Source organism: Micromonospora pattaloongensis, from assembly GCF_900107255.1.
Taxonomy (GTDB): Bacteria; Actinomycetota; Actinomycetes; order Mycobacteriales; family Micromonosporaceae; genus Micromonospora_I; species Micromonospora_I pattaloongensis.
The window spans coordinates 113,679-171,349 of the sequence record NZ_FNPH01000002.1 but is presented as its reverse complement, the minus strand read 5'-3'; the positions used below and the strand labels follow the sequence as shown (position 1 = coordinate 171,349).

51 protein-coding genes and 3 pseudogenes (2 of these 54 cut by a window edge) are annotated in these 57,671 nt (G+C 73.0%); 28 read left to right on the top strand and 26 right to left on the bottom strand.

What is annotated here, in order from left to right:
* Positions 1-834, top strand: partial view of a DMT family transporter gene (locus BLW47_RS06760; RefSeq protein WP_091552988.1) — the 3' portion only. Its footprint begins 27 nt before the window's first position; 834 of the gene's 861 nt are visible here — the last part of the coding sequence; the start codon falls outside the window, past its left edge; it ends in the stop codon at positions 832-834.
* On the opposite strand, the gene smpB is transcribed toward BLW47_RS06760, so the two are convergent.
* The 7 genes and pseudogenes from smpB to BLW47_RS06725 all read right to left on the bottom strand — a co-directional run.
* A complete protein-coding gene (gene smpB / locus BLW47_RS06755; RefSeq protein ID WP_091554564.1) occupies positions 831-1,331 on the bottom strand; it encodes an SsrA-binding protein SmpB in 501 nt (166 codons plus the stop codon). The two genes, BLW47_RS06760 and smpB, sit on opposite strands and share 4 nt — an antisense overlap.
* Positions 1,310-5,827: a HAMP domain-containing protein gene (locus BLW47_RS06750; protein WP_425435352.1), complete on the bottom strand. Its 4,518-nt coding sequence runs from the start codon at positions 5,825-5,827 to the stop codon at positions 1,310-1,312. Before BLW47_RS06750 ends, smpB begins: the two co-directional genes overlap by 22 nt.
* Positions 5,828-5,956: 129 nt before the next feature.
* Positions 5,957-6,799 carry an aldo/keto reductase gene (locus BLW47_RS06745; protein ID WP_091552986.1) on the bottom strand — a complete coding sequence of 281 codons (843 nt, stop codon included), beginning with the start codon at positions 6,797-6,799 and terminating at the stop codon, positions 5,957-5,959.
* 129 nt (positions 6,800-6,928) lie between these two features.
* Positions 6,929-7,381 (bottom strand): protein-tyrosine phosphatase family protein, encoded by a 453-nt coding sequence (locus BLW47_RS06740; protein WP_091552983.1) that lies wholly within the window; start codon positions 7,379-7,381, stop codon positions 6,929-6,931.
* A gap of 54 nt (positions 7,382-7,435) precedes the next feature.
* Positions 7,436-9,163 (bottom strand): LTA synthase family protein, encoded by a 1,728-nt coding sequence (locus tag BLW47_RS06735; protein ID WP_091552981.1) that lies wholly within the window; start codon positions 9,161-9,163, stop codon positions 7,436-7,438.
* Positions 9,164-9,187: 24 nt separating this feature from the next.
* Complete coding sequence (locus tag BLW47_RS06730) at positions 9,188-9,856, bottom strand: HAD family hydrolase (RefSeq protein WP_175543529.1); 669 nt, start codon at positions 9,854-9,856, stop codon at positions 9,188-9,190.
* 30 nt (positions 9,857-9,886) lie between these two features.
* Positions 9,887-10,621, bottom strand: a pseudogene (locus BLW47_RS06725) (CDP-alcohol phosphatidyltransferase family protein); the annotation flags it as partial.
* A gap of 96 nt (positions 10,622-10,717) precedes the next feature.
* On the opposite strand from BLW47_RS06725, the gene BLW47_RS06720 reads away from it, so the two are divergent.
* The 7 genes from BLW47_RS06720 to BLW47_RS06690 all read left to right on the top strand — a co-directional run bounded on the left by BLW47_RS06720 (position 10,718) and on the right by BLW47_RS06690 (position 16,395).
* Positions 10,718-11,698, top strand: coding sequence for a zinc-dependent alcohol dehydrogenase (locus BLW47_RS06720; protein WP_091552973.1), 981 nt, complete (start codon positions 10,718-10,720; stop codon positions 11,696-11,698).
* A gap of 3 nt (positions 11,699-11,701) precedes the next feature.
* Positions 11,702-12,100, top strand: coding sequence for a 6-pyruvoyl trahydropterin synthase family protein (locus tag BLW47_RS06715; RefSeq protein ID WP_091552971.1), 399 nt, complete (start codon positions 11,702-11,704; stop codon positions 12,098-12,100).
* Complete coding sequence (locus BLW47_RS06710) at positions 12,097-13,134, top strand: glycosyltransferase family 4 protein (RefSeq protein WP_091552969.1); 1,038 nt, start codon at positions 12,097-12,099, stop codon at positions 13,132-13,134. The genes BLW47_RS06715 and BLW47_RS06710 overlap by 4 nt, the downstream gene beginning before the upstream one ends.
* Complete coding sequence (locus BLW47_RS06705) at positions 13,131-13,955, top strand: class I SAM-dependent methyltransferase (protein ID WP_091552967.1); 825 nt, start codon at positions 13,131-13,133, stop codon at positions 13,953-13,955. Before BLW47_RS06710 ends, BLW47_RS06705 begins: the two co-directional genes overlap by 4 nt.
* 59 nt (positions 13,956-14,014) lie before the next feature.
* Positions 14,015-14,986 (top strand): lysylphosphatidylglycerol synthase transmembrane domain-containing protein, encoded by a 972-nt coding sequence (locus tag BLW47_RS06700; RefSeq protein WP_091552964.1) that lies wholly within the window; start codon positions 14,015-14,017, stop codon positions 14,984-14,986.
* 67 nt (positions 14,987-15,053) lie between these two features.
* Entirely contained in the window at positions 15,054-15,710 is a 657-nt protein-coding gene (locus BLW47_RS06695) for a GTP cyclohydrolase II (RefSeq protein WP_091552962.1), read from the top strand.
* Positions 15,703-16,395, top strand: a complete 693-nt coding sequence (locus BLW47_RS06690; RefSeq protein WP_091552960.1) for a RibD family protein — start codon at positions 15,703-15,705, stop codon at positions 16,393-16,395. Before BLW47_RS06695 ends, BLW47_RS06690 begins: the two co-directional genes overlap by 8 nt.
* A 96-nt stretch (positions 16,396-16,491) precedes the next feature.
* On the opposite strand, the gene BLW47_RS06685 is transcribed toward BLW47_RS06690, so the two are convergent.
* The 5 genes from BLW47_RS06685 to BLW47_RS06665 all read right to left on the bottom strand — a co-directional run bounded on the left by BLW47_RS06685 (position 16,492) and on the right by BLW47_RS06665 (position 23,226).
* Positions 16,492-17,229 carry a D-Ala-D-Ala carboxypeptidase family metallohydrolase gene (locus BLW47_RS06685; RefSeq protein ID WP_091552957.1) on the bottom strand — a complete coding sequence of 246 codons (738 nt, stop codon included), beginning with the start codon at positions 17,227-17,229 and terminating at the stop codon, positions 16,492-16,494.
* A 103-nt stretch (positions 17,230-17,332) separates the two neighbouring features.
* On the bottom strand, positions 17,333-19,771 hold the full coding sequence (locus BLW47_RS06680; protein WP_139307172.1) for a hypothetical protein: 2,439 nt from the start codon (positions 19,769-19,771) through the stop codon (positions 17,333-17,335).
* Between the two features lie 149 nt (positions 19,772-19,920).
* Complete coding sequence (locus tag BLW47_RS06675; protein WP_091552952.1) at positions 19,921-20,949, bottom strand: mechanosensitive ion channel family protein; 1,029 nt, start codon at positions 20,947-20,949, stop codon at positions 19,921-19,923.
* Between the two features lie 207 nt (positions 20,950-21,156).
* On the bottom strand, positions 21,157-21,948 hold the full coding sequence (locus BLW47_RS06670) for a rhomboid family intramembrane serine protease (protein ID WP_217634797.1): 792 nt from the start codon (positions 21,946-21,948) through the stop codon (positions 21,157-21,159).
* A 69-nt stretch (positions 21,949-22,017) separates the two neighbouring features.
* The gene (locus BLW47_RS06665; RefSeq protein WP_175543528.1) at positions 22,018-23,226 is read right to left on the bottom strand and encodes an MFS transporter; all 1,209 of its coding nucleotides are present in this window, start codon (positions 23,224-23,226) and stop codon (positions 22,018-22,020) included.
* A gap of 47 nt (positions 23,227-23,273) precedes the next feature.
* Here BLW47_RS06665 and BLW47_RS06660 point away from each other — a divergent pair, with 47 nt between their 5' ends.
* Positions 23,274-24,122, top strand: a complete 849-nt coding sequence (locus BLW47_RS06660) for a winged helix-turn-helix transcriptional regulator (protein ID WP_091552944.1) — start codon at positions 23,274-23,276, stop codon at positions 24,120-24,122.
* Here the strand turns inward: BLW47_RS06660 and BLW47_RS06655 are convergent.
* The 4 genes from BLW47_RS06655 to BLW47_RS06640 form a co-directional block, all read right to left on the bottom strand.
* Complete coding sequence (locus tag BLW47_RS06655; protein WP_091552941.1) at positions 24,106-25,011, bottom strand: universal stress protein; 906 nt, start codon at positions 25,009-25,011, stop codon at positions 24,106-24,108. The two genes, BLW47_RS06660 and BLW47_RS06655, sit on opposite strands and share 17 nt — an antisense overlap.
* Before the next feature lie 10 nt (positions 25,012-25,021).
* The gene (locus BLW47_RS06650; RefSeq protein ID WP_091552937.1) at positions 25,022-25,906 is read right to left on the bottom strand and encodes a universal stress protein; all 885 of its coding nucleotides are present in this window, start codon (positions 25,904-25,906) and stop codon (positions 25,022-25,024) included.
* Positions 25,907-26,023: 117 nt separating this feature from the next.
* Positions 26,024-26,833, bottom strand: a complete 810-nt coding sequence (locus BLW47_RS06645; RefSeq protein WP_175543527.1) for a universal stress protein — start codon at positions 26,831-26,833, stop codon at positions 26,024-26,026.
* 169 nt (positions 26,834-27,002) lie between these two features.
* A complete protein-coding gene (locus BLW47_RS06640) occupies positions 27,003-27,842 on the bottom strand; it encodes a universal stress protein (RefSeq protein ID WP_175543526.1) in 840 nt (279 codons plus the stop codon).
* Between the two features lie 106 nt (positions 27,843-27,948).
* Between BLW47_RS06640 and BLW47_RS06635 the strand changes: the two genes are divergently transcribed.
* From BLW47_RS06635 to BLW47_RS06620, 5 genes and pseudogenes are all read left to right on the top strand, one after another.
* A complete protein-coding gene (locus BLW47_RS06635) occupies positions 27,949-28,602 on the top strand; it encodes an HAD family hydrolase (RefSeq protein WP_091554562.1) in 654 nt (217 codons plus the stop codon).
* Positions 28,603-28,712: 110 nt separating this feature from the next.
* Entirely contained in the window at positions 28,713-28,949 is a 237-nt protein-coding gene (locus BLW47_RS06630) for a helix-turn-helix domain-containing protein (RefSeq protein WP_091552928.1), read from the top strand.
* Positions 28,949-29,164 (top strand): annotated as a pseudogene (locus tag BLW47_RS25895) (Clp protease N-terminal domain-containing protein); the annotation flags it as partial. The gene BLW47_RS06630 and the pseudogene BLW47_RS25895, both read left to right, overlap by 1 nt.
* Before the next feature lie 156 nt (positions 29,165-29,320).
* A pseudogene (locus BLW47_RS25890) lies at positions 29,321-29,503 on the top strand (Clp protease N-terminal domain-containing protein); the annotation flags it as partial.
* 294 nt (positions 29,504-29,797) lie between these two features.
* Positions 29,798-30,919 (top strand): S1 family peptidase, encoded by a 1,122-nt coding sequence (locus BLW47_RS06620; RefSeq protein ID WP_091552923.1) that lies wholly within the window; start codon positions 29,798-29,800, stop codon positions 30,917-30,919.
* 71 nt (positions 30,920-30,990) lie between these two features.
* On the opposite strand, the gene BLW47_RS06615 is transcribed toward BLW47_RS06620, so the two are convergent.
* The 3 genes from BLW47_RS06615 to BLW47_RS06605 form a co-directional block, all read right to left on the bottom strand.
* Positions 30,991-31,686 (bottom strand): N-acyl homoserine lactonase family protein, encoded by a 696-nt coding sequence (locus BLW47_RS06615; protein ID WP_091554560.1) that lies wholly within the window; start codon positions 31,684-31,686, stop codon positions 30,991-30,993.
* Between the two features lie 141 nt (positions 31,687-31,827).
* Positions 31,828-32,409 (bottom strand): HD domain-containing protein, encoded by a 582-nt coding sequence (locus BLW47_RS06610; protein ID WP_091552921.1) that lies wholly within the window; start codon positions 32,407-32,409, stop codon positions 31,828-31,830.
* A gap of 168 nt (positions 32,410-32,577) precedes the next feature.
* Positions 32,578-32,793 carry a winged helix-turn-helix domain-containing protein gene (locus BLW47_RS06605; protein ID WP_175543525.1) on the bottom strand — a complete coding sequence of 72 codons (216 nt, stop codon included), beginning with the start codon at positions 32,791-32,793 and terminating at the stop codon, positions 32,578-32,580.
* Between the two features lie 235 nt (positions 32,794-33,028).
* Here BLW47_RS06605 and BLW47_RS26010 point away from each other — a divergent pair, with 235 nt between their 5' ends.
* From BLW47_RS26010 to BLW47_RS06590, 4 genes are all read left to right on the top strand, one after another.
* Positions 33,029-33,211, top strand: a complete 183-nt coding sequence (locus BLW47_RS26010) for a hypothetical protein (protein WP_245736479.1) — start codon at positions 33,029-33,031, stop codon at positions 33,209-33,211.
* Between the two features lie 2 nt (positions 33,212-33,213).
* A complete protein-coding gene (locus tag BLW47_RS26005) occupies positions 33,214-33,393 on the top strand; it encodes a hypothetical protein (RefSeq protein WP_245736476.1) in 180 nt (59 codons plus the stop codon).
* Entirely contained in the window at positions 33,390-33,608 is a 219-nt protein-coding gene (locus tag BLW47_RS06595; RefSeq protein WP_091552916.1) for a hypothetical protein, read from the top strand. The genes BLW47_RS26005 and BLW47_RS06595 overlap by 4 nt, the downstream gene beginning before the upstream one ends.
* A 252-nt stretch (positions 33,609-33,860) precedes the next feature.
* The gene (locus BLW47_RS06590) at positions 33,861-39,950 is read left to right on the top strand and encodes a polymorphic toxin-type HINT domain-containing protein (RefSeq protein ID WP_245736474.1); all 6,090 of its coding nucleotides are present in this window, start codon (positions 33,861-33,863) and stop codon (positions 39,948-39,950) included.
* A 124-nt stretch (positions 39,951-40,074) separates the two neighbouring features.
* On the opposite strand, the gene BLW47_RS26000 is transcribed toward BLW47_RS06590, so the two are convergent.
* The gene (locus tag BLW47_RS26000; RefSeq protein ID WP_091552912.1) at positions 40,075-40,449 is read right to left on the bottom strand and encodes a helix-turn-helix domain-containing protein; all 375 of its coding nucleotides are present in this window, start codon (positions 40,447-40,449) and stop codon (positions 40,075-40,077) included.
* Positions 40,450-40,729: 280 nt separating this feature from the next.
* Here BLW47_RS26000 and BLW47_RS06580 point away from each other — a divergent pair, with 280 nt between their 5' ends.
* The 5 genes from BLW47_RS06580 (at position 40,730) to BLW47_RS06560 (ending at position 45,844) form a co-directional block, all read left to right on the top strand.
* Positions 40,730-41,731 carry a diacylglycerol/lipid kinase family protein gene (locus tag BLW47_RS06580; protein ID WP_245736473.1) on the top strand — a complete coding sequence of 334 codons (1,002 nt, stop codon included), beginning with the start codon at positions 40,730-40,732 and terminating at the stop codon, positions 41,729-41,731.
* Positions 41,728-42,747 carry a YihY/virulence factor BrkB family protein gene (locus tag BLW47_RS06575; protein ID WP_091552907.1) on the top strand — a complete coding sequence of 340 codons (1,020 nt, stop codon included), beginning with the start codon at positions 41,728-41,730 and terminating at the stop codon, positions 42,745-42,747. The genes BLW47_RS06580 and BLW47_RS06575 overlap by 4 nt, the downstream gene beginning before the upstream one ends.
* A gap of 52 nt (positions 42,748-42,799) precedes the next feature.
* Positions 42,800-44,311 (top strand): phosphatase PAP2 family protein, encoded by a 1,512-nt coding sequence (locus BLW47_RS06570; protein WP_245736471.1) that lies wholly within the window; start codon positions 42,800-42,802, stop codon positions 44,309-44,311.
* A 25-nt stretch (positions 44,312-44,336) separates the two neighbouring features.
* Entirely contained in the window at positions 44,337-45,137 is an 801-nt protein-coding gene (locus BLW47_RS06565; RefSeq protein ID WP_091554555.1) for an endonuclease/exonuclease/phosphatase family protein, read from the top strand.
* A gap of 176 nt (positions 45,138-45,313) precedes the next feature.
* The gene (locus tag BLW47_RS06560; RefSeq protein WP_091552905.1) at positions 45,314-45,844 is read left to right on the top strand and encodes a GNAT family N-acetyltransferase; all 531 of its coding nucleotides are present in this window, start codon (positions 45,314-45,316) and stop codon (positions 45,842-45,844) included.
* A 22-nt stretch (positions 45,845-45,866) separates the two neighbouring features.
* Here BLW47_RS06560 and BLW47_RS06555 read toward each other — a convergent pair whose 3' ends face one another.
* Positions 45,867-46,829, bottom strand: coding sequence for a TIGR03557 family F420-dependent LLM class oxidoreductase (locus BLW47_RS06555; protein WP_091552903.1), 963 nt, complete (start codon positions 46,827-46,829; stop codon positions 45,867-45,869).
* 139 nt (positions 46,830-46,968) lie between these two features.
* Between BLW47_RS06555 and BLW47_RS06550 the strand changes: the two genes are divergently transcribed.
* From BLW47_RS06550 to BLW47_RS06540, 3 genes are all read left to right on the top strand, one after another.
* Positions 46,969-48,354, top strand: coding sequence for a M1 family metallopeptidase (locus BLW47_RS06550; RefSeq protein WP_091552900.1), 1,386 nt, complete (start codon positions 46,969-46,971; stop codon positions 48,352-48,354).
* 25 nt (positions 48,355-48,379) lie between these two features.
* The gene (locus BLW47_RS06545; protein WP_091552898.1) at positions 48,380-48,934 is read left to right on the top strand and encodes a hypothetical protein; all 555 of its coding nucleotides are present in this window, start codon (positions 48,380-48,382) and stop codon (positions 48,932-48,934) included.
* 112 nt (positions 48,935-49,046) lie between these two features.
* Positions 49,047-49,673, top strand: a complete 627-nt coding sequence (locus BLW47_RS06540; protein ID WP_091552896.1) for a DedA family protein — start codon at positions 49,047-49,049, stop codon at positions 49,671-49,673.
* An 8-nt stretch (positions 49,674-49,681) separates the two neighbouring features.
* Here the strand turns inward: BLW47_RS06540 and BLW47_RS06535 are convergent, their stop codons facing one another.
* Positions 49,682-50,377: a VOC family protein gene (locus BLW47_RS06535; RefSeq protein ID WP_091552894.1), complete on the bottom strand. Its 696-nt coding sequence runs from the start codon at positions 50,375-50,377 to the stop codon at positions 49,682-49,684.
* 158 nt (positions 50,378-50,535) lie between these two features.
* Here BLW47_RS06535 and BLW47_RS06530 point away from each other — a divergent pair, with 158 nt between their 5' ends.
* Complete coding sequence (locus BLW47_RS06530) at positions 50,536-51,711, top strand: saccharopine dehydrogenase family protein (RefSeq protein ID WP_091552892.1); 1,176 nt, start codon at positions 50,536-50,538, stop codon at positions 51,709-51,711.
* Here BLW47_RS06530 and BLW47_RS06525 read toward each other — a convergent pair.
* From BLW47_RS06525 to BLW47_RS06515, 3 genes are all read right to left on the bottom strand, one after another.
* Positions 51,701-52,135, bottom strand: coding sequence for an NUDIX hydrolase (locus BLW47_RS06525; protein ID WP_091552890.1), 435 nt, complete (start codon positions 52,133-52,135; stop codon positions 51,701-51,703). The genes BLW47_RS06530 and BLW47_RS06525 overlap by 11 nt on opposite strands.
* An 86-nt stretch (positions 52,136-52,221) precedes the next feature.
* On the bottom strand, positions 52,222-53,130 hold the full coding sequence (locus BLW47_RS06520) for a zinc-binding dehydrogenase (protein ID WP_091554551.1): 909 nt from the start codon (positions 53,128-53,130) through the stop codon (positions 52,222-52,224).
* A gap of 119 nt (positions 53,131-53,249) precedes the next feature.
* Complete coding sequence (locus BLW47_RS06515) at positions 53,250-54,506, bottom strand: hypothetical protein (RefSeq protein WP_091552888.1); 1,257 nt, start codon at positions 54,504-54,506, stop codon at positions 53,250-53,252.
* Between the two features lie 329 nt (positions 54,507-54,835).
* Here BLW47_RS06515 and BLW47_RS06510 point away from each other — a divergent pair, with 329 nt between their 5' ends.
* Entirely contained in the window at positions 54,836-56,215 is a 1,380-nt protein-coding gene (locus BLW47_RS06510) for a cellulase family glycosylhydrolase (protein ID WP_091552886.1), read from the top strand.
* Between the two features lie 347 nt (positions 56,216-56,562).
* Here the strand turns inward: BLW47_RS06510 and BLW47_RS06505 are convergent, their stop codons facing one another.
* Positions 56,563-57,671, bottom strand: the 3' portion of a protein-coding gene (locus BLW47_RS06505) for a LolA family protein (RefSeq protein ID WP_091552885.1). Its footprint extends 16 nt past the window's final position; the window shows 1,109 of its 1,125 coding nt (coding positions 17-1,125); its start codon lies beyond the right edge, outside the window; it ends in the stop codon at positions 56,563-56,565.

Here is a 57,671-nt window from a genome sequence, read left to right as displayed (position 1 = left end):
GTGGCGGCGTTCTGCTTCGCGCTGGCCTCGGCGCTGCATCAGAAGGCGGCGAAACAGCAGCAACCGCACGCCGCCCTGGACCCGCGGCTGCTGCTGCGGCTGCTCCGCAGCCCGCTGTGGCTGTGGGCGTGGGTGCCGGACACCGCCGGCGTGGCGCTGCAGGCGCTCGCGCTGCGGTTCGGGACGCTCGTGACCGTCCAGCCGGTGCTCTCCAGCGGGCTGCTCATGGCGGTGCTGATCGAGGCCCGGCTCAACCGACGCCGGGTGCTCCGCCGCGATCTGGTCGCGGTGGTGCTCGGCGCGGCCGGGCTGGCCGCCTTCGTGGCGGTCGCCGGGGCGCAGACCGGGCAGACCGATCCGCCGGCGTCGCGCTGGTGGGCGCCCGGACTCGCCGCGGTGTCCGTGGTGGCGGCCTCCGCGCTGGTCTCCCGGTGGCTGCACGGCGCCGCCCGCGGCGCGCTGCTCGGCTTCGCCGGCGGTGTCGCGTACAGCCTCACGGCCGCCCTGGTGAAGGCCGTGCTCGGCCACTATCACGGCGACCTGCTCACCGCGGTCGTCGACTGGCGGGTCGCCGCCCTCGCCGGCTCCGCGCTGACCGGGCTGCTGCTCACCCAGAACGCGTTCCAGAGCGGTCGGCTCGCCGCCCCCCTGACCGCGCTCACCCTGACCGACCCGGTGGTCAGCGTGCTGCTCGGGGTGATCGTCTTCGACGAGACGATCGCGCTCACCGGGCCGAAGATCGCCGGCCTCGCCGCCGCGTCGGCGGCGATCGTGGCCGGGATCTGGCTGGCCGGGAAGGCGTCCGCGGCCAGCCAGGGCAGCGACGCCGGCTAGCGCCGCCCCTTGAGGTGGCGCCCCAACTCCCGGGTGATCTCGCGGTTCGCGTCCCGTTCGGCCAGCGCCTGCCGCTTGTCGTACGACCGCTTGCCCCGGGCGAGGCCGAGCTCCAGCTTCGCCCAGCCGCCCGCGAAGTACATCGACAACGGAACGAGCGTCAGCCCGCCCTCGCGCACCTTGTCCGTGATCCGGTCGATCTCCACCCGCCGCAGCAGGAGCTTGCGGGTACGGCGCGGTTGATGGTTCGTCCACGTGCCGTACCCGTACTCGGCGATGTGCAGCCCGTACAGCAGCAGCTCACCGTCGCGCTCCTGGGCGAACGCGTCGACCAGCGACACCCGGCCGGCCCGCAGCGACTTCACCTCCGTGCCGACCAGCACGATCCCCGCCTCGTACGTCTTGAGGATCGCGTAGTCGTGCCACGCCCGGCGGTTGGTGGCGACGACCGTGCGGTCACCTTCCCTGGACGCGGCTACCTCCCGGCGCTCAGCCAACGACCCATGCACTGCAGCAGGTCGGCGGCGTCGACGGGCTTCGTGACGTAGTCGCTGGCGCCGGAGGAGATGCTCTTCTCCCGGTCGCCGTGCATGGCCTTCGCGGTGACCGCGATGATCGGCAGGTTCGCGTAGCGGGGCATGGCACGGATCGCGGCGGTCGCGGCGTACCCGTCCATCTCCGGCATCATCACGTCCATCAGCACCAGGTCGATGTCGTCGTGACGCATCAGCATCTCGACGCCCTTGCGGCCGTTCTCCGCGTAGACGACGTCCATCCCGTGCAGCTCCAGGATGTTGGTCAGCGCGAAGACGTTGCGGGCGTCGTCGTCGACCACCAGCACCTTGCGTCCGGTCAGCTCGCCCAGGCCGGACTCGGCGGCCGGGCGCGTCTCCGGCGCGGCGGCGCTCAGCGGCAGGACCCGTTCCGGGGTGACGGCCGTGAGGTGCAGCGTGATCCGCTCACGCAGGTCGTCGAGGCTGCGCAGCAGCTCCAACGGACGCTCGTGGGCGAGCACCTGCAACAGGGAGTCCTGGTTGGGGGTCAGCGGGTGCCCGTGGTAGGCGAGGACCGGCACGCCGCGCAGCGTCAGGTCGTCGTGCAGCGCCTTGAGCACCACCGTCCCGGTGTCGTCGGGGGCGTCGAGCTGCAGCACCACGCAGTGGTACGGGCGATGCGTCAGCGCCTCCATCGCCGAGGCCGCGTCCACCGCGGTGAACACCTCCACCGGCGGGGCCGCCTCGCCCAGGTCGGTCGCCACCCCCTGGGTCAGCAGCGTCAGCAGCCCGTTGTCGTGGCGCTCCAGCACCAGCACCCGGCGGCCCTCGCCCGGCGCGACCGGGACGGCCGGCGGCAGCGCCACCGGAAGCGCGACGGGGGCGGTGCCGGGCTCGCCGCCGGGGGCCACGGTCGGGGCGGTCACCGGCAGGTAGAGCGTGAACGTGCTGCCCTGTCCCAGCACGCTCTCCGCGGTGATCTGGCCGCCGAGCAGGTGCGCGATCTCGCGACTGATCGACAACCCGAGGCCCGTCCCGCCGTACCGCCGGCTCGTGGTGCCGTCGGCCTGCTGGAAGGCGTCGAAGATGGCGGTGAGGTGCTGCTCGGCGATGCCGATTCCGGTGTCGGTGACCCGGAACGCGACGACCGCGTCGGCGGGCTCCAAGCTCTCGGGCAGCTCACCGGGCCCGACCCGGTCGACCCGCAGCTCCACCCGGCCCTTCTCGGTGAACTTCACCGCGTTGGAGACGAGGTTGCGCAGCACCTGCCGGAGCCGCTGCTCGTCGGTGTGCAGCTCGGTCGGCACGTCGGCCCCGGTGCTGATCTCCAGCTCCAGCCCGCGCGGCGTGGTCAACGGCCGGAAGGTGGCGTCGACGTAGTCGCAGAGCGTGGAGAGCTCGAAGGTCTCGGGGTTGATGTCCATTTTGCCGGCCTCGACCTTCGACAGGTCGAGGATGTCGTTGATGAGCTGCAACAGGTCCGTGCCGGCCGAGTGGATCACCGTCGCGTACTCGACCTGCTTGCCGGTCAGGTTGCCGGCCGGGTTCTGGGCCAGCAGCTGGGCGAGGATGAGCAGCGAGTTCAACGGCGTACGCAGCTCATGGCTCATGTTGGCCAGGAACTCCGACTTGTACTTCGAGGCCAGCGCCAGCTGCTGGGCGCGGGCCTCCAGCTCCTGCCGGGCCTGCTCGATCTCGGAGTTCTTCGTCTCGATGTCGTGGTTCTGGCGGGCCAGCAGCGCCGCCTTGTCCTCCAGCTCGGCGTTGGAGCGCTGCAGCTCCTCGGAGCGGGCCTGCAGCTCCTCCGACCGGGCCTGCAGCTCGGCCGCGAGCCGCTGCGACTCCGTCAGCAGCACGTCGGTGCGGGCGTTCGCCACGATGGTGTTGACGTTGACGCCGATCGTCTCGGTGAGCTGGTTGAGGAAGTCGTGCTGGGTCTCGGTGAAGCGGCCCATGCTGGCCAGCTCGATCACGCCGAGCACCTGGTCCTCGAAGAGGATCGGCAGCACGATCAGGTGCAGCGGGGCGCTGGCGCCGAGGCTGGACGAGACCGTGAAGTAGTCGGCGGGCACCGCGTCCACCACGATCGGTCGCTTGCTCACCGCGACCTGCCCGACCAGCGACTCGCCGAGGGCGTACCGCCGGCCCGCGGCGCTGTGGCCGTAGCCGCCGACCACCCGCAGCTCCGTGCCGCCGCTGCTGTCGTCGACCAGCAGGAACGTGCCGAGCTGCGCGGAGACCAGCGGGGCGAGCTCGTTCATGACCAGGCCGGCGACGACGTCGAGGTCGCGGTGGCCCTGCATCAGCCCGGCGATCCGGGCCAGATTGGTCTTGAGCCAGTCCTGTTCCTGGTTGGTCCGGGTGGTCTCGCGCAGCGACTCCACCATGAAGTTGATGTTGTCCTTCAGCTCGCCGACCTCGCCCGGCGCCTCCACGGTGATGGAGCGGGTCAGGTCGCCGGTGGCGACCGCGCTGGTCACCTCGGCGATCGCGCGGACCTGGCGGGTGAGGTTACCGGCCAGCTCGTTGACGTTCTCGGTGAGCCGCTTCCAGGTGCCGGAGACGCCCTCGACCTCGGCCTGGCCGCCGAGGCGGCCCTCGCTGCCCACCTCGCGGGCCACCCGGGTGACCTCGGCCGCGAAGCTGGAGAGCTGGTCGACCATCGTGTTGATGGTCGTCTTGAGCTCCAGGATCTCGCCGCGGGCGTCGACGTCGATCTTCCTGGTCAGGTCGCCCTGCGCCACCGCGGTGGTGACCTGGGCGATGTTCCGGACCTGGCCGGTGAGGTTGTTCGCCATCGAGTTGACGTTGTCGGTGAGGTCCTTCCAGGTGCCGGCGACGTTCGGCACCCGGGCCTGGCCGCCGAGGCGGCCCTCGGTGCCCACCTCGCGGGCCACCCGGGTCACCTCGTCGGCGAACGCCCCGAGCGTGTCGACCATGGTGTTGATGGTCTGGGCGAGGACGGCGACCTCGCCCTTCGCCTCCACCGTGATCTGCCGGCTCAGGTCGCCCTGCGCCACCGCCGTCGCCACCAGCGCGATCGAGCGCACCTGGTTGGTGAGGTTGTTGGCCATCTCGTTGACGTTGTCGGTGAGGTCCTTCCAGGTGCCGGCGACGTTCGACACCCGCGCCTGGCCGCCGAGGCGGCCCTCGGTGCCCACCTCGCGGGCCACCCGGGTCACCTCGTCGGCGAACGCCGAGAGCTGGTCGACCATCGTGTTGATGGTCTCCTTCAGCGCCAGGATCTCGCCTCGGGCGTCGACCCGGATCTTCTGGGACAGGTCGCCCTTCGCGACCGCGGTGGTCACCTCGGCGATGCTGCGGACCTGCGCGGTGAGGTTGTCCGCCATGACGTTGACGGACTCGGTGAGGTCCTTCCAGGTGCCGGAGACGCCCTTGACGTCCGCCTGGCCGCCGAGCCGGCCCTCGGTGCCGACCTCGCGGGCCACCCGGGTGACCTCGTCGGCGAAGGACGACAGCTGATCCACCATCGTGTTGATGGTGTTCTTCAGCTCCAGGATCTCGCCGTGCGCGGTAACGGTGATCTTCTGCGACAGGTCGCCGCGCGCCACGGCGGTCGCGACCTGGGCGATGCTGCGCACCTGGTCGGTGAGGTTGCCGGCCATCGAGTTCACCGAGTCGGTGAGGTCGCGCCAGGTGCCGGCGACGCCGCTGACCTGCGCCTGCCCACCGAGCCGGCCATCGGTGCCGACCTCGCGGGCCACCCGGGTGACCTCGTCGGCGAAGGACGACAGCTGATCCACCATCGTGTTGATGGTGCTCTTGAGCTCCAGGATCTCGCCGCGGGCGTCGACGGTGATCTTCTGGGACAGGTCGCCGCGGGCGACCGCGGTGGTCACCTGGGCGATGTTGCGGACCTGGCTGGTGAGGTTGCCGGCCATGAAGTTCACGGAGTCGGTGAGGTCGCGCCAGGTGCCGGCGACGCCGGGCACCTCGGCCTGGCCGCCCAGCCGCCCCTCGCTGCCCACCTCGCGGGCCACCCGGGTGACCTCGTCGGCGAAGGACGACAGCTGGTCGACCATCGTGTTGATGGTGTTCTTCAGCTCCAGGATCTCGCCGCGCACGTCCACGGTGATTTTCTGCGACAGGTCGCCCAGGGCCACCGCGGTGGCGACCTCGGCGATGTCGCGGACCTGGTCGGTGAGGTTGCCGGCCATCGCGTTCACCGAGTCGGTGAGGTCCTTCCAGGTGCCCGAGACGCCGGGCACCTCGGCCTGACCGCCCAGCTGCCCCTCCGTGCCCACCTCGCGGGCCACACGGGTGACCTCGGAGGTGAAGAGCGAGAGCTGGTCGACCATGCCGTTGAAGACGGTCGCGATCTCGCCCAGCAGGCCGTCGCCGTCCTCCGGCAGGCGCGTGCCGAAGTCGCCGTCGCGCACGGCGGTCAGACCCGCGAGCAGTTGTCGCAGACCGGGGTCCGCCATCGCCGCCGTGCTGTTGGAAACCCCGCGTCCGCCGGACGACGTCTTCTCGACCACCACAACCACCCTCGCGCAGCAGCCGGACGAGCAGGCCCTCCGGCACGAACGTGAACCGCACAAGTATGCACGTCCGAGACTGGGAGAGCACTGCAAGATCACGCGCCGCCGCGCAGGCGGTCCAGGCAGCTACAACATCGCCAGCGGCTGCCGCACGGTCGGCGGCGGGAACGCGGCGTCGAGGGCGGTGAGATCCTCGGCGGTCAGAGTCAGACCCAGCGCCCCGGCGTTCTGCCGGGTGTGATCCGGCTTCGATGACCGGGGGATGGCCGCGACCGCCTCCTGGCGGAGCAGCCAGGCGAGCGCCACCTGCGCGGGTGTGGCCTCGTGCCGCGCGGCGACCTCCTCGAGCTGCGGGTGGCCCAGCAGCCGCCCCTGCTCGATCGGCGAGTACGCCATCACGGGGATGTCGTGCTCGCGCAGCCAGGGCAGCAGGTCGAACTCGGGACCGCGCCGCGTCAGGTTGTAGAGGATCTGGTTCGTCGCGCACGCCTCGCCGCCGGCGTCCATCAGCTCCGTCATGTCGGAGGTGTCGAAGTTGCTCACCCCCCACTGCCCGATGTCGCCGGCGTCGACCAACTCGGCGAACGCCTCGATCGTCTCGGCCAGCGGATGACTGCCCCGCCAGTGCAGCAGGTAGAGATCGATGTGATCGACGCCGAGCCGCTGGAGGCTGCGGCGGCAGGCCTGCACGGTGCCGCGCCGGCTGGCGTTGGACGGCAGCACCTTGTCGACCAGGAACACCTCATCGCGCCGTCCGGCGATCGCCTCGCCCACCAGCTCCTCGGACGCGCCGTCGCCGTACATCTCCGCGGTGTCGAGCAGCGTCATGCCCAGGTCGAGGCCGGTCCGCAGCGCGGTGATCTCGTCGCGCCGCTTCGCCGGGTCGTCGCCCAGGAACCAGGTGCCCTGGCCGAGCGCCGGCATCGTCTCGCCGGACGGCAACGTGATCGCAGGCATCGCGAGCGTCATTCCGACCTCCCGTGGGGTACGTGGCCTCGTCAGCCATGCCGGCTACCCCCGCGCGGGCGGGGCAAACGCGACCGGTCGTCGCCGGGGGATACCCCCGTCCCGGCGGGCGCGCCGCGGGCGGCGTGCGGGTCACCCCGTGACCGCATCCCCGCGCCCGGAGAAGCGGGCGACGTACCGCTTCTGCCAGGGCGTCTCCACGGCGTGCGGGTCGTAGTGCTCCCGGACGAACGCCACCGCCCGCTCCGCCGGAACGCCGTCGAGCACGGCCAGACAGGCCAGCGCCGTGCCGGTCCGTCCCCGGCCGCCGCGGCAGGCGAGCTCCACCCGCCCGGTCGCCGCCCGCTCCCACGCCTGGCGCAGCAGCAGCCGCGCCTGCGCGCGGTCCGCCGGCAGCCGGAAGTCCGGCCAGCGCAACCACCGGCTCTCCCAGGCGCGGGCGGGCGGCTCGGTGCCCAGCAGGTAGAGGCCGAAGGTGGGTGTGGGCCCCGGCGGCAGCGGCCGGCGCAGCGCCCGCCCCCGGACCAGCCGGCCGGAGGGCAGCCGCAGCACGCCGGTAGCGGTGGGGTCCCACGACTCGGCCATGCCGCCCACCCTAAACGGGGGTCGGCGACGAAGAGGCCCGCGAGTCGGCGGCGTCTAGCGGGGGCGCCCCGGGGCGGTCCCGGGGTGCGGACCGAAGGCGGTCAGGAAGCGGTTCCGGAACGTGTCCATCCGCCAGACCGGGGCCTGCGGACCGGGCCGCAGCCCCTCCTGCCAGCCCCAGCCGGCGATCCGGTCCAGCACCGCCCGGTCCCGGCTCACGATGGTGATCGGCACGTCCCGGGTGGCGCCCTCGCCCGTGATGAGCGGGGTGGGCTGGTGGTCGCCGAGGAGGACGAGGACCAGGTCGTCGTCGCCGTACCGCTCGACGTAGGAGATGACACTGCTCAGCGAGTACTCGATCGCGCGCCGGTAGCCGGCGCGGGCGCGGGTGGTGGCATCGCCGCGCACCCCCTGCTGCGGCTTCTCGGTCGCGGCGGTGGCGTCGCGGTAGACCCGGCCGTTGCCGAGGGAGTCCCAGTCCAGCAGCCGGGGGATGGTCGTCCACGGCGAGTGGCTGGACACCAGGGCGATCTCCGCCATCACCGGGCGCCGGTCCGCCTCCGGCCGCTCCCGCCGCTGGAACGCCGACAGCGTGTACTGGTCGGGGATCGGGGCGTAGGCGAAGGTCGGGCCGCGATAGCCGAGATTGCGGTTGTCGTACAGCCGGTCGTGGCCGAAGACCGCCCCTTCCGGCCAGTCCTGCGTGATGGCCGGCATGACGCCGACGGTCCGCCAGCCCGCGCGCCGGAACGCGGTGCCCAGGGTGAGCCGGTCGCTGGCCAGCAGCGCGCGGTGCCGCTGCTCGTTGTCGATCCACACCCCCGAGAGCAGCGTGTCGTGCGCCAGCCAGCTGCCGCCGCCCATCGCCGGTGAGGTGAGGAAGCCGCTGCGGGAGGCGAAGCCCGCGGCGCGCAGTCGCCGGTCGCCGTCGTCGAGCACCGCGCCGACCTGCGGGGCGAACTCCGGATCCTCGACCGCGTCGCGCCCGTAGCTCTCGACGAACGCGACGATCACGTCCTTGCCGCGCAGCGCGGTCAGGAACTGATCGGCCGGGGTGTTCCCGAACGCGTCGTCGGCGAGCTCCGCGGCGAACGTCTTCCGGTCCTGCAGGCCGGCGCGCACCTGGCGCGCGTGGTCGTAGACCAGCGCGGTCGCGCTGCTGTCCGCGACCGGCGCGTCCGGGACGATCCGCACGCCCAGCGCGGCCAGCACCAGCCAGCCGACCGCCAGCGCGGCGACCGACCGCCGCGCCGTGACGTCGTGCCGGACCACCAGCCGGGTCAGCCGCAGCACCGACAGCGCCAGGAGCACGGGCACCGCGGTGACGAGCAGCACCGCCGCGACCACCGCGCCGATCGCGGCGGTCCGACCGAACGAGTCGGACACGAACCCCGCCGCGTCGTCGAAGAGCACCCAGTCGACACCGAGGTGGAAGGGCCGGTCGAACGCCCCGTAGAACCCCATGTCGGCGACCTTCAGGACGGCCAGCAGGCCGAGGGTGAACCCGGCGAGCCCGGCCACGACCCGGCGCGGCCACGGCGGCAGCACGAGCAGGACGGCGACCGTGGCCAGCGCCTCGAGCGGGATCCGCAGGAACGCGGCGGGCGTGAGCCGGGTGAGCTGGTTCGGCGCGGTGAGAGCGACGAGCACCAGCAGGCCGGCCAGCGCGGTGATGGCCCAGGCGGCCACGCGGCGCCTGCCCCCGTGCCCGGCGGGACCGGCGTCCGCCGTCGGTGTCTCCTCCACAGTGGCCTCGCTGCGGTGCGGCGTTTCGGGGAGCATGCGGGGTGTCCTTCCGGGTGCGGGTCAGACCAGGGCCAGGACGTGCCGGAGCCCTCGCGGGCCGGCCGCCGCCGCCGGCGGCAGCAGGAACGCGTACAGGCCGGCGGCCACCGCGCCCGAGTCGGTGAGCGGGTTGTCGCCGACCATGAGGGCGCGCTCCGGGGCCACGCCGAGGCGTTCACACGCGATCAGGAACGGCGTCGCCGCCGGCTTGCACACCCCACACTCGTATGACATCACGACGGTGTCGACGAACGGCGACAGCCCGCGCAGCTCCAGCGCCGGGCGCAGGTCGAAGCCGGTGTCGCTGACGACCCCGATCCGTACGCCGCGCTCGTGCAGCGACCTGAGGGTGTCGACGCTGTCCGGGAACGCCTCCCAGGACTCCGCCCGGACGGTGAGCGCGTACAGGTGCCCGCTCAGCCCCGGCGCCAGCTTCTCGCACCCGGCGGTGTCGTACAGCGCCGTCCACACCTCGCGGTGCCGCTCGGGCGACAGGTCCCGGCCCTTGGCGAGCTCCTCGGCGGTGCCGGCGCGCTCCAGCACGCGCCGCCACACCCGCGCGACCTCGTCCGGGTCGAGCCGGTCGACGCCGAGGGCGGCGGCCGCCCTGTGCAGCAGCGTCTCGCCGCTGCCGGTCAGCCGGATCAGGGTGTCGCCGGCGTCGAACAGCACGGCGTCGAACTGGGTCACGTCCACGTCTCCTCAGCGCAGGATCAGACCGGGGGAGGGGCTGCCCACCGGGCCGGCGGCGGTGCCGGGGCGGGCGGGGTGGTGCCGCCACAGCCACCCGACGTCGTGGCCGAACGACTCGATCAGCAGGGCCAGCGACACCGCGAGCACGACGGCGGTCCCCGGCCCGGGCAGCACCTCGGCGGCCGCGACGGCCAGCAGCACGCCCTGGGCGGCCGCGACGACCTTTCGCCAGTGACGCGGCGGCAGCGAGCCACGCATCCACGGCAGCGCCCAGCCGGCGACCACGAAGGCGTACCGCATCGCCCCGATGGCGAGCACCCAGGGACCCACCGCCGGCGTGACGTGGACGCAGAGCACCAGGATCAGGAACGCGTCGACCTCCATGTCGAAGCGCGCGCCGAGCGCGCTGACGGTGCCGGTGCGCCGGGCGACGTATCCGTCGACCGCGTCGAGCGACAGCGCCACGGCGGTGAGGGCGACCAGCAGCCCGACCGGCGTAGGCCGGGTGAAGCCGTCCACGGTCAGCGCCGTGACGCCGCCGACCAGCAGGGCCCGCGCCAGCGTCACCCGGTCGGCGGGCCCGAGGCCGGGCGCGCCGGACCGGCGCAGCCCGTGGGCGAGCACGAGGCACGTCACGGTCCCGTGCGCGAGTCCGGCGAGCCAGCCCGCCAGGCCGAGCCCGGCGGTCGCGGCGAGGCCGGCGAGCAGGACAAACTGGATGATCAGCCCGATCGCCGGACCGGTTTGAACCCTGGGCACCATGCCTCCGTGAGTAAAGATCGACGACCCGCTGACGACAGGGAACACGGAAAGCGTGGGCGTTCGGTTCGGTCCAGATTCCACAAATGAGGAGAAACCGTGACGCGGGAGGCCCACGCCTTCTGGCTGCGCTCGCCCGGGCAGGGCGAGATCCGGCCGGTGACGCTGCCCGCGCCCGGCCCCGACGACGTCCTGGTCCGCACGCTGCACTCCGCCGTCAGCCGGGGCACCGAGACGCTGGTCTTCTCCGGTCGCGTGCCGGCCGGCCAGCACGCCGCGATGCGCGCCCCGTTCCAGGAGGGCGACTTCCCGGCGCCCGTGAAGTACGGCTACCTCAACGTCGGCGTGGTCGAAGCGGGCCCGGCGGCGCTCACCGGCCGTACCGTCTTCTGCCTCCACCCGCACCAGACCGCCTACGTCGTCCCGGCCGACGCCGTGGTGGTGGTGCCCGACGGGGTGCCGCCGGCCCGGGCCGTGCTCGCCGGGACGGTGGAGACCGCGGTGAACGCGCTGTGGGACGCCGCGCCGCTGGTCGGCGACCGGATCACGGTGGTGGGCGGCGGCATGGTGGGGTGCTGCGTCGCGGCGCTGGCCGCCCGGTTCCCCGGCGTCCGGGTCGAGCTCGTCGACGCCGATCCCGCCCGGGCGGAGATCGCCGCCGCGCTGGACGTGGAATTCGCGCTGCCCGCCGACGCGGCGGGCGGGCGCGACCTGGTCGTGCACGCCAGCGCGACCGCCGAGGGGCTGCAGCGGTCGCTGGAGCTGCTCGCCCCGGAGGGCACGGTGATCGAGCTGAGCTGGTACGGCGACCGCGCGGTGAACGTGTCGCTGGGCGGAGCGTTCCACTCCGGACGGCTGACCATCCGCAGTAGCCAGGTCGGCATGGTGTCGCCGGCGCGCCGGGGCAGCCGCAGCTTCGCCGACCGGCTGGCGCTGGCGCTGGAGCTGCTGCGCGATCCCGCGTTCGACGCGCTGATCACCGGCGAGTCCCGGTTCGCGGAGCTACCCGACGTGCTCGTCCAACTGGCGGCCGGGAGCCTTCCCGCGCTGTGCCATCTCATCACCTACGACGGAGAGTGAACCGTGTTCAGCGTGACCGTCCGTGATCACATCATGATCGCGCACAGTTTCCGGGGCGAGGTCTTCGGACCCGCGCAGCGACTCCACGGCGCGACGTTCGTCGTCGACGCGACGTTCCGGCGGGCCGAGCTCGACGCCGACGGCATCGTCGTCGACATCGGGCTCGCCGCGCAGCAGCTGAACGCGGTCCTCGGCGAGCTCACCTACCGCAACCTCGACGACGAGCCCGCGTTCGCCGGCGTGAACACCACGACCGAGGTGCTCGCCCGGACGATCGCCGACCGGCTCGCCGACCGCGTCCACGCCGGCGACCTGGGCGACGGGGCGCGCGGGCTGGCCGGGATCACGGTGACGCTGCACGAGTCGCACATCGCCTGGGCCAGCTACGAGCGCCCGCTATGAGGCTGGTCAACGTCGTGCTGCCCCACGACATCGACGATCCGGCCACGCCGAGCGGCGGCAACACGTACGACCGGCGGGTCTGCGCCGGACTGACCGCCGCCGGCTGGAGCCTCCGGGAGCACGTCGTCCCCGGCGCGTGGCCGCGGCCGACCGCGACGGAGCGCGCCGGGCTCGCCCGGCTGCTCGCCGGTCTCGACGACGACGCGGTGGTGCTGCTCGACGGGCTGGTCGCCTCGGCGGTGCCGCAGGTGCTGGTCCCGGCGGCCCGCCGACTGCGTCTGGTCGTCCTGGTGCACATGCCGTTGTGCGACGACGCCGAGGGGGCGGCGCTGGCCGCCGCCACCTCGATCGTGGCGACCAGCGAGTGGACGCGGCGCCAACTGCTCGACCGGTACGCGCTGCCCGCCCAGCGGGTGCACGTCGCCACGCCCGGGGTGGACCCCGCGCCGCTGGCGACCGGGTCGGCCGGCGGCGCGGAGCTGCTCTGCGTCGCCGCCGTCACCGCCGGCAAGGGGCACGACGTGCTGATGGAGGCCCTGGCCGCCGCCGCGGACCTGCCCTGGCGCTGCGTCTGCGTCGGCGCCCTGACCCGCGATCCGGAGTTCGTCGACCGGCTCCGCCGACGGGCGCACGCCGCCGGTGTCGCCGGCCGCGTCAGCCTGGTCGGCCCGCGCACCGGCGACGGGCTCGCCGCCGCGTACGCCGGTGCCGACCTGCTCGTGCTCGCCTCCCGCGCCGAGACGTACGGCATGGTGGTCACGGAGGCGCTGGCCCGGGGAATCCCGGTGCTGGCCTCCGACGTGGACGGGCTGCCGGAGGCGCTGGGGCGGGCGCCCGACGGGAGCCGGCCGGGCCTGCTGGTGCAGCCGGGGGATCCGGGAGCGCTCGCCGGGGCGCTGCGGCGCTGGCTCGGCGACGCGGAGCTGCGCCGGCGGCTGCGGCGCTCCGCGCACGGCCGTCGTGCGACGCTGACCGGCTGGGACGTCACCGCGGCCCGGGTCGCCGGCGCGCTGACCGCGGCGGTGGCGGCATGAGCGCCGAGGCGAGCCGGACGTTCGCCGACTGGCTCCGGCTCCGGGAGCCCGCCGACGCCGCGGCCCGCGCGTCCGAGCTGCTGGAGCCGGTCCGCCGGCGACTGGCCGGCGGTGGACGTACGGTGATCCACGACTTCGGCAGCGGCACCGGGTCGATGGGGCGGTGGCTCGCCCCGCGGCTGGCCGGGCCGCAGCACTGGATCATGTACGACCGGGACGCCGACCTGCTGGAACGGGCCGCGGCCGACATGGTCGACACCGCCGCCGACGGCGCGCCCGTCACCGTCGAGACCCGGCGCCGCGACATCACCCGGCTCACCCCCGCCGACCTCGACGGCGCGTCCCTGGTCACCGCGTCCGCGCTGCTCGACATGCTGACCGCCGACGAGATCGAGCGGGTCGTGGCGGCCTGCGCGGGGGCCGGATGCCCGGCGCTGCTGATGATCTCGGTGATCGGGCGGGTCCAGCTCACGCCCGCCGATCCGCTGGACGCCGAGATCGCGGCGGCGTTCAACGACCATCAGCGCCGCACGGTCGACGGCCGGACGCTGCTCGGCCCGGACGCGGCGGACGCCTGCGCCGCGGCGTTCACCCGGCACGGCGTCGACGTCGACGTGCGATCCAGCCCGTGGCGGCTGGGCCCGGAGCAGGCGGACCTGATCGCCGAGTGGCTCACCGGCTGGGTGGACGCCGCGTGCGAGCAGCGGCCGGAGCTCGCCGGGCCCGCGGCGCCGTACGCCCGTCGGCGCCGTGCGGAGGCCGCCGCCGGACGGCTGCGGGTGGTGGTCGATCACCACGACCTGCTCGCCGGCGCCGGGTGAACCGGCGGGCGGTCGCGTGCGTACAGGCAGGAAGACGTTTCTTCCGGGGAGGCCGGCGGGTGCGAAACGGTGACGGGACCGGGCGCGGCGCGCGCGCGTTCTGGGCGTGGGCGCGGGCGCTCGGCGGGGCCGCCGTGCTCGCCGTGCTGGCGTGGCGGCTGGGCGCCGGCCCGTTCCTCGACGGGCTGCGCGCCATCGAGCCGTGGGCGCTGGCGGCGGCGCTCGGGCTCGGCGCGCTCACCACCGTCTGCTGCGCCTGGCGGTGGCGGCTGGTCGCCGACGGTCTCGGGGTGCGGTTGCCGTTCGGCGCCGCGGTCGCGCACTGCTACCGCTCGGTGTTCCTGAACGCGACGCTCCCCGGTGGCGTCGTCGGTGACGTCGACCGTGCGGTGCGGCACGGCCGGGACGTCGGCGACGTCGGCCGGGGCGTCCGCGCGGTGGTGTGGGAGCGGACCGCGGGACAGGTCGTCCAGGCCGTCGTCGCGGTGGTCGTGCTCGTCGCGCTTCCGTCGCCGGTCCGGCCGTACCTGCCGGTCGCGTTCGCGCTGCTGCTGGTCGGCGGGCTCGGCGTCGTCCTGCTGGGCCGGGCCCTGCCGCGCTCGGGCCCCTCGCGGCGGGCGCGGGTGCTGCGCGCCGCCGTGACCGACGTCCGGGCCGGGCTGCTGGCCCGCGGGGCCTGGCCGGGGGTGCTCGTCGCCTCGGTGGTGGTCGTCGCGGGTCACCTGGCGACCTTCCTGGTCGCGGCGCGCACCGCGGGCGCCACCGCGCCGCTGTCGGAGCTGGTGCCGCTGACCCTGCTGGCGCTGCTGGCGATGAGCGTGCCCGCCAACGTCGCCGGCTTCGGGCCGCGCGAGGGCGTGGCGGCGTGGGCGTTCGCCGCCGCCGGCCTGACCGCCGGCCAGGGCGTCGCGACCGCCATGGTGTACGGGGCGCTGGTGATCGTCTCCAGTCTTCCCGGTGCCGCCGTGTTGCTGCTGCGGCGGGTCCGGGTGCCCACCGCCGTCCGGGTCGCGGGCGCCGCCGCTGGGTGAGAGCGACATGGTTGTCGAGGCGGTACGCGCTGCGGGCGGGTCCGGCAGCGTCTGACGGAGGAGACGAATGTACGAAGCACTGCGGGTGGCGACGGTCCGGACCCAGGTCACGGTGCCGCTGCGCTTCCCCGACGGGTACGCCACGACCGCGCGGGTGTTCACGTTCAACGGCCTGGCCGACGAGCGGGAGCATCTGGCGTTCGGCCTCGGTGACTGGGCCGCGCCGCCCGACCGGCGCGCGACCGACGGGCGCACCCCGCTGGTCCGCCCGCACAGCGAGTGCCTGACCGGGGACGTGTTCGGCAGTCAGCGCTGCGACTGCGGCCCGCAGCTGCGGGAGGCGGTCGAGCGGATCGCCGACGCCGGCGGGTTCCTGCTGTACCTGCGGCAGGAGGGGCGCGGCGTCGGGCTCTACACCAAGCTGGAGGCGTACGCGCTGCAGGATGCCGGCCTGGACACGTACGAGGCGAACGTCGCGCTGGGCCACCGCGAGGACGAGCGCGACTACACGGCGGCGGCGCAGATGCTCGCGGCGCTCGGGGTGGAGGGCGTCGCGCTGCTGAGCAACAACCCCGACAAGGCCGAGCAGCTCGGCCGGCTCGGGGTGACAGTGACCCAACGGGTGACGACCGGGGTGTACCTGTCCCCGGCGAACGCCGGCTACCTGGCCACCAAGGCCAGCCGCGGCGAACACACCCTCGACCTGCCGTTCGTCCGTGAGTGACCGACCGTACGTCCTGCTCAGCTGCGCCATGTCGATGGACGGCTACATCGACGACGCCACCGGACAGCGGCTGATGCTGTCCAACTCGGACGATCTGGACCGGATCGACGAGGTGCGCGCCGAGTGCGACGCGATCCTGGTCGGCGCGGGCACGGTGCGGCTGGACAACCCGCGGCTGCTGGTGCGCGCGCAGCGGCGCCGCGACGAGCGGGTCGCGCGCGGGCTGCCGCCGTCGCCCACCAAGGTCACCGTGACCGGCAGCGGCGACCTCGATCCGGGCGCGCGGTTCTTCACCACCGGCGACACCGAGAAGATCGTGTACTGCGCGACGGGCGCCGTGGAGAAGGCGCGCGAGCGGCTCGGGACGGTCGCCACGGTGGTGGACGCCGGCGAGCCGGTCGAGCCGGTGCGGGCGCTGGCCGACCTCGCCGCCCGCGGCGTACGCCGGCTGATGGTCGAGGGCGGCGGCACCATGCACTCGCAGTTCCTGACCGCCGGGCTCGCCGACGAGCTGCACCTGGTGGTGGCGCCGTTCTTCGTCGGCGACTGCCGGGCGCCCCGCTTTGTGCGCGACGGCCGGTTTCCCTGGCATCCGGGGCGCCGCGCCAGCATCGCCGAGGTGCGCCAGATCGACGACGTCGTGCTGCTGCGCTACGCCCTCTCCGACCGCTTCGGCGCGGACTGACCCGCCTCTCCGACCGCTTCGGCGCGGACTGACCCGCGCCGGTGGCGCCGGCGGGTGGCCGTGCGACCACCCGCCGGCGCCGGAGCGGTACCGGGATCAGATGCCGCAGGTCGGCGCGGACCAGGTGCGGCTCGACTTGTGCGCGACGTGGGTGTGGTCGTCGTGGCCCGGGTAGCCGGGGCCGAGGATCTCGTTCCAGCCGTGGTTGCGGGCCTGCTGCGCCAGCCGGCACAGCGAGTGTGGGCTGACGCCGAGGTCGACAGCGTCGCCGTAGAGGTGGCGGCTGGTGGCGGAGCCGCCGACAGCGTTGTTGCAGGCGTGGCTGCGGAAGGCGCTGGTCACCCGGATCGGCTGGTCGCCCAGCGCGTGCCGCATGGCCTGCAGCTTCCACATGTTGACCAGCGCGTTGAACCGGGCGGTTGCGGCGGAGACCGCACCGCCGGACCAGTCCGAGTTGCAGTCGTTGAACTCGGCGTAGCTGAAGTTGACCGGGGTGCAGTCGTCGTCCTGCAGCGCGTAGATCCGGTTGAACGTCTGCGGCCCGGCGACGCCGTCCGCGGGCAGGCCGTACGCCTGCTGAAAGCGGGTGACCGCGGACTTGGTCGCGGGGCCGTAGTCGCCGTCGATCGCGAGCACCGCCCCGTAGCCGGGGTAGCCGGCGACGCGGATCTGCAGCTGCCGCACGTCCTCGCCGGTCATGCCCGGGGAGAGGGTGCGCCCCCAGGTGTAGCAGCCGTCGGCGCGCGCGGGGGCGGCGGTGGTGACCGCCCCGACGAGCGTCGCGGCCGCGGCGAGGGTGAGCGCGGCGAGGACTCTGCCGGTACGTCTGAGCATCGCGTCTCCATCCGTACGGGAAATGACGTATCGACGAGAGTGGACCCGCGCGGTGCCGCTGTCAATATGTGCCGGGGTGGGTGCGTTCGATCGGAGGTATTTTTCACCGGTCGCGGGGGGTGGCGACGCGGAGCTCCCGGACGATGTCGACGGAGGCGCCGTACGCCGGCTCGTCGGGGTAGGCCGAGTGGCCGCGGGTGGGCGGATAGGCGCTGTCGCCGGCGGCCCGGGCGAAGACCGGATCGATGACGCACCGGTCCACGTCGCCGTTGTCCCCGGCGCGGGGGTCCGCTGCCCACTCGGCGGGGCTGATCTCCACGGCCGGACGGTCCCGCAGCACCCAGCCCCCGATCGGGTCGCTGGGCCGGTAGAGGTTGCGCCACGGCCACCGCGCGCGGGCGCCGTCGCTCGTGTCGAGCGGCGGCCCGACCAGCAGCGCGCCGGTGCGGCGCAGCGCCATGGTGCCGAAGTAGCCGGGGAAGAAGCGTCCGTAGATGCGGCGCAGGGGAGCGCCGTGGGTGAGCAGGGCGACCCGGGCGCTCTCGGCGTACGTCAGCTGCATGACCACGGCTGCCCCGATCACGGTGCCCTGGGAGTGGCAGGAGAGCAGCACCCGCCCGGCGCAGGCGTGGCCGAGATGGTGGATGCGCCGGATGAGGTCGGGCACCGCCCGTTCGGCGTAGCAGGGCGGGGCGAGGGGATGGGTGGCGCGCGGCCAGAACGTGCCCACGTCCCACAGCACCCCGACGGTCCGCCGGAACCGCAGATGGCCGTACGCCTGCCGCCCGACGTAGAGCAGCCCGGCGACGAGGCCGCCGACGAGCGCGTCGCCGATGTTCACCGCCCACCGCGCGTGCGTGTAGACCCACTCCGGGTCCGCGAGGTAGCCGAGCACCCCGGCGGCGACGAGCACGGCGAGCAGCGCGACCAGCGCGCCGGCGAGCCGCTCGACGACGTCGCTGACGGTGGCGCCGGACCACTCGGCGGCGATCCGGCGGGCCCGGCGCAGCGTCGCGGCGTGGCCGGGCGCGTCGGGTGCGGCGAGCGCGGCGCAGATCCCGGCCGCCGGATAGGCGGGGACCACCCGGTCGCGCAGGGTCCGCGCGGTGTCTCGGCGGATCAGCCACTGCCCGAGGCCGGCCAGCAGCAGCGACCCGGCGGCGACCGGGACGGTCAGCGCGGCCGCCCAGAAGTACGGCATGGGCACCACGTACGTGTCCGGGCCGAGCGCGGCCGGCGCTGGCCGGCCCAGGACGTGCGCGACCGACACGGCCAGCCCGGCGCCGAAGGTGGTGCCGAGCGACGCCCCGGTCAGCATCAGCCCGGCGGTCACCAGCCCGCCCCAGGCCGGTGCGGAGTCGGCATCCGCGGCCCGGCCCGGGCCGGCGTCCGGATGCGCGGCGGCGCCGGCGTCCGGGTCCGCGCTCGCGGACCGGCGGGGCGCGCGGCGCACCGGCAGCACGACGATCACGGCGAGCAGCAGGGCGACCTGCGCCCCGGTCAGCGCGTGCACGGTCGGCGCGAGCCCCGGCAGCGCGGGACGCGCGTCACCGGGCCGGGCCGCGCCGATCGCGGGTTGCGCCACCACGACCGCGGCGAGCGCGGCCAGGCCCAGGGCGAGCCACGGCAGGACCGTGTAGCCGTCGCGCCGCCCCACGTCGTGATCCTCGCCGTCCGGTCGGCTCCGCTCGGTCATCCGGGCCAGGCAGGTGAGCACCACGCACCAGGCGAGCAGGCCCAGCGTCACCACCATCAGGACGCCGACCACCGGGCCGCCGAACTCGAGGAACGGGGCGAGCAGCAGGACGCCGACGAGCGCGAAACCGGCCGCCACGTGCACCGCCCGGAGCCGGCGCACCGGCGCGCCGCCGTTCCACATCCGCCGGTCCTCCAACGGTGTCCGGTGCCGGTCCTCCGGCACGGTGGACGGCACGTCGGTCGCCTCCAGGCCGCGCCAGGTCTTCTGCGCCAGCCACCACAGCAGCGCCACCACGGCCAGCGGCGCCGCCGCGGTCACGGCGAGACGGCGTCCGGGCAGGTCGAGCCAGGACCAGGAGAGGAACTCCAGCCAGGACACCTTCTCCGCGCAGGCGTGCGCCGGCCGGCCGCACTGCCAGCCGGCGAAGTCCATCGAGACCAGGGCCACCGACGCCACCAGGGCGAGCGTCAACGTCAGCGCGAAGAGCCGCTGCGCGGTGTCGCCGACCCGCCGCGCGGTGCGGCGCCCGCGACCGTCCCCGGCCGGCGGCTGCGCCCAGAACGCGACGTTGACCAGCAGGAACGGGGTCAGCAGCAGCCACAGCGCGCGCTGGCCGCTGCCGGCGGTCAGCCCGCCCCACGAGTACGCCTCCAGCCGCTGTTCGGCGGTGTCCGCCGCGACCGGCTCCGCCTCCCACCAGCGCCGGTAGAAGCCGGCGTCGGCGTCCCCGGCGACGCGCACGACGTGCGGGTGTCCGAGCATGTCCTCCGGCGGGGTGCCGGCCACCCCGTGAACCCGCAGCTCGGTCCAGCCCCCACCGTCGGAGTTCACGTAGCCGCTCACGTCCCACCTCCGGCGCCGCGGCAGCACCCGCCTTCCTGTCTACCGCGTCGACGGCGCGTCCGACAGGGCATGGCGCGTGCCACGGCGCTGGCCCGACGGTCGTCCCTGGAGCAGACGTCGATCCGCTTCGCCGCGGGGCGCGAGCGGCGTCAGGGCTGGTAGGCGCCGCGGCCGCGGGGCAGCCACTGCGGGTGGTTGTCCCGCAGGTACTTGACGAGCCCCTCGCGGAGCTGCACCCGCAGCCACCAGACCTTCGCGCCGTTCGGCGCCGACGCGGCGATCCGAATGGTGACCGTCGACGACGTCATCTCGGTCATCTCCAGCACCCAGTACTGGTGGTCCCAATGCTCGCTGCTGTCGAGCAGGCGTTGGGTCTCGGCGCGCAGCACGTCGATGTCCGCGGTGTAGTCGAGCTGGACGTCGATCGTGCCGAGCACCCGCGACTCGTACTTGGTCCAGTTCTGGTACGGCTTGGTGGTGAAGTACGTGGTCGGCAGGATGATCCGGCGTTCGTCCCAGCTCCGTACGACCACGTAGGTGAGCTGCACGTTTTCGATGTGCCCCCACTCGCCCTCCAGCACCACCACGTCGTCGATGCGCAGGGCGTCGGTGAAGGCGAGCTGCAGGCCGGCCAGCACGTGCGAGAGCGTGCCCTGGGCGGCGATGCCGAGCACGACGCTGGCGACGCCGGCGGAGGCGAGCACCGACGTGCCGAGCACCCGGATCGGCTCGATGGTGGTCAGCGCGGCGCCGATGGCGACCAGGACGACGAGCGTCGCGAAGACCCGGCGCAGGACCGCGATCTGCGTGCGGGCCCGCCGGGCGCGCGGGTCGTCCGGGAGCCGGCTGACCGGATAGCGCTCGACCAGCGCATCCTCGATCGCCCGCCCCACCTTGAGCAGGAACCACCCGAGAGTGAGGATCAGCAGGATCAGCAGCACGTGCCGAACCGGCTTCAAATGGGCCTTGGGCAACCCGGTGAACGGCAGGGTGTAGTACATCGAGGCGATCACGAACAGCGCCGAGAACGAGCGCTGGATGTGCACCCGCCGTTCCGCGACGTCCGCCTCTTTCTTGCGCGCCGCCCTCAGCGCACGCAGCATCGCCACGCCGATCAGCCAGGCGACGAAACCTGCGACGCACCCGACCCCGACGACGACGAACCAGCCGGTCAGCACGGGCGGTCCCCGTCGTCACCGCGCCGAGCCCCCACGTTCGCTGCCGTCGGTCGCCATCGCTGCTCCACCGGCAGCCGTCCATTCCCCGTCACTGCCCTGCCCCCGTCGCAGTGTTGCCGCCATTGCCTCCCGGCGGGTCAACGACGGTGGTGGGTGGCGGCTACGCCGCTGCCCGCGCGCCGCGCGCGACACGGGGCGAGGTGGTGGCTACGTCGGGACCGGACCGCCCCAGCGGCGGGGTTCGGGCGGCGGGCGCCGGCCGGCCAGCGGCAGCGCGACGATCATGCCGACGACGAAGCCGACCACGTGCGCGAAGTAGGCGACGGAGCCGGCGTTGGAGACGGCGTAGCCGGAGGAGTAGAGCCACTGCAGCACGAACCACAGGCCGAGCACGAGCCAGGCGGGCAGCCGGAGCGGGATGAACAGCAGGACCGGAACGAGGCTCCAGACCCGGGCCCGCGGGAAGAGGACGAGGTAGGCGCCGAGCACCCCGGAGACCGCGCCGGAGGCGCCGACCAGCGGCTGGGTCGCCGCGGCGTTGACCAGCGCGAAGCCGTACGCCGCGGCGTAGCCGCAGAACAGGTAGAACAGCAGGAAGCGCAGCCGCCCGAAGCGGTCCTCGACGTTGTTGCCGAAGACCCAGAGATAGAGCATGTTGCCGAGCAGGTGCAGCCAGCCGCCGTGCAGGAACATCGAGGAGAGCACCGACAGCACCGGGATCTTCTCGTACCACCGCCGCTCGACGACGCATCCCGGCCCGTTCGGCCCGACCCCGACGTCGCCGGTGGTGGCCGCCGGCAGCGGCCGGTTGTCGACCAACTCCCGCGGGATCGCCCCGTACCGCTCGTAGAACGCCTCCTGCCGGCACAGTTGACTGAGGCTGTCGCGGGTCACGCCCGTGCTGGCCACGGTCGGCGTGAGCAGAAACGCGAGCACGTTCACCGCGATCAGCGCCCACGTCACCCACGGCGTACGCCGCACCGGATTGATGTCGTGCACCGGCACCACCACACCGCCACTCTCCCCCCTAACCCGCCGCCCCGCGACCCCCTCGCCTGATCCGCGTGATCAGGGAGTACGTCCCGCGTGTTGTCGGCGTGCCGTGAGCGGAACCGCCTGATCACGCGGATCTTTCTCCCGCCCGCGGGCGGACCGGACCAGCGCGGTCGCCGCGAGCAGGGCGACCGCGCCGGCGAGCGGCCAGACCAGCCAGGGCCGCGCGCCGTAGAGCGTGGTGCCGAGCAGCGGCGACAGGAACGCGCCGGTGATCGATGCGCCGGCGTACAGGCTCTGGTAACGCCCGTCCATGCCGGACGGGGCCAGGTCTGCGGCGCGCGCCGTGGCGGTCGGCTTGTAGAGCATCTCGCCAGCGGTCACCACGAGGACCGCGACGAACGCGATGACGACGGTGGGGGCCGCGCCGAGCACCAACCAGCCGAGCCCGACGAGGGCGTAGCCCGCGCCGATCACGACTGCCGCGGAGCGGTCGGCGAGCCGGCGGGCGAGCCGGGCCTCGAACAGCACGATCACCACGCAGTTGAGCGACACCAGGACGCCGTACGCCAGCGGCGGCGCGCCCCGGTCGCGCAGGAACAGCGGCAGCACGGTGTAGACCAGCCGGTACGCGGTGTCGACGGCCAACACGGTGACCAGGAGCGTGACCATGGCGCGGTCGGCGCGCAGGGCGTGCAGAACGGTGCGCGGGCCGTCCGGGTGCCGCACGGGACGCGGGGACGGGCACCAGCGGACGACGGCGGCGATCAGCAGCACGCTGCTCACCGCGTCGATGACGAAGATCAGGTCGAAGTTGGTGGTGGCGAGCAGGCCGCCGAGCGGCGGGCCGACCACCGTGCCGAGGTTGTTCGCCACCCGGGACAGCGCGATCGCCTCGCGCCGCCGTTCGGTGGGCATGGCCGTGGCGACCAGCGCGCTCATCAGCGGCCGTCCGGCGCCGCCGGACGCCCCGGCGAGCAGCGCGACCGGGGCCAGCAGCGGGGTGGGGGTGAGCGGGACGGCGACGCAGGCGGCCGCCCAGGTGGCCAGCGACGCGACCAGGACCGGCCGCAGCCCGAGCCGGTCGCCGAGCGAGCCGGCGCCGAGGTTGCCGGCGATCAGGCCGACGCCGTACGTCGCGGTGATCAGGGCGGCCGTGCCGGCGGGCAGGCCGCGTTCGTCGACCAGGTAGAGCGTCAGGTAGATCCAGGCGAGCGCGCCCGCCGCGTTGACGGCCTGCCCGATCAGCAGGGCCTTGAGCCAGGTGGGCGCGGTCCGCAGCACGTGTCCTCCCCAGTAAGTTCCCAATGGGAACTTACTATGCTGGGATCATGCCGCGGCAACCCAGTTCTCCCGACCCGGCGTGCGCGGTCAGCGCCGCTGCGGCGGTGCTCGCCGACCGCTGGTGCTGGCTCGTGGTCCGCGACGTCGCCCGCGGCCACCGCCGCTTCGACGACCTCGTCGCGGAGCTGGGCATCTCCCGCAAGGTGCTCGCCGACCGGCTGCGCCACCTGGTTGACGCGGGCGTGCTGGAGCGGGTCGCCTACACCAGCGCCCCGCCCCGGCACGACTACCTGCTCACCGCGCGCGGCCGGGCGTTGCTGCCGGTCCTGGTCGGGCTACAGGACTGGGGCGACCGGTGGGTGCTCGGCGACGGCGAGGTGACGGCCACCTCCACGCACGCCGACCACGAACGGGTGCACGCGCTGGTCGGCACGGTGGTGCCGGCGCTGCGGCTGCCCGCGACCGCGGGCGACGGCGCCGTCGTCGATGGTCCCACCGTGCTGTTCGCGTACCCGGCGACCGGGACGCCCTCGCCGCTGCCGGACGGCTGGTCCGACGTGCCCGGCGCCGCCGGCTGCACCCTGGAGAACCGCCTCTTCCGGGACCGCTACGGGGAGTTCCGGGCCGCCAAGGTGGCGGTGCACGGGGTGAGCACGCAGCGCCCCGAGGAGCAGCGCGCCTTCGCTGAGGCCGAGGCCATCCCGTTCCCGCTGCTCTCCGACAGCGCGCTGGAGCTCGCCGCCGCGCTGCGGCTGCCCACCGTCCGGGTCGCCGACACCGTACGGCTGCGCCGGTCGCTGTTCGTGATCGACGCCGATCGGCGGATCCGGGCGGTGCGTTACCCGGTGCTCGACATCGCCGACGCCATCGACTGGGCACTCAGCCGGGCGGGCTGAGCGGCGCCGACTGGGCGCGCGCGACCAGCACCGGGCACCGGGCGTACTGCACGAGCCGCTGGCTCACCGACCCGAGCAGCAGCTCGGCGAGGCCGCCGTGCCCGCGCGCCCCCACCACCAGCAGCCCCGCCTCCCGGCTGGCCTCCACCAGGGTGCGCGCCGGATCCGGGCCGCGCATCAGCTTCTCCTCCGCGATGATCCCCGGAAACCGTGCCTGGACGTTCGCCACCGCGGCGACGACCAGCTCGGCGGCGTCGGCCATCGCGGTCGCCTCGATCCCGGCGTACGTCTCGCGCGTCTCCCGCACCGCCGCCGCCCACCACACGTGCGCGACCACCAGCAGCCGGGACCGGCGTACCGACTCGTGCGCCGCGGCTATCAGCGCCGCGTCGCCGGCCGGCGACCCGTCGATGCCGGCGATGACCGGCCCCGGGTGGTCGACGGGCCGGTCGGGCGGGCGTACGACCAGCACGGGACAGTGCGCATGTCCGGTGACCTGCGAGGCGACCGAGCCGAGCAGCAGCTCGCCCAGGCGCTCCCGGTCGCGGTCGCCCACGACCACCAGGTCGGCGCGGCGCGACTCCTCGATCAGCGTCGCCGCCCCGCCGTCGGGCGCCTGCCGCGTCGAGACCGTCAGCTCCGGCCACTCCCGGCGCAGCCGCTCGGCCGTGTCGGTGAGCATCCGCCGCTCCGGCTGGCCCGGCGCGGGCGGATCGCCGTCGTACGGGTTCTCCGGCAGGCCGTGGTCCAGCGCCGGCAGGAAGCCGTGCACCAGCCGCAGCGGCAGTGACCGGGTGGCGGCGGCGTACGCGGCGTGCCGGGCGGCGGTCAGGCTGCCGGGGGAGCCGTCCACCCCGGCGACGACCGGTCGCGCCGCGGCGGCCGTCACGGGCGTACGGTCATGGCTGCGGCTCCTGGACGATCGTGAGCGGGCAGCTGCCGTGGTGCAGGACCGCCTGGCTGACCCCACCCAGCCGTAGCCCGGGAAAGCCGCCGCGGCCCCGCGCGCCGACGACCATCAGTTGCGCGCCGGCCGACTCGGCGACGAACACCCGCGTCGCCCGGCCCTGGACGAGCCGGTGCGTCATCGGCACCTGCGGGTGGCGTGCCCGGAGCGCCGCCACGGTCGCGGTGAGCGCGACCTCCTCGTCGGCGTCGGAAGCGTCCACATCGGACGCGGTGGCCTCCGGGTCGCCGGTGGCGACCGGCAGCGGGCCGTTGCGCGCGTGCAGCACGACCAGGCGTGCCGCGCGCAGCGCGGCCTCCTCGGCGGCGAATGCGACGGCGCGCTCCGACCACGGCGACCCGTCGACGCCGACCATCACCGGGCCGTCGGCATGGTTCTCGCCGCGCGCCACCATCACCGGGCAGGCCGCGTGCCCGGCGACCTGGGTGGCGACCGACCCGATCAGCGCGCCCGTGACCGCGCCGAGCCCGTGATAGCCGAGCACGAGCAGCCCGGCGCGGCGCGACTCGCGCAGCAGCACCGGCGCGGGGGAGCCGTCGACGATCTCGTCGATCACGACGCGGTCCGGCGCGGCCCGGGTCGCCTCCGCCACCGCGTCCGCGACGGTCCGCTCGGCCTGCTGGCGCAGGCCGCCCTCGGGTGGGCCGGCGGGCAGATGGGCGCGCGGCGCCTTCAGCTGCGGCCAGATGAACGCGTGCACCAACCGCAGCGGGCACTTGCGCAGCGCGGCCTCGCGCGCGGCCAACCGGACGGCCGCGAGCGCGGCCGGCGATCCGTCGACGCCGACGACGACGGGCGCCGAGGTGTCCGTACGCATCGATGCACCTCCGCCGCCGACCGCGTCGGTCACCGTCTCACCATAGCCGCGAAACTGAGGTGGTTCGCCCGGATCGCCGGGTTGCGGTGGCTTGCGGGTACGGCGGCGCTGCCGACGTCAGCGGCCGACGGCCACCGGGCAGTCCGCGTGCAGCAGCATCGCCTGGGTGACCGAGCCGAGCAGCCGGGCCTGCCAGCCGCGGGCGCCCACCACCAGCAGCTGGGCCTTGTGCGACAGGTCGCCGAGCGCCTCCGTGGGGGGCTCGGCGACGACCCGCTGCTCCACCTGCACCCGCGGGTGGCGGGCGAGCCAGGGCGACAGCGTGGTGTGCAGCAGCGGATGGTGTACGCCGGCCGCCGCCCGCTCGTTCCCGCCGGCCTGCACCACGATCAGCGGCACGTCGCGCAGCTCCGCCTCCTCGAAGGCCAGATCCAGCGCCGGGGCCATCCACGGCGACCCATCGACCCCGACGACCACCGGGGCGTCCGGCCGCTCGGAACCGTCCGCGATGATCACCGGGCAGCCGGCGCGCGCCGACGCCTGCACCGCCAGCGACTCGACCGGCAGGGTCACCGAGCGACGGAGCGTGTTGTTGCCGAGCACCAGCAGCGCGGCCCGCGCGGACAGGTTGACCAGCGTCTCCAGGGCGGCGCCGTCGACCACCTCACCCGAGACCGTCAGGCCCGGCCGGTCGGCCCGCGCCTCGGCGATCGCGTCGGCCACGATCCTCTCCGCGTCCTGCCGCGGCGAACCGTAACCGGCGCCATCGCCGTCCGGGGACGTGAACGGCGGCCAGACGAAGGCGTGCACGATGTGCAGCGGACGCCCCCGCAGCAGCGCCTCGGCCCCGGCCAGCCGGACGGCCGGGGACTCCGGGGCCGCGGTTTTGACACCGACCACGATGGGATTTCTGTCTCCGCTGTCCACCACGACCACCTCCGGGTGCGCTCCCGTGCCGAGATCTGCCTGCCCCCTCAATCATCCCTGTCAGCGGCGGCCCCGGACCACGGTTGAGGCGCACCGATGTGAGACGAATTTGCGAACGTAGCACGTCAACCAGTTCACGCGTCCACATTGGATGGCCGTACGGATGGACTCAGGCGGTGGGCGGGATGGCGCGGACCACGACGGTCGTGCAGGGGGCGTGATGCAGGACGGCCTGGGTCACCGAGCCGAGCGGGGTGCGCACCGGGTGCTCGCCCCGCGCGCCCACCACCACCAACGCCGCCGACTTCGACTGCGCCACCATCACCTGCGGCGGCTCGCCGGCGAGCACGTGCCGCCGCGTGGTGACCCCGGAGTACTTCTCCTGCCACGGCCCGACCGCCTCGGCCAACTGCGCCGCGGTCACGTCCGCGTCCTCGGGGGCGTCGGAATCGAGCGCCCGGACGACGACCAGTTCGGCGCGGCGGTTCGCGGCCGCCTCGAAGGCGAACTCCAGCGCCCGCTCGCCGCCGGCCGACCGGTCCACCCCGACCAGCACCGGACCCTCGTCGCCGGTCTGCTCGCCGCGGGCCAGCATGACGCTGCACTTGGAACGGGAGGCGAGCTGCACCGCCGGGGCGTCCAGCGGCAGGCAGGTGTGGCGGTCGAGACCGCCGTCGCCCAGCACGATGAGGCCGGCGAGGTTCGACTCGCGCAGCAGCGTCCCGGTCAGCGTCCCCTCGCCGATCGCGACCTCGGTCTCCAACCCCGGCGCGACCTGCTCGGCCAGCGCGGCGGCGCGATTGACGAGCGCCTCGGCCGCCGGGCGCGGCTCGCCGTCACTGGGCGCGGACTGGTCGGGGATCCAGTTGAGCGCGTGCACGATCCGCAGCGGACGCCGCTGCAGCGCCGCCTCGTGGGCGGCCAGCCGGACCGCGCGGAGACTCGACTCCGAACCGTCCACCCCGACGGCGATCCGGTCCCGCGTGACCTGTGGACCCTGAGCTGGCATTCCTGCCCCCTGCCGTGTCACCGCTGTGGGGGGTGCCGCCAGGTGGAGGGTATCGGCCGGGGCGGGCGCGGCGGCGCGAAACGGGGTCGCAGGGCAGGATGAACCCATGATCACTGCGGTTGTCTTCGACCTGGACGGCGTGCTCATCGACACCGAGCCGGTATGGGAGGAGGTGCGGCGGGCGTACGTCGCCGAGACGGGTGGGACGTGGCTGCCGGAGGCACAGCGACGGCTGATGGGGATGAGTACGGCTGAGTGGTCCCGTTACCTCGGCGCCGACCTGGGCGTCGGGCGCGACCCGGAGCGGGTGGCGACCGAGGTGATCGAGCGGATGGCGGGTCGCTACGAGCAGCGGCTGCCGCTGGTTCCCGGTGCGGTCGACGCGGTACGCCGGCTCGCGGCGCGGTTCCCGCTCGGCCTGGCCAGCTCGTCGCCGCGCCGGTTGATCGACCGCGTGCTGGTGGTCGCCGGACTCGCCGACGCCTTCACCGTGACGCTCTCGACCGAGCAGGTGGCGGCGGGCAAGCCGTCGCCGGACGTCTACCTGGCGGCGGCGGAGCGGCTGGGGGTGCCGCCGTCGGAGTGCGCGGCGGTCGAGGACTCCTCCAACGGGCTGCGCGCGGCCGCCGCGGCCGGCATGGCGGTGATCGCCATGCCGCACGCGGCGTACCCGCCGGCGCCCGACGCGCTCGCCCTCGCCGACCTGGTCATCGCGACCCCCGAGGAGCTCACGACGGAGGCCGTTGCCCGGCTCCGCTAGCCACCGGCGGCCCGGCCGTCGGCGGGCGCCCTCTTTCCATCGACGGGTCGGCGTACGCGGTGTGTCAACTTGGGTTGACACACGTGGCGTTGTCAACCTAGGTTGACAGCATGAGTCAGGCAACGGAACTCGCCGCGGCGGCCGCCAGCACCGACCCCCGGGTCGGCCTGCGTGCGGTGCTCGCCCTGCGCCGCCTGTTGGAGGGCCTGGAGCGGGTCCAGGTCGACAACGCCCGGCGGCAGGGCTGGTCCTGGCAGGAGATCGCCGACGCGCTCGAGGTCAGCAGGCAGGGAGTCCACAAAAAGCACGCCGGCCGGGCGCCGGCGGAGACCGCACGGGAGGCGTGATGTTCGAACGGTTCACCGACCGCGCCCGCGAGGTCGTCACGCGCTCGCAGGCCGAGGCGCGGCGCCTCGAACACGACAAGATCGGTACGGAGCACATCCTGCTCGCGCTGCTCGCCGACGACGCGGGTCTCGCGGCGATGGTGCTGCGCGAGGCGGGCGCGGACGCCGACGACCTGCGCGCGCGGATCCTGCGGCACGTGGGGCGGGGACCGCGGGTGCTCGGCGAGGCGGACGCCGCCGCGCTCCGCGAGATCGGCATCGACCTCGACGCGGTACGGGCGAAGATCGAGGCCGCGTTCGGCCCGGGCGCGTTGGAGCCGCCCGAGGACCGTCCCAAGTGGGGACTGCGGCGGGGTCGGCGGCGCGGCTGGCCGTTCTCGTCGCGGGCGAAGAAGGTGTTGGAGTTGTCGCTGCGCGAGGCGCTGCGGCTGAAGCACCGGCACATCGGCACCGAGCACATCCTGCTCGGGCTGGTGCGCGAGGGGGAGGGGCTGGCGGCGCTCGTACTCACGGAGGCCGGACTCGACCTCGACGACCTGCGCCGGCGGGTGGAGGCCGCGGTGCGCGCCGCCGCCTGAGCATCGAGGCGACTCGGCGCCCGCATCGTACCGACGATGCGGGCGCCGATCGATGATCGTAGAGTTCTCGCACCCGCACGGGTGATCGACCGGCCGGGACGCGCGGCCCATCGGCGCTGGTCAACGGCGGCATACGTCGCAATATGACGAGAAAGTGATGTACTGCTGGGAATTGAGGGTGGTTAGCGTTACGGGCCTGACGGCGCAGAAGCCCGATACCCGGGCCAATGCGCGCAGAGTGTTCCTTACCCCCCACCGAAGGGACCGTCAATGCGCCCCCGCAAGATCGCATCCGCCGCGGCAGCCACGCTGTTCGCCGCGGGCATCGTGGCCGCGTTCCACCAGCCGGCCACGGCCGCCCCGACCACCGACCCGGCCGCCGGCGTCTCGGCCGAGGTGCTCTCGGCCATGCAGCGCGACCTCGGCCTCACCGCCGACCAGGCCAAGGCCCGGCTCCGCAGCGACTTCGCCGCCGCCAAGACCGAGCAGACCATGCGCGGCAGCCTCGGCAGCCGCTTCGGCGGCGCGTGGATCCGCCCCGACGGCACCCTCGCCGTCGCGGTGACCGACGCGGCCTCCGCCGCCAAGGTCCGCGCCGCCGGCGCGACCCCCACCGTCGTGAGCCGCAGCGAGGCCGCGCTCAACGCCATCAAGGACACCCTGGACGCGCGGACCGCGCCGAAGTCGGTGACCGGCTGGTACGTCGACGTCGCCACCAACACCGTCGTCGTCGAGGCCGTCAAGGGCGGCGAGGCCGCGGCCAAGACGTTCGCGGCGGGCACCGGCGACGCCGTCCGGGTCGCCGTCGTCAACGACACCCCGCAGACCTACTACAACTTCTACGGTGGCGACGCCTACTACATCGGCAGCGGGCGCTGCTCGGTCGGCTTCGCCGTCAGCGGTGGCTTCGTCACCGCCGGCCACTGCGGCAGCACCGGCCAGGCGGTCAGCGGCAGCAACCGGGTCGCGATGGGCAGCTTCGCCGGCTCGTCCTTCCCGGGCAACGACTACGCCTGGGTCCGCACCAACTCCAGCTGGGTCGGTCAGGGCTCGGTCAACCAGTACAACGGCTACGCCGTCGCGGTGAAGGGCTCCTCGGAGGCCGCCGTCGGCGCGTCGGTCTGCCGCTCCGGCTCCACCACCGGCTGGCGCTGCGGCTCCATCCAGTCCAAGAACCAGTCCGTCTCGTACTCCCAGGGCACGGTCAGCGGTCTGACCCGGACCAACGCCTGCGCCGAGCCGGGCGACTCGGGCGGCTCGTGGATCTCGGGCAACCAGGCCCAGGGCGTCACCTCCGGCGGCTCGGGCAACTGCTCCTCCGGCGGCACCACCTACTTCCAGCCGGTCAACGAGATCCTCGGGGCGTACGGCCTGCGCCTCACGACCTCCTGACATCCCCCCGGTAAGCGATGGGGCCGGCGGCAACGCCGGCCCCATCGTCCGTGTTGTAGATGAGGAATCTGTCAGGCTGGCTCCCATATCGCGGCGTCGTGAGCGAAGACAACCCGCTTGGGATCGAAGGCCAACAGCCGTTCCATCCACGCTGGGGCCAACGGTAAGGGTTGGCTGTGACCCAGAGCTTTGGCCGAGGCAGCGAGTGCATCAGCACTCCACCCAGAGGCGGTGTCGTGCGACTGCCCGGCCAGCACAACCGTGCCGTCCTCGCACTTCACCACCAGTGACTGGTGCCCGTCGACGTGCCCCGGAGTGGGGATCACATGCACGCCTGGCCGGATCTCCGCCTCGCCGTCCAACAGGTCATACCTACTGCCGCGGTAGTCGATGAGGTGGTCCATCGTGTAGTTACCCCTGCGGGCATCCTCAAGTTCCTGGCGCTGACACATCACGGGCCTACCCGGCAGCATCGGGTTGCCACCGCAGTGATCGAAGTGCAAATGGCAGTTCACCACGACGTCGACTTCGTCCAATGTGACGCCGACGCCGCCGAGCGCCTCGGGAAGCGCGATGCGGCGTGGTCGGTACCGGTCCTCTGTCTCGCTGTCCCCGACGCCAACTCCGGTGTCGAGAAGGACGAGGCCCGCCTCGTGTCGGATGAGGTACCCGTACACCGCTTCGACTCGCGGATGCCCCGTCCCGGTTTCTTGCGCGGGCCGCACGAACGTTCCGAGCAAGACGCGATGGATGTCCTGCGTACGCATCTCCGCACCGTAGCGCCGGAGGGACCACGCGACCATCCCACGGACGGCGCCCGGGTGCGGTGTCGCGGTCCCGCACCTTCCGGCCCGCGATCCGGTACCCGGCCCGACCTGTGCGGCTCGCCGCCGATACCCGGCGTGCTCCTACCCCGGCGGCCTGGGTGGGCTCAGCCAGGCGAGCGGTTGTCCCGTCAGGGCGGCGTCGGCGAGGCGGTGCGCTGACGCGGTTCTCAGCGATGCGCGTGAGCTGTCGACCCAGCGTTGGGTGCCGTCGATGCCCTGGTGGCGGTACTCCACCGCCTGCACAAGGCACTCCAGCTTGTCGGCGTCGCGGGCCACCACGGCTTCAAGGGTTTCACCCGCTTCGTACTCGGCGACGGCGCTGGCGATTGTTTCGGCGACGACCGGCGGGCAGTCGGCGACCTGGTCGGCGGTGATGGCCGTGTTCGGTGCGGCGGTGAGGTAGCGCTTTGCGATGTGGGGAATATCGGTGATCCGGGTTTCCTGGGTGTCGTGCAGGACGCACATCATCGCCACGCGTCCTGGGTCCGCGCCTTCCATTGCCGCGAGCATCATGCCGATGAGCGCAGTCCGGAACGAGTGCTCTGCGATTGATTCCGGGTTCTTGATGCCGGCGAACCACCAGCCCGTGCGTGCTGCTCGTTTCAGCACGCCAGCTTCGAAGATGAAGCTCATCGCGCCTACGGCGTCCTGGTCGTCGCTCATCTACCCGTCCCTGTGCCGGTGAGCCCGTGGCTACGCAGGCGGTAAACGATAGACGTCGTTCCCGCCGTGACTGCTCGGATAGGTCGCGATTGGCGGCTTCGCCGGCTCAACCGGGTGCGCGAGCGGCGGGCTACGTTGTCAGCGGCAGCGCAAAATTCGGATCTACTGTTACTCGGCGACGAACACGCCCACGCCCGGCAGGGTCTCCGTCATTCCTTTGATCCGCAGCACCTGCATGGCGCGATCAATCACCGGCTCGGTGACGCCGTACTGCTCGATGAGTTCTCGTCGGCTGGGTAGCTTGGCGCCGGGCGCGAACTCGCCTGACGCGATGCGTTCGGCGAGGTCGTCGGCGATCTGTTCGTAGCGGTAACGCGGCGGCACGGTGCTCTCCTCGGTTGGCAATCCGAGTAGACCACCTTCCTCATCCCTTGACTACCCAACGCTACCTATGGGACGTTGAGAAGGAGGTCGATCCCCTCGGTTGGCGCTGGCGGGTGAGTCCTCATCGGCGTGGGTGTCCGGGCCGGTCGCGTTCGGGCATCCACGTCGATCAGCTGCGGCGATAGGGGCTGCCAATGCTCGCGTCGGACCGGCCGCCGGATCGGGCGAAGTCCTGATGAGGCACGTCTCGTACGAGGAGTACCTGGTCGCGGTGGCGCTGACGCTGGCGCGTCGCCATCGGCCGGTGTGGTCGTGGCGGAAGTGGCGGCGGGTCTGCCGCTGCGGGAACGAGCTGCCGTGCCGTGCGCGGCATCGCATCCCGATCAACCGGGGCCACTGGCCGAAGGCAGGGGAGTAGCGGTGAGCGAGCATCCGGAGGCGGTGATCCTGGCGGGACACGTCCGAGGCGTGGACGACATGTGCACGGGCTGCCGCGCCTGGTGGGCGCGGCTGACGCCGTACCCGTGCTGGCAGGTGGAGTGGGCGATCAGCCGGCACGCGCGGACCACGACGGCACGATTCCTCGGCGGCGCGCGGTGACCACCCACGGCCCGGTCGCGCCGCTCTGGCGCTGCGGCGGCTGCGACGCACCGTGGCCCTGTCCGACGCGGAAGCGCGAGCTGCGCGCGGAGTTCGACGGTGCCCCGGTCTCGCTCGCGCTCTACATGGGCGCCTACCTCGTCTGGGCCGCCGAAGACCTGGTCTGGCTCCCGGCCGGGCGGCTCCACCAACGCTTCGTCGGTTGGGTTCGGTGAGCGATCGAAGGCGCGCGTCCAGCGCGGCCATCGACGTACGTAAGTCTCACTTTCCGTGGCCGTTCGGTCGATTGCGCGCTGGTCAAACATGATCCGGGATGCCCGCGTGCGGCCGGTCGCCGATTACTCATTGCGTGACCGTTGTCGATGCGAGGAGTGTGGCCTACGACCGTAAGTCACCTCACGACACGGGGGAAAATCGTGCGTGCCTTACCGGGTTTCCGGCTGTCCTGCCATGCCCTTGCCCTGCTCATGGCCGTATCGATGGTGCTGGTGGTGCTGCCGCGCGCGGCCCACGCGGCGCCGCCGGTCGCACAGCCGGGCCGCGGCCCGGTGGAGCGGCCGCTGCCGGACTCGGCGAAGCCCCGCCACGGGCTGCCACCGGGGGTGACCGCGCCCGCGGTGCCGCCGTCGGTGAAGGCGGCGGGTAAACCGCAGGCCGTCGCCAGGCGCTCCGCGCGCACGACGGTGAGCACCGACGACACCCCGAACGCCGCCTCGGACCCGGTGCTGCGCTCCGGGTTCATGTTGGGCGACACGTCGCTGGTCGCCTACTTTGACGGGGACTTCGACCGGAACGACCCGCAGTCGTGGGCCCGCTGGTACGCCACGGTCACCGACGTGGAGGCGAAGACCGAGCAGCGCTCGGTCGATCTCGGCCACGGCGACGTGACGGAGTGCTTCCAGCAGGACCGGCGGCTGTGCCGCAGCTTCGGTGCGGCCGAGGGCTGGGCGCTGGACCCGGCGCGGCAGTACACGGTGACGGTGACCGTGGTGCAGCCGGACGGCTCCGAGGTGGTCTCAACGCCGTCGAACCCGGCGGGGCCCCGCGTCACGGACACCCCGCCGGCGCTGCCGACCGGTCAGGCGATCGGCTGCGGCTGCCCGACCGTGCTGGGTCAGACGCTGTCCGGGCAGGCGATGCGTGGTGCCGGCGTCAACACCGGCACCGGGACGTACTCGCGCACCGAGCGCGACTTCGTGATGGCCTCGTACGGCATCCCGTTCAACGCCTCCCGCTACTACTCCTCGGGCAACCCGACGGCCGGGATGTTCGGGCCGGGCTGGACCTGGACGTACGACGCGCGGGTGGTGGCCGGCGACGACGGCGCGGTGCGGGTGCGCGCCGAGGACGCCTCGGAGGCGGTCTTCACCCGCAACGGCGACGGCTCGTACCGGGCGCCGGTCGGCATCCGGTCGAAGCTGTCCGCCGTGGACGGCGGCTGGCAGCTGGTGACCCCGGATCAGCGGACGCTGCGCTTCGACGCCCAGGGGCGGCTGACGAGCATCAAGAACGCCCGCGGGCACGGCGTGACGCTGGCGTACGGCGGCGACGGGCTGCTGGAGACCGTCACCGACGCCTCGGGGCGGGTGGCGAAGATCGAGTGGCGCCGCGACCTCCGGCTGATCTACAAGATCTCGTTGCCGGACCGCCGGTGGGTGCAGTTCGACTACTCGGGCGGCCGGCTGGCGAAGACGCAGGACCCGCGTGGCTTCGTCACGGCATACCAGTACGACACCTCCGGCCGGATGACCAGGGTCATCGACGCGCGCGGCAACTTCGCGATCCGCAACACCTACGGCGCGGACGGCCGGGTGACCGCGCAGACCGACCCCGAGGGCGGCGTCACGAAGTTCACGTGGGACGCCGGCAAGCAGGAGGCGACCACCACCGACCCGGACAACGTGGCCGTGGTCGACGGCTACCGCGACAACGTGCTGCTCTACTCGCGCAACGCCAACCAGGACGTGGTCAACCACCGCTACGACAAGGGGCTGCGGCGCAACCTCGTCGTCGACCCGAAGGGCAACCAGGAGGAGACCCGGCACGACGACGCCGGCAACCCGGTGCAGCGGCGCGCGCCGGAACCGTTCGCGTTCACGACGGCGAGCAGCTTCGACGAGCGCAACAACCTGACGGCGTACCAGGACGGCCGCGGCAACACCTGGGTGTACGAGTTCAACGAGTACAACGAGATGGTCGCGCAGCGGAACCCGAAGCAGCCGCAGAACAAGGGCTACCGCTACAGCTACGACGACAAGGGCCGCGTCGTCACCCGCACCGACCCGCGGGACAAGGTAACCCGCTACGAGTACGACCAGCACGGCAACCGCACGGCGGAGATCTCGCCGACCGGGCGGCGTACCGAGATGACGTACGACCTGACGGGTCGGATGACCTCGGTGGTGGACCCCCGCGGCACGATCCCGAACGGCAACCGCGACGCCTACCGCACCCGCTTCGGCTACGACCAGCAGAACCGGATCACCCAGGTGTGGCAGCCGGGCAAGCTCACCCCGTCGCGCACCACCTACGACGAGCTGGGCAACCCGGTGGTCATCACCGACCCGCTGTCCAACTCGTCGCGGGCCACGTACGACAAGAACAGCCGGGTGATAGAGGTCAAGGACCCGGTCGGCAACGTCACGCGGCAGACCTACACCCCGGGTGGCCGCAACGCGTCGGTCACCGACGGCGAGGGCAACACCGTCAGCTGGACCTACGACGAGCAGGGCCGCTCCAAGACCGAGACGTCGCCGCGCGGCAACGCGGACCCGGCGAACAAGGGCAGATACACGACGGTCTTCTACTACGACCACAACGGCAACATGATCCGCGCCGACCGCCCGTACGGGACCAACGGGCAGCGGGTGCAGATCGACACCGGTTTCGACGCGCTGGACCGGCCGACCGAGCAGCGCGACCAGTTCAACGTGCCGACCCGGGTCGGGTACGACAACAACGGCAACGTCGTCGGGATGACGAACGAGAACGGGGAGAAGCTCACCCACTCGTTCGACGAGGCCAACCGGCGCACCGGATCCGGCGGCGCGGGAGTGCCGGCGAAGATCGAGTACGACGATGCCGGCAACCCGACCAGGCAGACCACCCCGACCGGTGGCGTGATCACGTGGCAGTACGACGACGACGGCCGCCCCGTCGCCATCACCGAGCCGCGCGGCAACGTCTCCGGCGCCAACCCCGCCGACTACACCACCCGCTACGCGTACGACCCGGCCGGAAACCTGGAGTCGGTGACCGACGCGCTCGGCAATGTCACCCGGACCAGCTACGACGCGATCAACCGGGTGACGTCGCAGACCGACGCGAACAACAAGAGCACCCGGTACACCTACGACGCGGCCGACCGGCTGCAGGCGGTGCTCGGGCCGGACGCGAGCAACGTCCTGCAGGCGACGCGGTACGACTACAACGCCAACGGGCAGCCCATCAAGGTCACCGACCCGCTGCAGCACACCACGAGCATGGAGTACGACCGGGCCCGTCGCCTGGTCGTCTCCACCGACCCGCTCGGCCGGCGGCGTGAGCTCGTCTACGACGCCGACTCGAACCTGGTGGAGCAGGTCACGGCGCGGATCGGCCCGGAGTGGCCGGATCCGACGCGCCCGAAGCGGACGATCTCCTTCGGGTACGACAACCTCGGCCGGCTGACCAGCAAGCAACTCGGCCAGGGTGGCGTCACCTACACGTACGGCTACGACGCCAAGAACCGGCTCGTCTCCGCCGCCGACCCGTCCGGGACGCAGGAGCGCGCCTACGACGCGACGGGCCGGCTGGTCGAGGTCACGCGCGGCGACGAGAAGTTCGGCTACACCTACGACGAACTCGACCGGGTCACCGCCCGTACCTACCCGGACGGCACCCGGATCAACGCCGACTACGACGACGGCAACCGCGTCACCGCGCTGACCGCGAGCAAGGGTGGCAGCTCCGCCCGGTACGGCTTCGACTACGACGTCGCGGACAACCTCAAGAAGATCACCTACCCGCAGTCCACCGGGCTGGTGCAGAACCGCGACTACGACCGCGCCGGGCGGCTCACCAGCGTCGCCTCCACCCAGGGCGAACAGGTGGTGTCCGCCTTCGATCTGACCCTCGACCCGGTCGGCAACCCCACCAAGGTCACCTCCCGGCGCGGCGAGGCCGGCCAGCCGACCATCACCGAGACCACGGCGTACGACTACGACGCGGCGAACCGCCTCACCTCGGCGTGCTACGGAGCGCAGACCTGTGACGGTGAGGCGGCGGAGCGGATCGACTACACGTACGACCTGGTCGGCAACCGTAAGACCCAGCGGAAGAAGGCGCCGGGGGAGAACACCCTCACCACCTACACGTACGACGCGGCGGACCAGCTCCAGACCGAGCTGACGGTCGGCTCCCGCTCGTCGCTGCGCACCTTCGACTACGACCTCGAGGGCAACCAGACCCGCGCCGGCACCGACCGGTACACCTACGCCCTCGACCACACGATGACGTCGGCGACCGTCGACGGCCGCAGGACGACGTACACCTACGACGCGATCGGCAACCGCATCGCCGCCGTCTCCGGCGGCGGGGCCGACGAGGTCCGCCAGACCTGGAGCTGGGACGTCAACGCCGGGATGCCGATGCTGGCGGTGGACTCGCAGTCCAGCGCGGCGGGGACGACGCAGCGGTCGTTCCTGTACGACCCGTCCGGCACCCCGCTGGCGCTGCTCACCCCGAGCGGCGACGCCCAGACCGCGCACTCGTACACGCATGACTGGCTCGGCGGGGTCTCCGCGGTGGTGGCGCCGAACGGCACGCGGGAGTGGGCGTACGACTACGACCCGTTCGGGGTGGCCCGCGGCGAGGGCCTGACCGACGGCGGGAAGAAGCTCACCGACGACGCGCCGGCCAACCCGATGCAGTTCGCGGGCGGCTACCACGACACCAGCCAGGGCGACCGCTACCAGCTGCGGGCCCGAAACTACGACCCCGACACCGGCCGCTTCGACGCCCGGGACCCGGCCGCGGCACCCGCGGCGCAACCGGCGATCTCGTCGTACGCCTACGCGAACAACCGCCCCGGCGTACTGACCGACCCGACCGGGATGCGACCGATCCCGGAGGACTACGACAGCACCCCGACCTCGACGCCGGCCGATCCGACCGCGACGACCGGTCCGGGCGGCAATGAGCAGTGCACCGCGGACGGCCAGCCGGACTGCGAGTCGAACCCCGAGTACGACAGCGCGAAGAAGCTCGTCGACGAGGCCGAGGGGTTCATCAAGCAGATCGCGGACGAGATCATCAACCTGATCCTCGACCTGGTCGGGTTCAACGACGCCAAGAAGTGCGTCACCGAGGGCGACATTGTCGCCTGCATCTCCACCGCGCTGCAGGCGGTGCCGTGGGGCAAGTTGTTCAAGGCCGCCAAGGTCATGATCAAGGCCATCGGCGTGGGCCGTCGGCTGATCGAGGCGTACAGCAAGCTGAAGTCGGCCAGGAACGCGCTGAGCAGCATCCCGCGCTGGGTGAAGAAGGCCGGCAAGACCGCGCAGGAGGCCGAGGAGAGCGCCAAGTACAAGAAGGCGGTCGAGGCCTCGGCGGGCGGGGCGAAGAAGACCGGCGCGGAGGCCAAACAGACCACCAAGAAGGCGACCGAAGGGGCCAAGCAGCAGCAGAAGAAGCAGGCCGACGAGGGCGCCGAGAGCTGTCGGATCGCGAAGGGCAGGGAGCTCACCAACTCGTTCCTGCCCGGCACCGAGGTCCGGATGGGTGACGGCAGCACCAAGCGGATCGAGCAGGTGCGGGCCGGCGACAGCGTCCTGGCCACCAACGCCGAGACCGGCGTGACCGAGCCCGAGCAGGTCACCGCGACCGTCGAGGGTTCGGGCGAGAAGAACCTCGTCGACCTGACCCTGGTCGGATCCGGCGCCGGAGGCGGCGGCCCGCCCGCGAAGGTCACCGCCACCGACGGGCACAAGTTCTACTCACCCGAGCGCGGCTGGGTCCCGGCCACCCAGCTCGAGGTCGGCGATCAGCTGCGCGACAGTGACGGCAACGCGGTCGCGGTCGCCGGGATCGAGCGCCACACCCGCGACGCCATCGTCCACAACCTCTCGGTCAACGACATCCACACGTACTACGTGCTCGCAGGCACAACGCCGGTGCTCGTACACAACTGCCGTGACGGTCTCCTGCATCCTGGTCGAAATGGCGCGGATGATAGTCCTCAGGACTGGATTCCCATGAGTTCATGGACGAGGAACGGTGCGAATCTGGCGGAGGGAAACCATCATTTCGTGGTCATGCCAGATAAGTCAGTTCGGACTTTCCATGAAAGTCTCTGGGAGATCGCGCCGGGCGCTGGTCACACCAGCCTCTCGCGGGGTAAGGGTGTACTAGCCGCTGGTACGTTCGACGTGGGCCCGGGTGGAGTGATCAATCGATTCGACAACTTCTCAGGGCACTATCGGCCAGGCGCCTCCACTGAAGGCATAATACGTGATGCCTTTGGTCGGAATGGGTTCGACCTGCGGAATGCGCAATGGGATCCGTTCGAATTCAGCTAGCTGTTGGCATGATTGTTCCGGGCTAGATGCCTGCGGGGCCGCTGAAATGCATCCAGGTCGATGCGTCAGCGGCCCCGCGGGCTATGGCGCCAGTTTTCTCGCCACGGTGGCGGATTGCTAAACCTTAAGAGGTGCCGCCGCGATGTTCTCGGGTTTCGTCTCTGAGAGCTTTGGCGGATTGGACTAATAGCCTGACCTCTGGGGGAGTCAAGAAGCTGGCAGCAGCAACGAGTTGGCCTATCTCTGCGGTCGCAGGGTATGGCTCGCGCGCGACCGTTTCGGAATCTACGGAAAGGCCCGCAATGACAAATAGGTCGGCTGTGTCTAACTGCAGTACGGGCGCAAGATCCCGAACGATAGCGTGCGTTGGCTGAAGCTTACCCGTAAGTAGTTGATTGACAGTCGACTCGGCCCGACCAGAAGCTCGGCTGACGGCTCTTGCTGATAGTCGACGGTTCTGCATAAGGCCATCAAGAACCCTAGCGAAATCGGCGCTCATTATTGAATTCTATACAGGTTCGACGTCCATCCGCGCGCCAGCCTCGAGTGCGGTCGTGTCGCGAAGGTGTGCGCCGACGGGCCTGGCGGTGCGCGTCGGTTGCTGTCACGGCTGATGTGAACGGATCAGACATATGCAAGATCGTCGATTTTGCTGGTCGAGGGCCTTGCTGAGGAGGTGGCGGCAGCCGGACAACCCGCCGCCAAACGTGTTCGCGCCCAGCGTCACATCGGCGTCGGTCGGGTCGCCGCCGGGCGTGGGCTGGTGCAGACTGTCCGCCGTGAACAGCCCCTCCGGATCCGAGGTCCCGCGGGCGGCGCGTTCCGCCGTCGTGGTCAACCCGGCCAAGGTCGCCGATGTTTCCCGGCTGCGACGGGTGGTGGAGAAGGCGCTCGCGGCCGCGGGCTGGCCGGCCCCGATGTGGTTCGAGACGACGGTCGCCGACCCGGGCGCCGGCCAGACGCGACGCGCCGTCGAGGCGGGCGTCGAGGTCGTCTTCGTCTGCGGCGGCGACGGCACCGTCATGTCGTGCGTCAGCGCCCTGGTCGGCACCGACGTGGCGCTGGCCGTGCTGCCGCAGGGGACCGGCAACCTGCTGGCCGCGAACCTCGGCCTCTCCACCGACCCGGTCGAGGCGGTCGAGGTCGCCGTCGAGCAGGGGCGCCGGCGCCTCGACGTGGGTGTGGTCGGGGACCGCTACTTCACGGTGATGGCGGGGATGGGCTTCGACGCGCAGATGCTCGCCGCCACGTCCGAGGCGACCAAGGCGCGGATCGGCTGGCCGGCGTACGTGATCGGCGCGGTGCGGCACCTGCGCGACCGGCCGATGCGGGTCTCGATCCGGATCGACGACCGGCGACCGGTGCGCCGGCGGGCCCGCACCGTCCTGGTCGCCAACGTCGGCCGGCTCCAGGGCGGGGTGCGGCTGCTGCCCGACGCCGAGCCCGACGACGGCTACCTCGACGTCGCGGTGCTCACCCCGCGGACCCTGCGGCACTGGTTCTCGCTCGGCTGGGCGGTGCTGCTGCGCCGGCGCCGGGTGCCGCGGATGGAGGTGTTCCGTGGCCGGCATGTGGAGATAACCAGCCGGCGGCCGCAGCCGTGCGAGCTCGACGGCGACCTGATCGGGCGCGGCCGGACGCTCCGCGTCGACGTGCGACCGCAAGCGCTGTGGCTCTGCGTGCCGCAGCCCGAGGCGGCGCCCGACCTGAGCGTGGACGCCGAGGCGGCGCGCCGGCGCGGCCGGGAACGCGTCGACGAACTGGGGGAGGAGCGGTCGTGAGCAGCACCCGGATGGTGCCGGAGACGCGGCTGATGGCCGACCAGGAGCTCTCCGCGGACGATGCCTGGCACACGCTGCGCCGGCACGGCGGCTGGCACCTGCTGCGCGACGCGTTCGTCCGGTTCCGCTACGGCGACGGCTTCAGCCACGCCCGCGCGCTGGCGCTGCAGCTCTGCCTCGCGGTGGTGCCGTTCCTGATCGCGTTGACCGGGCTGACCGGCAAGCTCGGCGCGGAACGCGGCGGACGGATCGTCGCCGACACCGTCCTGGCGATCACTCCCGGTTCGAGCGCCGAGATGGTGCGCGAGCTGCTGACCGACTCCGAGCACACGGAACGGGTCAGCGAGGTGGCGCTCGCCCTGGGTCTGATCACCGGGCTGGTCGCGCTCACCACCGCGATGGCGCAGATCGAGCGCGGCGCCAACCGCATCTACGGCGTGGAACGTGACCGGCCCGCGCTCTGGAAGTACCTGCGCGCCACGGTCCTGGCGCTGGTCGCCGGGGTGCCGGCGCTGACCGGCTTCCTCGCGCTGGTCGCCGGGCGGGCGCTCGGTGACTCGGTGCAGCGGCAGTACGCGTGGGGATCGATCGCCGGGGCCGGCTGGAACGTGCTGCGCTGGCCCCTGAGCCTCGGCCTGACCGTGCTGGCGGTGGCGGTGATCTTCCGGCACACGCCGCGCCGCCGCCAACCGGGGCTGTCCTGGCTGCTCTTCGGGGCCGCCATCGCGTTGGCGCTGTGGTGGTTGGCCAGCCTCGGGCTCGCCGCGTACGTGCGGTTCAGCGACGCCTTCGGGCAGACCTACGGGGCGCTGACCGGGCTGATGGCGCTGCTGCTCTGGGCCAACCTCACCGGCATCGCGCTCTTCTTCGGGCTGGCGTTCGCGGCCCAGCTGGAGGCGCTGCGGGTGGGGGTGCCGGAGCCGGCGCAGCCGGACCGTTGGGAGCCGGCGGACCAACAGCCCGAAGAGCCGCCGGCGGGGGCGGCGCGCGCCGCGGCGGCCAGCGGCGGCGTGTAGGCGTCCCCCGTTCGGGGTATCGGCCACGCCAACCGGGACGCGGAGGTGTGGTGTGGTCGGTACGGACGAACGGGTGCTGCGGCGACCGGCGGCGCACTTCACCGAGCGCGCGCTCGTCGGTCTGCTGGTCGTGGCGGGGGCCGGGACGGCCTTCGGCGCCCTGCTGATGCTGGTGCGGTTCCACTTCACGCCGCTGTACGCCATCGACCAGGGCGTCGCGGACCGGCTCAACCGGCTCGTCTCCCCGCACGGCGACCTGGTCACGGTGCTGGAGGCGGTGACCCGGCTCGGCGGGCGGCCGATCATGCTGTGGTTGGTCGCGGCGGCCGTGGTCGGGCTGTTCATCCGCCGGCAGCCGCGGCTCGCGGTCTACCTCATCGTCACCGGCGTTGGCGCGCTGCTGCTCGACCCGTCGCTGAAGCTCCTGGTCGGACGGTTGCGGCCGGTGGTGGAGGTGCCGGTCGCGCACGCCCCCGGCAACAGCTTCCCCAGTGGACACGCGCTCGGCTCGATCGTCACGTACGGCGCGCTGCTCCTGGTCTTCCTGCCGCTGCTGCGCGGGTGGTCGCGCCGGGCCGCCGTCGCGCTCGCCGCCACGGTGGTCGTCGCGGTCGGCGTCACCCGGATCGCGCTGGGTGTGCATTTCGTCTCCGACGTGCTCGGCGGCTGGCTGCTCGGCGCCGCCTGGCTCGGCGTCACGGCGTACGCCTTCCGGCTGTGGCGGCGGGAGGTGGGCCGGCCGGTGCCGCCGATCACCGAGGGGCTGGAGCCGGAGGCGGCGCGGGATCTCGTGCCGGCTCCGGACGAGGACGGCATCGTGGAGCGCCCCCGGGCCGCCATCGCGGAGCTGCTCACCGGCTGGGTGCTGATCTTCGGCGTGCTCTTCGGCTTCGGCATGCTGGTCAGCTACCACGCCGACGGGACCTTCGTGGCGACGCTGGACGCCGTCGTGCCGCGCTGGCTGGCCGAGCAGCGCACCCCGTCGCTCGACGAGGTCAGCTGGTATTGGAGCAAGGCCGGCGACACGCACGCGATCCTGTTCGTGTCGTTGGTCGCCTGTCCGCTGATGCTCGCGCTGTGGCGGCGGTGGCGGCCGGTGCTGTTCCTGGTGCTGGCCATGTTCGGCGAGCTGAGCCTCTTCCTGGCCACCGCCCGGGCCGTCGACCGGCCGCGCCCGCCGGTGGAGCACCTCGACGGCAAGCTGCCGACCGCGGCGTTCCCGTCCGGCCACATCGCCGCCACCATGTGCCTCTACGTGGCGCTCGCCGTGCTGGTGATGGGACACACCAACCGGTGGTGGCGGTGGCTGACCGTCGCCGCGGCGGTCGTCATGCCGGTCGGGGTCGCGCTGTCCCGGATGTACCGGGGCATGCACCACCCGAGCGACTTCGCCGGCGCCGCGCTGCTCACCGCCATGCTGATCGGTCTGCTCTGGTGGGTGATCCGCCCCAACGCCGACCGCGCCCCCGACGAACTCCCCGCCCCGGCCGCCGGGGACGACCGGCCGGCGGAGCCGGTTGCCGCCGGCGCCGAGCGCGAGCGGGTCGTCGCCGCGCGGCGGTGAGGCGGAGGCGGTCGCGGTGAAGGTGATGACCTACAACATCAAGACCGGCGGGCGGGACGGCGACGGCCGCTCCCGGCTGGACGAGATCATCGCGGTGATCGACGACCAGCGCCCCGACGTGCTCGCGCTGCAGGAGCTGCGCGGGTTCGGCCGGCGCGGGCTGCTGGACCGGTTCGCGCGGGCGCTCGGGATGACGCCGTACCTGGCCCGCTCCTGGGTCGGTCAATCCGTCGCCGTGCTGCTCCGGCCCCCCGGCGAGGCGCTGTCGGCCGGCCCGATCCGCGGGCCGTTCCTGCACGCGGCGGCCCGGGTCGTCGTCGACACCGACCGCGGGCCGCTCGTGGTCGTCGGCACCCACCTCGACCCGTTCCGCGGACGCCGTCGGCTGCGCGAGGCGCGCTGGATCGCCGCGCGGCTGCGGCGGGACCGGATGGCGCTGCTGATGGGCGACCTCAACTCGCTGGACCCGTGGACGGACCACGCGGAGCGGATCGAACGGCTCTCCGCCCGGTACCGGTCGCGGCACATGCTCCCCGGCCCGACCGACACGGTGGACACCCGGGCGGTGGCCGAGCTGGAGCGCGCCGGCCTCGTCGATCTGTTCCGGCACGCGCCCGGTGGCGGCAGGGAGCACACCGCGCCGACCACCGAGGGCGGCGGTCACGAGTTCTCCGGAATGCGGCTGGACTACATCCTGGGCACCCCGGCGGTGGCGAAGCTGGCCCGGGCATGCCGGGTCGTCGAGGGCGGCGCGGCGGAACGCGCCTCGGACCACTATCCGGTTGTGGCGGAACTCGACCTCTCGTTCCGGCCCGGACGGCGGTAGTCGCCCCGCGGCCCGACGACGACACCCTCGGTCCGGTCGATATGACGCTGCGGCATTTTTATGACTCTCCGGCATATCTCCGGACTCGATCGTGTCCCCGCGCCCGCCGGCCCACGACACGATCGCGCGGGGATAACCGTTTTGTCCCGGCGGGGCGGCCGGGAGAGGATCGACTCGTGGAACCACCCGAGATGATCAACGCCGGTGGCCTGGTGCTGAAGCGCTGGGAGCCGGCGTGGGCAGCGGCGCTCGTCGAGGTCGTCCGCGCGTCCCTGCCCGAGCTCAACCGCTTCATGCCGTGGGCCCACCAGGGGTACGGCGTCGAGGACGCGGACGCCTTCCTGACGACCTCGGCGAGCGACTGGGAGCGCGGAACCGCCTTCAACTACGCGGTCTTCACCGCGATCGGCGAGCTCGTCGGCGCCGCCAGCCTGATGACCCGGATGGGGCCGGGCGTGCTGGAGATCGGCTACTGGATCCACAGCGCGCACACCGGCCAGGGCTACGCGACCGCCGCCGCGCGCACGCTGGCCAGCCTCGCGCGCTCCCTGCCCGGCGTCGACCGGGTCGCGCTGCGCCACGACGCCGCCAACGCCGGCTCCGCCGCGGTCGCCGGCAAGGCCGGCTTCGTCGAGGTCGACCGCTTCGCGCGCAGTGTCGAGGCGCCGGGGGAGTCCGGCGTGGCGGTGCTGCGCGAGTGGCGGTGACGGCAGACCCACGACGGCGCCGCTACAGCTCCCGCAGCCGCGGCAGCAGCTGGTCGCGCGCCCAGTCCAGGAACATCTCCTGACCCTGGCCGCCCACCTGCACCAGCGCCAGGTGCGTGAAGCCCGCGTCCGCGTACTTCTTGAACGCCTCGACGTGCTGCTCGATGTCCGGCCCGCACGGCACGAGCTGGGCCACGTCCTCCTCGCGCACGAACTGCGTCGCGCTGGCGAACGAGTCCGGGCCGGGCAGTTCCGCGTTCACCTTCCAGCCCAGCCCCGTCCAGCGGAACTGGTCGTGCACGATCTTGCGGCATTCGGCCTCGTCCGGGCCGTAGCAGATCGGCAGCTGGCCGTAGCGCGGCTTGCCCGCCCCGCCCGCCCGGTCGAAGAGCTCCAGCAGCTCCGGCTTCGGCTCCACCGCGATCACCGCGTCGGCGTACTCGCCGGCCAGCTCGCACGAGGACGGCCCGGAGACCGCCACCGCCATCGGCACCGGCCGCTCCGGCCGGTCCCACAGGTACGCCTCCGGCACCTCGAAGTGGTCGCCCGAGTACGTCACCGTGTCCCCGTCCAGCAGCGGCCGGATGATCTGCAGCGCCTCCTCGAACATGTCGTGGCGCTGCTGCACGTGCGGCCAGTCGCCGACCACGTGCTCGTTGAGGTTCTCTCCGGCGCCGAGCCCGAGGGTGAACCGGCCGTCGGCCAGCAGCGCGACGGTCGAGGCCTTCTGCGCCACCACCGCCGGGTGGTAGCGCCGGATCGGGCAGGTCACGAACGACATCAGCTCGATGCGCGAGGTGGCGTGCGCGGCCGCGCCGAGCACCGACCAGGCGTACGGGGCGTGTCCCTGGGAGTCGAGCCACGGGTAGTAGTGGTCGGAGATGACCGCGAGGTCGAAACCGGCCTCCTCGGCCCGGACCGCGTAGTCGACCAGCTCCTTGGGGCCGCTCTGCTCCGTCATCAGGGTGTAGCCCACCGTCACCATGGTCAATCTCCTCGATATCGGCTACCCCTGCCATTTCCGCGCCGACGCGCGTCAAACCTCCCGTCTCGCCCGACCGCCACCCCCGACGGCGACGACGCGGGTTCCGCGTCGACCGGCGCGCCCGCTAGCGTGTCGAACCATGGCCATGTCTCGACGGGCGGCCGCGGCGCTCGCCCCGATGATCGCGACCGTGCTTCTCGCGGCGCCCGCCGGCGCCACCCCGGGGGCGCCCGGCGCGCCGGGCGTGGGCGACGACTACTTCCCGGCGGCCGGCAACGGCGGGTACGACGTCCGGCACTACGGGCTCGACCTGCGTTACGAGCCGACCAGCCGGGCCTTGCGCGGCGTCGCCGTGATCAGCGCCCGCGCCACCCGGGCGCTGTCGACGTTCAACCTCGACCTGCGCGGCTTCACGGTCCGCGCGGTGACCGTCGACGGCCGGCCCGCCGGCTTCGCCCGCGACGGCCAGGAGCTGCGGATCTCGCCGCACGGCGGCCTGCGCCGGGGAGAGCCCTTCACGGTGACGGTCCGCTACGACGGGACCACCGGTCGCCCGACCGACGTCAGCGGCGCGCTCTACGGCTGGGTCTCCACACCGGACGGCGCGTTCGTCGCCAACGAGCCCGACGGCGCCCCCACCTGGTACCCGGTCAACGACCACCCCACCGACAAGGCCAGCTACGACTTCACGATCACCGTCCCGGAGGGCAAGACCGCGGTCGCCAACGGCGAGCTGGTGGCCAAGCGGACCGCCCGCGGCTGGACCACCTGGGTGTGGCACGCCCCTGACCCGATGGCCAGCTACCTGTCCACCGCCGCGGTGGGCGACTACGACCTGCGCTGGTCGAAGGGGCCGCGGGCGCTGCCGATCATCGACGCCGTCGACCGCGACCTCGGCGTCGACGCCACCGCCGGCCTCGCCCGCACGGCCGAGATGATCACGTACTTCAGTGATCTCTTCGGCCCGTACCCGTTCTCGTCGTACGGCGCGATCGTCGACGACGACACCGAGGCCGGCTACGCGCTGGAGACGCAGACCCGGCCCATCTACTCCGGCCCGCCGCGCGAGTCCACCGTCGCGCACGAGCTCGCACACCAGTGGTTCGGCAACAGCGTCAGCCCGGCCCGGTGGCAGGAGATCTGGCTGAACGAGGGCTTCGCCACGTACGCCGAGTGGTTGTGGACCGAGCACACGGGGGGTCAGACCGCCGCCGCGCGGTTCGCCGCCCTCTACGCGCGCCCCGCCAGCACCGGCTTCTGGAACCCGCCGCCGGGCGACCCGGGCGCCATCGACCTCTTCGCCGGCTCCGTCTACACCAAGGGCGCGATGACGCTGCACGCGTTGCGGGAAAAGATCGGCGACCGGACGTTCTTCGCCCTGCTGCGGGCCTGGCACACCGCGCACCGCGGCGGGACGGCGGACACCGGCGAGTTCGTTCGGCTCGCCGAGCGGCTCTCGGGACGCGACCTGGGCGCGTTCTTCGACACCTGGCTCTACACCCCCGGCAAGCCGACGTCCTGGTAGCCCGGCACGACACGAGGAGCACCGCATGGAGCAGACCCCCAGCGCGCCCAGCCCCGCCGGCGCGCCGCCCGCCGACGCGCCCGGGTCGACGCCGCCGTCGGCACCGCCCGGCGGCCGCCCGCCCGCTCCGGTCGCGGCGACCGCCTGGCTCGCCTACCTCGGCGGCGCGGCGTTGCTGGCGCTGGTGGTCATCGGCATGGCGACGGTGAACGCGGACGCGGGGACGAGCCGGCTCGTGGTCGGCGGCTGCGCGCTGTCCTTCGGGCTGTTCTTCGCCGCGCTCTACTACATCGCGGGTCGGTCGCTGGTGAAGTGGGGGAATGCGCAGAGCCTCCGCATGCTGGCCGGTCTCCCGCTGCTGATCGGCGGGGCTGGTCTGGTCAACGGCGTACGCCGGTTCTCCGCCGACAACGTCGGCCTGCTGATCGGCTTCGCGGCGCTCCTGGCGTACGGCGTGCTGTTGATCGTGCTGCCGCGGCTCGGCGGCGGCCCGACCTGGCTGGCCGCGCGGCGGCAGTGGGCCGCCGCGGAGAAACAGCGCCGGGTCGCCGAGGTGACCCGGCGCTTCGGCGGCGTCTGACCGCGACGACTCCCGGTCCGGCCGGTGGCGACCGGCTAGGGTGCTAGTCGGTACCGCCCCCCGACCATCGGCTGGCCCCGCCGGTCGACGCTGTCACGGGGGAGCGCGGCCGGTGACCGAATGGCTGGAGCGGCTGCTGGGGCTCGACGGCCCACTGATCTACCTCGTGATCGGTGCGCTGGTTTTCGCCGAGGACGCGCTCTTCATCGGCTTCCTCGTGCCCGGGGAGACCGCCGCGATCCTCGGCGGCGTCGCGGCCAGCCTCGACCGGGTCTCCGTGGTCGGGCTCATCGTGGTGGTGACGACCGCCGCGATCCTCGGCGACTCCGCCGGCTACGCGATCGGGCGCTGGCTCGGCCCGCGGCTGCTGTGCACCCGGCCGCTGCGCTGGCAACACGACCGGTTGGCGCGCGCCCAACGGCAGCTGGCCGAACGCGGCGGCCTGGCGGTATTCGTCGGCCGCTTCGTGACGTTCCTGCACGCGGTGACGCCGTTCCTCGCCGGCGTCGCCCGGATGCGCTATCCGCGCTTCCTCGCCTTCAACGTGGCCGGCGGCGTGGTGTGGGGGACCGGGACCGTCCTCCTCGGCTACCTGGCCGGCGCGTCGTACGCGGCGATCGCCCGGACCGCCGGGCACGCGGCCGCGGGCGTCGCGGCCGTGCTCGCCGTGGCGGCGCTGCTCTGGTGGCGGGTGCGGCGACGCCGCCGGGAGTGCGCGGCCGAGCAGGAACAGAGCTAACTGGCGGGTCAGCGCGGCGCGAAGGCGCAGAACTCGTTGCCACCCGGATCGGCCAGCACCCACCAGCGGATGTCGCCGCCGCGGTCCCGCAGCACCGTGGCGCCCGCGTCGACCAGCGCCGCCGGGTCCGGCCCGGTCAGATCGACGTCCCAGTGCAGCCGGTTCTTGACCGTCTTCGGCTCGTCGACCTCGGTGAAAATCCACCGCTGCCAGGGGAAGCCGGCCGCGCCGGTGAGCGACGCGCTACCCGCGTCGGGCTCCACCGTGCCGCCGAGGATCTGCGCCCACCAGCTCGCCAGCACCACCGGGTCCGCGCTGCCGGTGACGAACTCGAACGCCGGGGCCGGTGTCGGCCCGGTGGTCAGCGGCGGGAACGCCCAGAACTCGTTCCCCTCGGGGTCGGTCAGCGCCCACCACGGGTCGTCGCCCGGCTCCCGCACCAGGTGCGCGCCGGCCTCCAGCAGCCGCCGCGGGTCCGGCTCGTCGAGCCGGAGGTTCAGGTGCACGCGGGTGGGCCCGGTACGCGGCTCGGGCACCCGGTTGATCCAGATGGTCTCGCCGGCCGGCCGCCCCGGCGCCGGGTCGACGCGCGCGTCACCGCCGTCCAGTTCGGTCAGCGGCGCCCCGAGCGCCGCCTGCCAGAATCGGGCGAGGGCGGGGTCGTTCACGTCCAGACAGAGGTCCTTGAACTGTGCGATCGTCACCGGGACAGCATGCCGCCCCCGCCGCCGTCACGCCCTCCCGACCTGCCGATCGCGCCAGACGTACGTCTCCGGCGAGCTGCGCACGCTCGTGGAACGCTTCCGCCTCTGCACACCCGGCGCGGGTCGTCATCGACTGGTCGGGTGACTAGCCTGAGGTGATGGTGAGCCCGCAGCAGCGCGACTTCGACATCGTCCTCTTCGGCGCCACCGGCTTCACCGGCGCGCTCGTCGCCGACTACCTCGCCGCGCACGCCCCAGCGGACCTGCGCTGGGCGCTGGCGGGGCGCAACCCGGGGAAGCTGGCCGCGGTGCGCGACCGGCTCGGCGCCGCCGTCGCGATCGTCGAGGCCGACACCGGCGACGCCGGATCGCTGCGGCGGCTCGCCGAGTCGTCCCGGGTCGTCGCGAGCACCGTCGGCCCGTACCTCCGGTACGGCGAACCGCTGGTCGCCGCCTGCGCCGCCGCCGGCACCGACTATCTCGACCTCACCGGGGAGCCCGAGTTCGTCGACCTGATGTACCTGCGACACCACGCCACGGCGGAGCGCACCGGCGCACGGCTGGTGCACGCCTGCGGCTTCGACTCCATCCCGCACGATCTCGGCGCGTTCTTCACGGTGGGACAGCTGTCGGCCGAGCGGCCGATCCGGCTGCGTGGGTACGTCAGCGCCGGTGGCACCATCTCCGGCGGCACCTTCGAGTCCGCCCTGACCGCGTTCGGCCGGTTCCGTCGCGCGGCCGCCGTGCACCGCGAGCGGCGGCGTGCCGAGCCGCGCGGGGCGGAGCGACGGGTGCGGGCGGTGGCCGGGCGACCGGGGTACGACCGCGATGCCGGCGCGTGGGTGCTGCCGTTGCCGACCATCGACCCGCAGATCGTGGTGGAGTCGGCGCGTCGACTCGACCGTTATGGCCCGGACTTCAGCTACAGCCATTTCGCGGCGTTGAAGAGCCCGCTGGTGGCGGCCGGGCTGACCGTCGGCGTCGCCGGCGCGTTCGCCCTCGCCCAGCTGCCGCCCGCCCGGCGGCTGCTGCTGCGGCTGCGCCCGGCCGGCGCCGGCCCGACCCCCGAGCAGCGGGCGAACGGGTGGTTCCGGGTGCGGTTCGTCGCCGAGAGCGGGGATCGGCGGGTGGTCACCGAGGTGGCGGGCGGCGACCCCGGCTACGGCGAGACGGCGAAGATGCTGGCGGAGTCGGCGCTCTGCCTGGCGTACGATCCGCTGCCGGCGACCGCGGGGCAGGTGACCACGGCCGTGGCGATGGGCGAGGCGTTGCGGACGCGGCTGGAGCGGGCCGGCATCGCGTTCCGGGTGCTCGAGCCGAGCGTCACCAGCTGACCGTCTCCATCAGCCGCAGGCCGTCGCGGGCCGGCGGCGACAACGGCAGCTCCCGGACCCGGTCGATCGGCACCCATTCGATCGCGTCCGAGCTCCCGCCGACCTCGGTGACCCGCGGCTCGCCGGCCCCGACCCGCGCACCGTAGAGCATCGAGATCACGTTCCATTTCACGTCGTTGCGCTCCGCCATGTAGGAGCGGGCGTCGAGCAGCTTGGCCTCCAGGACGGGGAGGCCCGCCTCCTCCTGGAGTTCGCGGGTGAGCGCGTCGCACGGCTGCTCGCCGGGGTCCATGCCGCCGCCCGGCAGGTGCCAGTTGCCGGGCTCGAAGACCGGGGACGCCTCGGAGAGCCGGGTCAACAGGACCGAGCCGTCACGGACGACCACCGCGTACGTGGTGACCCGCAGCCGGGGCTGTTCGTTCACCGTGCCCTCCCCTCGTCGTGCTGAACTCCACGCTGCCACAGCGCGTTCCGGCGTCGCTGGCGCATCCGCGAAGGCGCATGTCGGTGTCAGCCGACGTCCAGCACGGCCTTGCCCGTCAACCGTCGGCCGAACAGCGCCTGCGCCGCCTCGGCCACCCGGTCCCACGATCCGCGCCAGCAGACCTCCGCGGACAGGCTCCCCTCGGCGACGAGCGTGACCAGGGTGGCCAGGTCGGCGCCGCGGTTGCCGGTCACGGTGAACGAGGTCAGCGACTTGGGCGCCCCCACCGTCGCGTACGGCGGAAACGTGGCCGGCTCGCCCGCTGTCCAGCCGATGCTCTGCAGGCTGCCCCCGGCCGCGAGCAGGCCCCACGCCTCGACCAGCTGCGGACCACCCACGTTGTCCAGGATCACGTCGACGGGCTGGTCGATGCCGGTCAGCCCGACCACCACCTGGTCGGCGCCGAGCTCGGCGAGCCCCTCGCCGCGCGCCGCCGAGCCCACCGACGCGACCACCGTCGCGCCGGCGAGCGCCGCCAGCTGGACCGCGTACCGGCCGACCCCGCCGGAGGCGCCGGTGACCAGCACACGCTTGCCCAGCACCGGACCCCCGGCGCGCAACGCCTGCAGCGCCGTCACCCCGGCGACCGGCAACGCCGCGGCGTCGGCCAGGTCCACGGCGGTCGGCACCACCGCGGTGGCGTTGGCATCGACGGTGGCGAGCTGCGCCCACGCCGCGGAGGCGAAGGCCACCACGCGGGCGCCGGGCGGCGGGCCGCTGCCGTCCGCGGCCGCCTCCACCACCACGCCGGACGCGTCCCAGCCGAGCACCGCGCCGGGCGGCATCTGCCCCGAGCGGGCGCCGTTGAGCTCGCCGTAGTTGATGGAGGCGTGATGAACCTCGATCACCGCCTGCGCCGGGGCGGGGGTTGGCTCGGGCACCTCCGCCAGCCGCAACGCGGCCGGCGCCTGCGGATCGACGACGAGTGCACGCATCGACGTCTCCTTCTCGGCTCGCACCGTGGGCTCCCGCGCACCAGCGGTCCGGCCGGTTACCCGGTTTCGCCGCGGCTAACCGGCCGCGGCGCGTCCGGCCGCGGCGCGTCCGGCCGCGTTCAGCAGGCGCCGTCCGTGACGCGGCCCTTCCCCTCGGGCCGGTTCAGGTCGAGGCAGACGGTGCCGCCATCCACGGTGACGGTGGCGCGGTTGCCGGCGAGCACCCGTACGGTCACGTCCTCCATCACCATCTCCTGCGCGGCCTGCTTCAGGTGCCGGCTGGTCGGCCGTACGTTCTCCTCCGCGGCGATCCCCGTCGCCGTCACGTCCAGCGCGTACGCCAGCCCGCGGGCGGCCTCGGGTCCGCCCGCCGCCGGGATCTCGCCCGCGCCGGCCAACTCGGACAGCTCGTCCATGTCCGGCAGGTCGAGCGGCGTCGCCCCCTCCGGCGCGACGATCTCCCGGCCGGTCGCGATCTCGACCCGGACCGCCACCCGGCCCTTCGCGCCCTCGACGAGCTGGATGACGTCGAGTTCGACCGCGGTGAGCTTGTCGTCCTGGACCCACAGATCGATTCGGATGGGCCGGTCCGCGGGCGCCTCCGACGAGTCGATCTCTCCGGCGAGCTCCGGCTGGACCGCCTTGGCCAGCCGCACCGCCTCGTCGTAGGCGTTCTTCGTGCGTACGGTCGCGACGATGCGGTCGCGGTCTTCGGCGTGCCGGGTGAGTTCCGCGCTGTTCAGCAGGTTCTCCGCGCTGGTCGTGAACTCGGCGGTCAGCTTCGCGGGGTCGACGGCGGCGGCGTCCGCCCCGACCGGCCCCGCCCCGCCGAGCTTCGTCAGCTCCTCGACGTTCTGTGACACCCACCCGCCGTCGAACAACGCGGCCATGCCCGGCGCGACCATCCCGGCGGTGGAGCGCAGCTCGGCCAGCTCGGCGTCAGGGACCCCGAACATCGTCGTGAGCTCCGGCACCGGTGCCTTCGCGTAGGCGACGCCGTCGACCACGCGCAGTTCGGCGCCGCTGACCCCGTTGATCGTCGCGCTCAGGAACGCCCGGTCGTCCTCGGGGCCCGTGCCGGCCTTGTCGTACCCGACCGTGAGCGTGGAGTTGAACACCTTGCGCAGCGACTCGACGTCGCTGGCGGACGGCGGCTCGGCGTCCGCCGACTTCTCGCCCGCCAGCGCCAGCGCCGCGACGAGATCGTCGGCGTTGCCGGTCAACTTCACGGTGAAGGCGGCCCGCTGGGCGTCCGCGAGGCTGCCGGCCGCGTTGCGCAGCGCCAGCCCGGGTTCGAGCTCCCGGGCGCAACCGGCGGCGAGCCCGCCGACGACAAGGGATGCCGCCGCTGCGGCGATGAGGCGCTGGGTGCGCATGGCCAACTCCGTTCAGGATGACTTCGTACGCGTCGTCGCCCCATCAGCGGCGTGGTGGCGGCCGGTGGTGCGAATCGCTGATCGTGGTCAACTGCGGATCCACAGTGTAGGGATCTTGGACTCCCGCGGTGAGCTTTTTGTGATCAACAAGACGCGTGTGAGCTGGACATACGTCGGGTTTCTGACATCTGCGAGGGGCGCGGTGGGCTCGCCGGGACGGAACTTAACCGGTTGACCTGAATCGATGCCCGGGACTAGGCTGAGGCGGCGCGAGGGCAGCCGGGTGGTCCTGTTCATCCCGTTCACGGGGGCTCTACCCGAGGTAGGTCATGAGAACCAGACTCACCGCCGCGCTCGCGACGTTCATCGCCCTGCTCGCGTCCGTCGTCGTCCTCGCGCCGCCCGCCTCCGCCGCCGTCGGCATCCGCGTCACCGGCGGCCGGATCGTGGAGGCCAACGGCAACGCGTTCGTCATGCGCGGCGTCAGCCACCCGCACACCTGGTACGCGAACCAGACCGGCTCGTTCGCGAACATCAAGTCGCTCGGCGCGAACACCGTGCGGGTCGTGCTGAGCAGCGGCGCCCGCTGGACGCAGAACAGTGCCAGCGACGTGGCCAACGTGGTCTCGCTCTGCAGGGCCAACCGGCTGATCTGCGTGCTGGAGGTGCACGACACCACCGGCTACGGCGAGGAGGGGGCGGCGATCTCCCTGGACCGGGCGGTCGACTACTGGCTGAGCCTCCAGGGTGTGCTCACCGGCCAGGAGCGCTACGTCATCGTCAACATCGGCAACGAGCCGTACGGCAACCAGAACTACTCGTCCTGGGCCACCGACACCGGCAACGCGATCAAGCGGCTGCGTGGCGCCGGCTTCGAGCACGCCATCATGGTCGACGCCCCCAACTGGGGCCAGGACTGGTCGTTCACCATGCGCGACAATGCGGCGTCGGTCTTCAACGCCGACCCGCAGAAGAACACCATCTTCTCGATCCACATGTACGGCGTCTTCGACACCGCCGCCGAGATCACCGACTACCTCGGCCGGTTCCGCGCCGCCGGCCTGCCCATCGTGGTCGGCGAGTTCGGCCACAACCACTCGGACGGCAACCCGGACGAGGACACCATCATGTCGTACGCCCAGGCCAACGGCATCGGCTACATCGGCTGGTCGTGGAGCGGCAACGGCGGCGGCGTCGAGTACCTCGACATGGTCACCAACTTCAACGTCAACAGCCTCACCTCGTGGGGACAGCGCATCTTCAACGGCGCCAACGGGATCAAGGCGACCTCGCGGGAGGCCACGGTCTACAGCGGCGCGACCAGCCCGCCGACGCAACCCCCGACCACGACGCCCCCGACCACGCCGCCGACGACGCCCCCGACCGCCCCGCCCGGTGGCGCGCGCAGCTGCGCGGCGAGCTACGCCGTCACCGGTCAGTGGCCGGGTGGCTTCCAGGCCGACGTGAAGGTCACCGTCGGCTCGGCGGCGATCAGCGGCTGGACGGTGACCTGGACCTTCGGCAACGGCCAGACCGTCAGCCAGGCGTGGGGCGCGACCGTCACCAGCAGCGGATCCACCGTCACCGCCCGCAACGTCGCCTACAACGGCGCCCTTTCCGCCGGCGCCACCACCACCTTCGGCTTCATCGGCACCACCCCAACCCCCACCCCCACCCCCACCCCCACCCCCCACTGCACCGCAACCTGACCCCACCCACCCCACCCCACCCCACCCCACCCCGTCGATCTTGCAGTTGTGGCCGGGTCAAAGCGCAGTAGAACGGGACAAATGGAGGGCCACAACTGCAAGATCGGCGGGGGAGGGGGGTGGAAACGATCTTGCAACCGGACACGCTGGGGGACGGCAACCGAATGGGCGTGAACTTGTGTCCACGAGCCGGCGGCTTCGCCGGTTTCATGGAGCGTTGGCCCGCCGACCGCCCGGCTTCCGGTGCCTCGTGCGGCTGGCGGGCCAACTGCGGGCACCGACCCAGATCGGTCGCCGCAGCAGAACGCGCCCGGCTCGACGAGCCGGGCGCGTTCCGCGGTACGTGGCTACTTCGCGGTGGCCGCCACCTCGTAGAGCCGCTCGGGGCTGACCGCGCCGCCCAGCACCCGGCCGTCGTCGGTGACCAGCACGCTGAAGAGCCGACTGGAGAGTAGCCGCCCGCCGCCCCAGGCCCCGCTGACCCGCGGCAGCACCGACAGCACGCCCTGCGCCTGTGCGTCGCTCTCACCCGGCGCGCCCCCGAGCCGGGCCACCACGACGGTCGTCCAGCCCTCGCCGACCGTGGTCGGCTCCGCGACCGCGTCGCGCTCGCGCGACGACCGCGCCGTCGCCTTCCCGGCCGCCTTCTCGTGCGCCATCTCCGGCAGCAGCCCCGGCACCCCGGAACCCTCGGTCACCTTCGTGCCGGGCGGCGGGTTGAACCTGAACTGCTCCGCTTCCGGACGTCCGAAGTCGACCTGCGTGAACGCCACCTCGAACGCCGTGTCGTCCGAACCCTTCGGGTAGACCTCGAACCGCAGCGGCACGTGCTCGGTCGCGTCGATCGCGATCCGGGCCTGCCCGACCAGCGAGTTCTTGTCGCGGGGCGCGAGCACCAGCTCGTACGCGTCCCGGCCGGCGATCTTCGCCGACCGTCCGACCGTGACCTCGGTGCTCGGCCCGATCGCGGCCAGCGCCTGGTCGGCGGCCTCCTGCGGCGTGGTCGGCAACGCACCCGCCAGCGACTTCGCGCGCTCCGTCGCCCCCGTCAGCGTGTGATGGGCGGCCTGCTTCGACTGGCTCGACCAGATCCACAGGTCCTTGCCGTTGCGGATCACGTCGGTCTCGCCGCGCGTGTCCATGAGCGCCACCCGGGCCTGGTCCGGGCCGGCATACCAGACCCGCAGCGTGTGCGTGCCCGCGACCAGCGACGTCAGGCCCGAGCCCACCTTGCCGGCCAGCTCGGCCACCGACGGCAGCCCCAGCTCCGCCTTCTGCACCACCGTGCCCGACAAGCCTTCCAGCCGGGCGGTCTGCAGATCCACCAGCAGCTGCGCGGCGCTGCGCGGCGGCAGGCTCGGTTCGGCCGTCGCGCTGAGCGTGCCGATCGCCGCGCCGCCGCCGATCACCACGACCGCGGCGACGCCCGGGACCAGCCACCGCAGGGCCGGTCGAG

Bases quoted from the DNA above. Each gene is read 5' to 3' on its own strand.
- BLW47_RS06565 (WP_091554555.1), top strand. From the start codon at position 44,337: ATGACCTACAACATCAAGACCGGCGGGCGGGACGGCGACGGCCGCTCC.
- BLW47_RS26000 (WP_091552912.1), bottom strand. From the start codon at position 40,449: ATGAGCGCCGATTTCGCTAGGGTTCTTGATGGCCTTATGCAGAACCGT.
- BLW47_RS06660 (WP_091552944.1), top strand. From the start codon at position 23,274: ATGCCGCGGCAACCCAGTTCTCCCGACCCGGCGTGCGCGGTCAGCGCC.
- BLW47_RS06550 (WP_091552900.1), top strand. From the start codon at position 46,969: ATGGCCATGTCTCGACGGGCGGCCGCGGCGCTCGCCCCGATGATCGCG.
- BLW47_RS06510 (WP_091552886.1), top strand. From the start codon at position 54,836: ATGAGAACCAGACTCACCGCCGCGCTCGCGACGTTCATCGCCCTGCTC.
- BLW47_RS06620 (WP_091552923.1), top strand. From the start codon at position 29,798: ATGCGCCCCCGCAAGATCGCATCCGCCGCGGCAGCCACGCTGTTCGCC.
- BLW47_RS06555 (WP_091552903.1), bottom strand. From the start codon at position 46,829: ATGGTGACGGTGGGCTACACCCTGATGACGGAGCAGAGCGGCCCCAAG.
- BLW47_RS06735 (WP_091552981.1), bottom strand. From the start codon at position 9,163: ATGCTCCCCGAAACGCCGCACCGCAGCGAGGCCACTGTGGAGGAGACA.
- BLW47_RS06695 (WP_091552962.1), top strand. From the start codon at position 15,054: ATGTACGAAGCACTGCGGGTGGCGACGGTCCGGACCCAGGTCACGGTG.
- BLW47_RS06610 (WP_091552921.1), bottom strand. From the start codon at position 32,409: ATGAGCGACGACCAGGACGCCGTAGGCGCGATGAGCTTCATCTTCGAA.
- BLW47_RS06590 (WP_245736474.1), top strand. From the start codon at position 33,861: ATGGCCGTATCGATGGTGCTGGTGGTGCTGCCGCGCGCGGCCCACGCG.
- BLW47_RS06545 (WP_091552898.1), top strand. From the start codon at position 48,380: ATGGAGCAGACCCCCAGCGCGCCCAGCCCCGCCGGCGCGCCGCCCGCC.
- BLW47_RS06705 (WP_091552967.1), top strand. From the start codon at position 13,131: ATGAGCGCCGAGGCGAGCCGGACGTTCGCCGACTGGCTCCGGCTCCGG.
- BLW47_RS06710 (WP_091552969.1), top strand. From the start codon at position 12,097: ATGAGGCTGGTCAACGTCGTGCTGCCCCACGACATCGACGATCCGGCC.
- BLW47_RS06530 (WP_091552892.1), top strand. From the start codon at position 50,536: ATGGTGAGCCCGCAGCAGCGCGACTTCGACATCGTCCTCTTCGGCGCC.
- BLW47_RS06685 (WP_091552957.1), bottom strand. From the start codon at position 17,229: ATGCTCAGACGTACCGGCAGAGTCCTCGCCGCGCTCACCCTCGCCGCG.
- BLW47_RS06615 (WP_091554560.1), bottom strand. From the start codon at position 31,686: ATGCGTACGCAGGACATCCATCGCGTCTTGCTCGGAACGTTCGTGCGG.
- BLW47_RS06520 (WP_091554551.1), bottom strand. From the start codon at position 53,130: ATGCGTGCACTCGTCGTCGATCCGCAGGCGCCGGCCGCGTTGCGGCTG.
- BLW47_RS06745 (WP_091552986.1), bottom strand. From the start codon at position 6,799: ATGACGCTCGCGATGCCTGCGATCACGTTGCCGTCCGGCGAGACGATG.
- BLW47_RS06740 (WP_091552983.1), bottom strand. From the start codon at position 7,381: ATGGCCGAGTCGTGGGACCCCACCGCTACCGGCGTGCTGCGGCTGCCC.
- BLW47_RS06630 (WP_091552928.1), top strand. From the start codon at position 28,713: ATGAGTCAGGCAACGGAACTCGCCGCGGCGGCCGCCAGCACCGACCCC.
- BLW47_RS06650 (WP_091552937.1), bottom strand. From the start codon at position 25,906: ATGCGTACGGACACCTCGGCGCCCGTCGTCGTCGGCGTCGACGGATCG.
- BLW47_RS06635 (WP_091554562.1), top strand. From the start codon at position 27,949: ATGATCACTGCGGTTGTCTTCGACCTGGACGGCGTGCTCATCGACACC.
- BLW47_RS06515 (WP_091552888.1), bottom strand. From the start codon at position 54,506: ATGCGCACCCAGCGCCTCATCGCCGCAGCGGCGGCATCCCTTGTCGTC.
- BLW47_RS06640 (WP_175543526.1), bottom strand. From the start codon at position 27,842: ATGCCAGCTCAGGGTCCACAGGTCACGCGGGACCGGATCGCCGTCGGG.
- BLW47_RS26010 (WP_245736479.1), top strand. From the start codon at position 33,029: ATGAGGCACGTCTCGTACGAGGAGTACCTGGTCGCGGTGGCGCTGACG.